Genomic DNA, 57,671 nt, shown 5'->3' on the forward strand with positions numbered 1-57,671 from the left:
GGGTAAGGATACCACCGTATACCACAACACACACCACCAAAACGGGTAGGAAAACCCAAATTCAAAGGCAATTTCATATGCTTGGGAAAACGGCACCCAAGGGTGTCTGATCCCCTGGCATAACGGTTTGAACCTGTTGATTTCAGAGCAATGCGCGATGGGTGGCGCAGCGATAGAATCTGGTGGCCAGCAGGTAACGGTCAGCGTGGTTTCAAGCGGATGCGCCCAGAACTCATCCGCCAAACGAAATGCTCATACCCCTTGTCGAGTTCGCCATCCAACCAGGCTAAAACACGCAAACAAGATTGCGGCGACGCAAACAATCGAGGGACCCGCGGGCGTGTCAAAAACATATGCCCCTCGCAACCCGGCGACGGCCGATACGGTTCCGATCGCCGCGGCGATCAATGCCATCGATTCCGGTGACCGGGCCAGACTTCGCGCGGCGGCTGCCGGAATGATCAACATGGCGGCGATCAACAGAACGCCGACGACCTTGATCGCAACTGCGACAGTGACAGCGAGGGACAGGGTCAGGATCAACTGTTCCCTCTTGGGATCAAAACCGCTGGCATAGGCCAGCTCTTCATTGAGTGTTGCGGTCAGAAGCTGGGACCAGCGCCAGGCGATCAATGCAACGACCAGCGCTGCGCCGCCCCAGATCACAGCCAGATCAGTACGCGACACGGCCAGAATATCACCAAAAAGATAGGCCATCAGGTCGATACGTACGCCGGACAGGAACGAAACCGCAACCAGACCGAACGCAAGGGCAGAATGCGCCAAAACCCCCAACAGCGTATCCATCGCGTAACCGCGACCCGCCAGAAATGTCACCGTCAGCGCCATCAAAAGCGCAACCGCCAGCGCACCCGGGAAAACCGACATCTGAAACGTGAGTGACAGTGCAACACCCAGGATCGCGGCATGTGCTGTTGCGTCTCCGAAATAGGCCATGCGACGCCAGACGACAAAACACCCCAGCGGCGCCGCTGCAAAGGCCACGCCAACACCTGCGAGTGTTGCTCGCGTCATAAAATCATCCAGCATTATTCCGCGGCTTCCTGAATGTTATCATTGTGGTCATGATGGTGATCATGCTCGTGCCGATAAAGGGCAAGCGCACCACCGGTACCTGTTCCAAACAAAGCTCGATATTCCGGGGCCGAGGCCACGACCGCAGGAGAGCCTTCGCAACAGACATGACCGTTTAGGCAAATGACCCGGTCAGAGGCACTCATGACCACATGCAACTCGTGACTGATCATCAGCACGGCACACCCGGTTTCGCGGCGCACCTCCTCGATCTGCTGATAGAATGCTGCAGAACCCCGCTGATCCAGACCTTGCGTCGCTTCATCCAGCAACAGGATGTCCGGCCGATTGATCAGGGCGCGGGCCAGCAGCACACGCTGGAACTGCCCGCCAGAAAGTTGCGACATCTGGGATTTCAACAGATCCGGCACACCGGCCGCTTTGAGCGCGTCCATGCTGCCTTGCCGCGACACACGGGAAGTCAGACGCATGAAACGTTCCACCGTGATCGGCATCGTCGGATCGATATGCAGTTTTTGCGGCACATAGCCGATTTTCAGCCCCGGCTTATGTGTCACCTGTCCTGCCGAAAGCGGGGTCGCGCCAATGATGGCCCGCAACAGACTGGTCTTGCCCGAACCATTAGGCCCGACAATGGTCACGATCTCACCCGGCTCGACCGTCATGTTCACATGGCGCAAAACCGTGTTGGCACCATAGCGCACGCTGAGATCTTCAACAGTAACAAGGGTCATTTCTAGGCCTTTTCGGTGCAGTCCGGGCAGATTCCCTCGGCTTCTACAACCGTTCGCTCAATCTCGAAACCCGCAGCACGCGCAGCGGCGCCGAGCACACTTTTGGCGGGGGCCGTCTGTGCCTCTGCCACCATATCGCATTTCCGGCAAATCATGAAGGCGGGCGAATGCACGGCACCGGGATGGGAACAGGCGACAAAGGCGTTCAACCGCTCGATCTTGTGTACGAATCCATTGTCGACAAGAAAATCAAGCGCGCGATAGGCTACTGGCGGCTGTGATCCGAACCCTTCCTCGCGCAGGCGGTCAAGAATTGCGTAAGCGCCAAGCGCCCGGTGTTCCTGAAGCAGCATCTCAAGCACCTTGCGCCGAACCGGAGTCAGGCGCAGGCCTTCTTCGCTGCATCGTTTCTCGGCATTGGACAGGCCGGATTCGACGCAGTTTTCGTGGTCATGTTTGTGGAACCCAACAAGGCCCGATTCATCTGCGGGAACGGATGGCGTCTCGCTTGTCATGTTATTCCATATCATCTATAGCGCTCGTAACGTTATAAAATCACACAGAGGGTCTGATGTCCAGAAAGCTCCTTCCAGTTTCGATTACAGCTGCGCTAATAGGCAGCACGGCAATTGCCGAGGCCCCGAATGTCGCGGTCGATATTGCGCCAGTACATTCCCTGGTCGCACGAGTGATGGACGGTGTAGGCGAACCAGACTTGATCGTGCCACCGGGTGCATCACCGCATGAATACAATCTACGCCCGTCCGAGGCAGCCGCGCTGCAAGAGGCGAACCTTGTGTTCTGGATGGGCGAGGACCTGACACCCTGGATGGAAGGCGCTGTTGAAACCCTCGCGGACCGCGCAACCGTCGTGAGCTTGCTGGAGGCTGACGGCACCATCCTTCTGGAGTCCCGCGAGAGCGCCTTGTTCGAAGCACATGACCACGGTGATCACGATGACCACGGTGACGACGCGCACGCTGAAGAAGAAGATCATGATGATCACGGTGACGAAGCGCACGCCGAAGACGAAGATCATGATGATCACGCCCATGACGAAGACCACGCGCATGAAGACGAACACGAGGAACATGCCGAAGGTGACGATCACGACCACGAAGAGCATGAAGGCCATGACGACCACGATGATCACGGCCATGGCGCGCATGATCCACATGCATGGCTTTCGCCTGAAAACGCCGGGGTTTGGCTGAATGTGATCGCTGCTCAGCTTTCGTCGATCGATCCGGACAATGCGGGTGCATATTTCGCCAACGCCGCAGCGGCCCGCACCGAGATGGAGGCGCTGTCCGCCGAAGTGGCCGAAATGCTGGAACCCGTTCGCGGTGGCAGCTTTGTCGTGTTTCATGACGCCTATCAGTATTTTGAGGGCGCGTTCGACTTTCCGGCCTCGGGTGCAATTTCCCTGAGCGATGCATCCGACCCGAGCCCGGCCCGCATAGCCAAGATTCAAGATCGCATTCGCAATGAGGGTGTGAATTGTGTCCTCGCTGAACCGCAGTTCAACCCCGGCATCGTCGAAGTTGTACTGGATGGAACGGATGCGAATACCGGTGTGGTCGATCCGCTTGGGGCAGAGTTTGAACCCGGCGCGACCCTGTACCCGCAAGTCATCCGGGCCATAGCCAAAACGCTGGCCGAGTGCCTTTGAACCCTTCCATCAGCCCGGTCGAGCCAAGCGCATAGACCGGGCTGATCCCGCCCGGCTCTACAAATCCGGTGGAACCTGTCGCAGCAGACCCAATTTCCAATGGGCCCGGCATTTTGGACCCCACAACCTGAGCTGGTTCACTTGCCGGGCAACTGAATAAGGCCAGTGTTCACGATTTGCTGCGCGGCTTGCGGCTCGGGTATTCTGACCCACCCATTTTCCCGGCAGCCATTCTGCGGGCGCGGTTCTTTTTGCTGGACGGTTTTCCCACCGGAGGTTTGGGCCCCGGGCGGCGCTTCTGCCCGTCAGACGTTTTCGTTTTTTTGTCACCGGAATGGCGGGGCTTGAGTGATTTGCTGGCACCCCCCTCGCCCGCTCGCGTGCCCTTTGCCTTTGGCTGTTTCGACTGTTTCGGCTTTGCGGGTTTGGGCTTGGCCACCTGCACAACCGGATCATCTTTGCGGTCGATTGAATCTGCCACCTTCGGCTTTTTGCCCTTTGACGGTGCTGGTGCATCATCGGCCACAGATGGGCGCATCTTTTTGGCCGGTTTGCGGGGTGATTTGTCAAATTTTGGTGGCGCCGATAATTGCGTCAACGCTGCACCGCCCTCCAGCGCCATCGACGGTCCGACAGCCGCAAGAAAACGCGCAACCGCAGTTTCGCGCAGTTCAATCAGTGATTCCTCGGGCTGGATGCGAATAGCGCCGATATCGTCGCGGGAAAGGTTCCCCAGCTTGCACAACATCGGCAGCAGGCGCCTTGGTTCCGCACCGGCAGACCGGCCACCCGCCAGTGAGAACCAGACACTCGGACCAAAAGCCTCGCGCGGTTTATGGGCCTCGCTGACATCCGCCAATTCTTCGGGGGCCGAGTGCTTTTCGCGGTATTGCCGAAGATACGCGGCAGCGATCTGATCCGGTGTGAAACCTGCGACCAGCTTGTCCACGAGCGCGCGGTCTGTCTCGGCGACCGGTTCAAGCCAGTCGGGACTGGCCAGCATCCGTTCTTCGTCCTTGGCCGCCACAGCCTCGGCACTTGGGGCGTCGGACCACTCGGCTGTCACCTTTGCCCAGCCCAGCAGACGCTCGGCTTTCTTACGGGTATTGGGCGGCACGATCATGGCGCTGACGCCCTTGCGTCCGGCACGGCCAGTTCGCCCGGACCGGTGCAAAAGCGTTTCCTGATTGGTCGGCAATTCCGCGTGGATCACCAGATCGAGGTTCGGCAGATCGATGCCGCGCGCCGCAACATCCGTTGCTACGCAAATACGGGCGCGCCCGTCCCGCATCGCCTGCAATGCGTGGGTACGCTCACTCTGGGACAGCTCGCCAGACAGCGCCACAACCGACAATCCGCGATTGGATAGCCGGGTCGTCAGGCGGTTCACCATCGCCCGCGTATTACAGAACACGATGGCATTCGGAGCCTCGTAGAAGCGCAGCACATTGATGATGGCGTTTTCGCCATCACGACCTGACACTCGAAGGGCGCGATAGTCGATGTCGGCATGTTGGGTTGTGCCACTGCTTGTGGAGATACGAAGCGCATCCCGCTGATAGCTTTTTGCCATCTTCGCGATTGCAGGCGGCACCGTGGCCGAGAACAACAACGTCTGACGCTGCGCCGGAGCGTTCTCAAGGATGAATTCAAGGTCTTCACGAAAACCCAGATCCAGCATTTCATCCGCTTCGTCCAGCACAACAGCCCTGAGCGCGCTCAGGTTGATGGATTCCCGCATGATATGATCGCGCAGACGTCCGGGCGTGGCGACTACGATATGTGCGCCGCGCGCAAGCGCCCGCCGCTCATCCCGCATGTCCATTCCACCAACGGTCGAGGCGACGATGGCTCCGGCCTGTTCATACAGCCAGGCCAGTTCTCGTTTGACCTGCAAGGCCAGTTCACGCGTCGGGGCAATGATCAAGGCCAACGGCGCCCCGGCCTGTTCAAAGTGATCGCCTTCACCCAGAATACCGGACGCGATTGCCAGTCCAAACCCAATGGTCTTGCCTGAACCGGTTTGGGCTGAAACCAATAGGTCCTTGCCGTCAACATCTGGATCGGTCACGGCCTCCTGCACTGCAGTAAGTGACGTATATCCGCGCAGGTCCAGCGCATCTGCCAGAGTTTTCTTCACGACCATTTCCTATTTAAGCTGGTTATCAAGCGGCCGACGGCGATCATCTTCCAGATCTCGGCCGGCAAGGGGCGGTGTCTAGCCCTTTGCAAAGGGGATGTACAGGTTTCAAACGCGACGCGCGCCAATAAGCCGATACTGACCCGAGCATTCAAAGGAGTTATATCGCAATTTTATTTGCGGGCCGGGTTTTGTGGGGCGGCCCAATGCTTCGGGCCGCTAGTAGACAACTTGCCGGATTAAGCAGTTTCGCCCCATGCCACGCTGCACGACACGACGGAAGGTCGTGATAACATGCGAGTTTTTCCGCTTAAAAGATGCTGTTATCGTGCAACGGCGGTTTGCTTGGGTTCGGGCATCACCCAGCAGTCCTGATCCCGCAGCACCTTTTCCGTATCGCCAGCAGTCTTTTCGGCAAAAGGATGCGCAACGATCCGATCAGCGGGGTTTTCGACCTCATTCGGCAGGCGCTGAACCTGTCGGTGGGGCAGCAATCCAACGCGAATGGGCGTTCCATCCTCTAGAACTCCGCTGCCGAGGATGGATTGATCGTGGCACACGAACGGGGTGTCGTTGAGGTGCAGCTGATAGCCGTCATCAGGTGCATCCCATTCCATACCGATCTCGGTCAGCAATTCGTTGAGCGCCTTTTGGTCATCGAACCTGATTTCCGGATCTTCGGCGGCGGCAACCAGCCGGTCGATCACATTCAGCGTCGCAGGTGTTGCCCGGAAGCCGATAAAACCGAAACACAGCACATGCCCCCATGCCGCCAGCGTGGTGCGTGGCCAGACCGTGCCTTGCGACGCAACGATGTCCGCGTCAATGTCATCCACAATCGAAATCGGGTCCTGCTTCCAGACCGCATCCGCGTCTGAATGGATCACATTGAAGCCCGCCGCCAACAGTTCACGGATCACCCTGAGACGCAGCCGCCAAAGCTCGGACAGGTTGCCAGACCACGGTACGTGACACGTATTGAAACCGGCATCTGCCATATCCGCTGCCAGTTCTTCGTCCAGCGCGCAGATGACCAGTGGCTGATCGCCCGTTCCTTCCGCGTTGCAAAGCCAATTATCCAGTATCGGGCGATAACTGCTGTTGCAGAAGACAAGCACAACATTGCCATTGGCATCCGCCGCGCTCTGCGCTGCGTCCAAAAGAGACTGGCTTTGCCGCCGGAGCGAATTACCGACGCGCACCATGGTTTTCGACTTGTAGTGTTGGGCCAGGTACCATCCGGCAATCCGTTCGCACGCGCCGCCTACAATGTGCCGGTTCTGCTGCAGCCTGGTACGGGCATCGTCGCCGAGACGGGATTCGGAAAACCGGCTGACCGGGCCGCCCCGAACCTCTTTGAGTGCATCCAGCAAAACCGGAAGTTCCCGCTTTAGCCAGCTCTGGTAATCCAGAAAGACATCCTTGTCCAAAACATAGCTGCCCTTAAGCGGAACACGGGCCGTATCAGCAACCGGGTATCTGGCTTTCAGAAACCCGATCACGTCATCCGGGGCTTCCGCTTCTTCAAGGTAATACCAAAGGTGATGACCCGGCGTCGCTTCGATATAGGATAATGTCTGTCCGGAGAACGGATGCTGCAGCAATCCGCGTTGGGGTATCCGGGGAAGAAAAACCCGAACATTGCCGGTGGCCATCGCCCACCGGTATGAAAACTTGTCGAATAGAGAATAGTTGAAAAGGCCGACCTGCCCCGCTGTCGGGACAACCGACATATGCCCGGTATATTCCGAAAGAATTGCGTCCAACTTCGGATAGTCAGATGCAAAGCGATCCAGCGTTTCAGGAAGAGCGCAGTCGTTCAGATCCACCAGGTGGCAACCACGTACGTCGTCCAGCGCCTGTATTGACGAACGGGAAGCGTCGTTGTGGTAAAAGAAAAACAGTTCAAGGTTTATCTGCATATCTCTCGGTCCGAAACCCAATCCTTGCCGTAACGGCTGTTGGCATATGATCCGCGGATAACCCGCAGATCACTCTTCCCAGGGCAGTCTGTGTTTGCGAATACCGACCAAAGATTTCAATCGGTTGATCCGGCGATTACGCTTGCGCGCCTTTGGCTCGAGGTAAGATACCTTTTCCCTGAGCTCTTTCACTTCGGCTTCCAACCTGAGCATGTGCTGCTCGCCTTTTTTCCCGGGCTTGTGCTTCTCTAACAGTTCCTTGGCGGTTTCCAGTTCTGATCGCATGGACTGGATGTCGGTGCAGAACGCGGAATAGGCATTCAATTCAGCCGGGCTGGGTTCAGGTTCGCCGTATCCCATCAGTCGCATGGCGGGACCGTTGTACAAATCGAACAGGGCGGCCTCGACATCCGAGAACTCTTTTTGCCAGTTCCCTGTCCGGCCAGCACCGACAAACCCTGACCGCGCGGCAGTCTGGAATTTTTCAATGTCCGGGAAGGGTTCGGTATTTGCCGGCAGACCCATAAGTTCAGAAAGCTGCTGGGCAAATCCGGGAATATCCGCGACGATTTCCTCAAACTTAAAAAGCTTGTATTTTTCCGGGTTCGCCTGTGCCCAACTCAGCGTGTGACGCCCCCAGCTGCCAAAAGCAACACGGCCGGAAACAACATCCGACAGCGTAACATGCGCCCGTTTGGCGACGTTGTGATTATATTTGAGGTAGGACAGCGAGGAATCCCGTCCATCGCGCACGATGTGGACATAGGTATCTTCTGCCTGCGTCATCTCGTCAGGGACATTGTGCGTCTTGATGAGATATGGCTTTTCGTCCCTGCGCAACGCCTCAAGGTCGATCGAATTCGCGTCGCCGTCGATATGTCCAACCAGTTTTCCAAGCTCGGGATTCGAGGCGATGTCGGCCCTGTCACCATGGATCGACAGACTGCCGAGGTTGAAATAGTGATTGAACACCGATCTAGTGAGTGTATTGCCGCTACGTGGGTAGGAAACCAGCCAGATAATCATGTTTGGAAGTATCTCTGTTCGTTCGTAAACGCCTTCACAGGCTTGTCATTTGACCGGGCTCTTACAGTAGCCCACTGCGGCGGGCAACACCAGATATCACATTGATCGGTGCCATTTGTGACAGTTCGGCGACAATCCGCACCGAATCACGGGATACAACAATGACGAATACTCGCTGTTCAGAGCACAACCATTGCAGAACTGCACGACGGAACGGCCCGTTCGCAATATTGGCTGCAAGACCGGGTGCCCCCTTCCCCTCGGTCTGACGGCTGGCTAAGAAGTGCTTCCAACCAATCCAGGAGGCCCCTTTGGACCGTATCGCCCGCACCATCGCCACGGAAATCAGCGCCCGCCCGGAACAGGTCGGCGCTGCGGTCAGATTGTTGGACGAAGGGGCGACCGTGCCATTTGTCGCCCGCTATCGCAAAGAGGTGACGGGCGGGCTGGATGACAGTCAGTTGCGGACCCTGGCCGAGCGGCTGTCCTATCTGCGCGAACTAGAGGCGCGGCGCGAGACGATCCTGAATTCGATCCGGGATCAGGGCAAGCTGACCGACGATCTGACCACGTCCATCGCAAAGGCCGAAACCAAGGCGCAGCTTGAAGATATCTATCTGCCTTACAAGCCCAAGCGCCGCACAAAGGCAATGATCGCGCGGGAAAACGGGCTGGAGCCGCTGGCCGATGCGATACTTGCCGACCGCAATGCCGATCCCGAAGCGTTGGCCGGCGCCTATGTCACCGAGGCGGTGGCCACCACAAAGGATGCGCTGAACGGTGCGCGTGACATCATAACCGAACGGCTATGCGAAAACGCGGCCCTGCTGGGCGAATTGCGCAGCTTTATGCAGCGCGAGGCGGTGCTGACATCGAAAGTTGTCGAGGGCAAGGAACAGGAAGGCGCCAAGTTCAGCGACTATTTCGATCATTCTGAGCTTTGGGCCAAGGCCCCGTCGCACCGGGCGCTGGCGATGCTGCGCGCTTCGAAAGAGGGTGTGGTGACATTGGATATCGCACCAGAGCCGGAAACAGGTGCCGCTCGGGCCGAGGCGATGGTCGCTTCGCACCTGCAGACGCGGGGCGATGGTCCGGGTGACAAATGGCTGCGCAAGGTGGCGGGATGGACCTGGCGGGTCAAGCTGTCGCTGTCGATGATGGTGGAACTGATGGCCGATCTGCGCACCTGCGCGCAGGAAGAGGCGATTCAGGTCTTTGCCCGCAACCTCAAAGACCTGCTGTTTGCCGCCCCTGCAGGGGCCCACGCGACACTGGGTCTGGACCCGGGCATTCGGACCGGCGTGAAAGCGGCCGTCGTGGACGCAACCGGCAAACTGGTTGCCACCGAAACGCTGTATCCTTTCCAACCCAAGAACGATCTGCGCGGCGCGCAGGCGACGATCCTGAAGCTGATCGCCGAGCACAAGATCGAATTGATCGCCATCGGCAACGGCACCGCCAGCCGCGAGACCGAGAGGCTGGTGGCGGATACGCTGAAACTGTTGCCCGGATCAATGAAAGCCCCAACCAAGGTTGTAGTGTCCGAGGCAGGTGCCTCGGTCTATTCCGCATCCGAACTGGCGGCGCGTGAATTTCCCGATCTGGACGTGTCGCTGCGCGGCGCGGTGTCGATTGCCCGCCGCCTGCAGGACCCGCTGGCGGAACTGGTCAAGATCGAACCCAAAAGCATCGGCGTCGGCCAGTATCAGCATGACGTGGACCAGCACCGCCTGTCCCAGTCTCTGGAAGCAGTCATCGAAGACGTGGTGAATGCCGTAGGCGTCGATCTGAACATGGCGTCGGCACCTCTGTTGTCCCATGTCTCGGGGCTTGGGCCCGGCTTGGCCGAGGCGATCGTCATGCACCGCGATCTGAACGGCGCTTTCCGGTCCCGTAAGGAACTGTTGAAGGTTGCCAGACTTGGGCCACGCGCCTTTGAGCAATGCGCGGGTTTCCTGCGCATCCGCGACGGGGCGGAACCGCTGGATGCATCCTCGGTCCACCCCGAGGCCTATGATGTTGCCCGCCGCATCGTAAAGGCCTGCGGACGCGATATCAGGCAGATCATGGGGCATGATGGCGCGCTGAAAGGACTGCGGGCCGAGCAGTTCGTGGACGACACGTTCGGCCTGCCCACCGTGAGGGACATCCTGTCCGAGCTGGAAAAGCCGGGCCGCGACCCCCGCCCGAGCTTTGTCACCGCATCCTTCACGGATGGGGTGGAAGAGATCACCGACCTGAAACCCGGAATGTTGCTGGAAGGCACGGTGACCAACGTGGCCGCCTTTGGCGCGTTTGTGGATATTGGCGTGCATCAGGACGGTCTGGTCCATGTCAGCCAGTTGGCCGACCGGTTCGTCAAGGACCCGCACGAGGTGGTCAAAACCGGTCAGGTGGTCAAGGTGCGCGTGGTCGAGGTGGACGTGCCCCGCAAACGGATCGGGCTGACCATGCGCAAAGATGGAGCCACGCAAAAGCGCGAGGATCGCGGTCCCCGAAGCGCGCCGAAAAGCAGGGGACCTGCCAAGGCGAAAAACCAGGGCAATTCCGGACAGCCCAAGACAAACGATACCGGCGCGCTGGGGGCGGCGCTGATGGATGCGTTCAAAAAGCGGTAACCTTTCGCTTTTCTGTTACCGAAAATTCCGAACTTCCGGCATTCCCATTGGCGGGAATGCCGGGACCGGGTACTTGAATTGCCTGTATTTTAAGCATTTCCGGATCAAATTGAGACAGAAATATATTATATCCAATATTGTTTTTGATTGATGCGCCGGACGGTGTAGGTTCAACCCGAACACACTCACAACATGTCCGAACGATGCCAAAACTCCAGACCGTCGACATAGGCAAGATCGAATCCGCTGCCACCATCATCTTCAACGCCATCCGCAAGGCGATCATCGAAGGCGAGCTGAGCGATGGCGATCCGCTGCGTCAGGATGAAATTGCCCGTATGTTCAACACCAGCCGCATCCCCGTGCGCGAGGCCATCACCATGCTGGAACAGCAGGGATTGGTGAAAACCGAACGCTATCGCGGCGCAATCGTGGCCGGGTTGTCACTGGATGAAGCCAGCGAGATTTTCGATTTCCGGGCGCTGGTCGAGGCGCAGGTGATCCGCAAGGCGGTTCCGAACATGACCAAAGCCGTTCTGGAGGAAGCGCGCGAATATCTGGTTCAATTCAGTGCGGCCGAGGATCCCATGGAGTACGGCGACCTGAACCGGAAGTTTCACGAGACCCTCTATGGCGCCAGCAACCTGAACTATCATCTGAGCGTGATCGACAATTCGATGGACCGGATCGATCGCTATCTGCGTGCGCAACTTATCCTGAGCGACGGGATGGAACGGGCGAACCGCGAACATCTGGGCATTCTCGAGGCCTGCGAACGCGGAGACGCCGAAGCCGCCGCCGATCTGACGGCGGCCCATATCACCGGTGCCAAGACATCGCTGGCCGTTCACATCAAGAAACAGTCAGCCGACTAGACGCTGTCTGCTACAGTGGGTGAAAACACGCCGCCTGGTGCGTCTCGCCCTCCATCTGCGGCGCTTGCTTCCGGCATTCCTCGGTCGCCTTCCAGCAGCGCGGCGCAAATGCACAACCGGGGGGAACGTTCATCGGGGATGGCAGTTCACCTTCCAGCTTGATGCGGTCCTTTTTCGCCTCGGGGTCCGCCCGCGGCGTCGTGGACAGCAGCGCCTTGGAATAGGGATGTTTGGGCGCGGCAAACAGTTCATCCTTGCTGGCCTTTTCGACGGCGCGACCCAGATACATGACGATCACGTCATCGGCAAAGTGTTTCACCACCGACAGGTCATGAGAGATGAACAGATAGGCAAGGTTCAGCCTGTCCTGCAGTTCGACCAGCAAGTTCAAAATCTGACTTTGGATCGAAACGTCCAGTGCCGAGACGGGCTCGTCCAGAACCAGAATACGCGGGTCCAGCATCAAGGCGCGGGCAATTGCAATCCGCTGCCGCTGACCGCCTGAGAACATGTGGGGGAAGCGGTCGAAATGTTCCGGGCGCAAACCCACCAGCGTCATCATCTCGCGCGCCTTTGCCTCGCGGTCTTCGGCAGAGATATCGGGGCGGTTGATGACCAGCGGCTCCATCAGGATGGTGCCGATCTTCTGGCGCGGGTTGAGTGAGCCATAGGGGTTCTGAAACACGATCTGCACGGCCTCGCGCAGGCTGGACCATGCGGCGGGGGTCACTTCCTTGCCGTCGATGGTCAGGCGACCGGCGGTGGGCTCCTCGATCATGGTGACAAGGCGGGCCAGCGTGGACTTGCCGCAACCGGATTCGCCCACGATGGCAAGTGTCTTGCCCGCTTCGAGTTCGAAATCCACCCCGGCAAGCGCCCGGACGGTCTTGGCCTTGGACAGGAACCCTTCCTTGACCTCATAAAACCGGGCAAGCCCTTCGGCTTTGACAATTGGCGCGGTCATCAGGCGGTCTCCTTCTGGCCGGTCAGGGCATAGTGGCACAGGGCGCGGCCAAGTTCCGGCCCATTGGGCACGGGTGGCGTGGTGTTGCATTTCTCGTCGGCATACTGACAGCGCGGTGCGAACAGGCACCCCGCCGGACGGTCGAACTGACCCGGAACAACGCCCGGAATCGACGGCAGGAATTTTGAGGTTGCCCGTTCCGGCAGCGCTGCCAGCAGGGCGGCGGTGTAAGGGTGATGCGGGTGGTTGAACAGATCGCGGACTGGCTGTTCCTCGACCTTCTGGCCCGCATACTGGACCTGAACGCGCTCGGCGGTTTCGGCCACCACGCCCATATCATGGGTGATCAGAACCAGACCCATGCCGGTTTCATCCCTTAGTGAGACCAGCAGATCGAGGATCTGCGCCTGAATGGTTACGTCCAGCGCCGTCGTCGGTTCATCCGCGATCAGCAGCTTAGGGCGGCAAGCGATAGCCATGGCGATCATCACCCGCTGGTTCATACCGCCGGACATCTGGTGCGGGAACACGTTCAGACGACCCTCGGGCGCGGGGATGCCGACCTGTTCGAACAGCTCGATCGCCCGCTTGTGCCGCGCCTTGCGGTCCAGACCCAGATGGATGCGCAGCGCCTCCTTGATCTGGAACCCGACAGTGAAGCAGGGGTTGAGCGAAGACATCGGCTCCTGAAAGATCATCGCCAGATCCTTGCCGACGATTTTGCGGCGGTCTCGGGCGGACATACCGCGCAGGTCGAGCCCCTCGAACGTCATCTCGTCGGCGGTGATCGTCGCCGTCCACGGCAGCAGGCCCATCAGCGCCAGCATCGACACGGATTTGCCCGAGCCGCTTTCGCCCACGATGGCCAGGATTTCATGTTTGTCGAGCGTCAGGTCCACACCGTCAACGGCCCGGAACTGGCCCGAAGAGGTGGCGAAATCGACAGAAAGATTGCGGATGCGCAACAGGCTCATGTCATCAGCTCCGCTTGAGTTTCGGGTCGAGCGCGTCACGCAGACCATCGCCCATCAGGTTGATGGCCAGCACGGTCACAAGGATGGCGAGGCCGGGGAAGGTCACCACCCACCACGCGCGCAGGATGAATTCGCGGGCCTCGGCCAGCATCGTGCCCCATTCCGGTGTGGGCGGTTGCGCCCCCATGCCGAGAAAGCCCAGTGCGGCTGCATCGAGGATCGCAGTCGAAAACGACAGCGCCCCCTGCACGATAATCGGTGCAAGGCAATTGGGCAGCACGGTGATGAACATCAGCCGTGGCAGCTTGGCGCCCGCGACCTTGGCCGAGGTCACATAGTCCTTTTGCCGCTCGGCCAGCACCTGAGCACGGGTTAGGCGCACATAGTGGGGCTGGAACACGATGGCGATGGCGATCATCGCATTGGTCAGCGAGGGGCCAAGAATGGCCACCAGCACCAGTGCCAGCAGCAGCGACGGGAAGGCCAGAATAATGTCCATGATCCGCATGATCAGGGTATCGACGGATTTCGGCGCAAAGCCGGACAGCAGGCCGATGATGATCCCGCCCGAAGCGGCAACGGTCACAACGACGATGCCCACGAAGAACGAGTATCGCGATCCTGCAATCAGCCGCGACAGCATATCCCGGCCCAGCGGGTCAGTCCCCAGCGGGAACTGCCAGCTACCGCCTTCGGCCCATGCCGGGGGTTGCAGGATGTGATCGCGGAATTGCTCGGTCGGATCGTAAGGAGCCAGCCATGGGGCTAGCGCGGCGCACAGAACGAAGGCCGCAAAGAACCACATACCGATCACGGCACCACGGTTTTCGCGGAAGTAATACCAGAACTCGCGCAGCGCACTGGGGCGGGCGGGGGTGGTTGCGGGGGGTTGAATTGCCTGATCCGCCATTACCGTTTCCTGATCTTGGGGTTGATCACGCCATAAAGCACGTCAACGATGAGGTTCACGATCATCACGATGGTGGCAATCAGCAGCAGGCCACCCTGCACCACCGGGTAATCGCGGCGGAAAATGCTGTCGACCATCCACTTGCCGATACCCGGCCAGCTAAAGATCGTCTCGGTCAGAATGGCTCCGGCCAGCAAGGTGCCAACCGACAGGCCGATCACGGTGATCACCGGGATCAGCGCGTTGCGCAACGCATGCAGACCATTGATCCGCGCGGGGCTGAGGCCCTTGGCGCGGGCGGTGCGGATATAGTCCTCGCCCAATACTTCCAGCATGGCCGAACGTGTCTGTCGTGCGATCACCGCCAGGGGGATGGTGCCCAGAACGATGGTCGGCAGGATCAGGTGCCGCACGGCGGATTTGAACGCGCCCGCCTGCCCCGACAACAAACTGTCGATCAGCATGAAGCCGGTGACGTCATCGAACCAATAGATCAGGTCGATCCGCCCTGACACAGGCGTCCAGCCAAGGTTGCCCGAGAAGACGATGATCAGCAGCAGTGCCCACCAGAAGATCGGCATGGAATATCCCACCAGCGCCGAGGACATCAGCAGTCTGTCAAAGAACTTGCCCCGGTTCACCGCAGCGATCACGCCTGCAGGAAGGCCCAGCATCACCGCAAAGATCATCGCGCAGAGAGATAGTTCCAACGTCGCCGGGAACAGAGAGAAGAACTCGTCCCACACCGGTTTCTTGGTGACAAAACTCTCGCCCAGATCGCCATGCATGACGCCCCAGAGGTAGTCGGTGTATTGCTGCCAGACGGGTTTGTCGAAGCCCAGCTTCTCGACCATCTCCTGATAACGTTCCTCGGTCATGCCGCGTTCACCGGCCATGACAATGATGGGATCGCCCGGCAGAACCCGGATGAACATGAAGGATATGAACGTCACCCCGATGAATGTCGGCAGGAACGTTCCCAGTCTTGATAACAAGTAGCGTAGCATCAGCGACCCACGACCATGAGGTCTTTTGGAAAGGTTGTCAGGCTGCGATAGCCATCTTCGGTGATCAGCACGTCATCTTCGATCCTGACACCAAATTTGCCCACCGCATAGAGGCCGGGCTCATTAGTATAGACCGTGCCCGCTGGCAACACGGCGTGATTGCCGCGCATGATATAGGGCGCTTCGTGCACGTCCCGGCCCAGCCCGTGGCCGGTTTTGGTACGGATGCGGTCGGCATAGGGCGACGCCTCAAGCACGCCGGTCACCGCATCGTCGATCTGATGCGCGGTGACGCCCGCGCGGGTGACATCCATCCCTTTCAGGTTGGCGGCAAGGACGGTGTCATACACCGCGCGCCCTTCATCCGATACCTCGCCGACAAAAACGGTTCGGGTGATATCGGCGGCAAATCCGTGTTTACGTGCGCCAAAATCGAAAAGCAGCGCATCACCTGCCTGAATTTTGTAACCGTCGCGCGCATGGGCATGCGGTAGGGCCGAATTTTCACCAGCTGCAACGATGGGCGAAAAGGCCATGCCATCCGCGCCTTCGGCGAAAAGCGCATGGATCAGCGCGGCTTCGATCTGTTTTTCGGTCTGACCGATCCGGACATTATCCAGAACCTGATGCAGGGCGCGCTCGGAAATGGTGATTGCGGCCTCAAGCGCGGCCACATCCTCGGCCGTCTTGATCATGCGTAGGCCCGATATTTCACGTTCGGCATCAATGATCTGCACGTCGCCATAGGCCTGCACCAGCGCGTGGTGGACAAAGACGCGCATGACCTGCCCCTCGACGGCCAGCCGTTTTAACGGCAGATGCGCGGCCAGCGCGGCAAAAGCGTCGGCATACCCTGTCTGATCGCGCCAATCGAATACGGCGCCGTTAAACCCAACAAGGGCCCAACTGTCCAGTTCCAGGTTGGGAACGATGGCTGCCGGGGCACCTTCGGCGGGAATCACCACCAGAAAAGGACGCTCATGGCTCATGAAACTCTGGCCGAGGGCGCGGGTAAAGTTCGGCCCGGGCACCAGCGCCACGGCATCAACCGACAGATCACGGGCGGCCTGGCGGTATTCGGCTAGGCGGTCAGTCATTTATTCGTGTCTCCGCAGACAAAAAGAACCGGGGCTGCAAAAGCAGCCCCGGCCCGGGTTCAAGTGATTATTCGACGCTTACGCCATAGAAGATGTGACCGCCCAGCGGGTGGACCTTGTAGCCCTTCACATTTTCCAGCATCGGCATGAAGACAACCGAGTGCGCGATGGTGGCCCAGGGCGCCTGATCCTTGAAGATGGTCTGCGCCTCTTCGTAGAGCTTGGTGCGCTCGGCAACATCGGTCGACTGCTTGGCCTTGTTCACCACGTCGTCGAACGGCTGGTGACACCACTGTGCACGGTTCGAAGCTTCGACACCGTCGCAACCCAGCAGAACAGCAAGGAAGTTGTCCGGATCACCATTGTCACCGGTCCAGCCCAGCAGAACGGCACCGTCACGGTTCAGTTCTTTCGAGCGCGACAGGTACTCGCCCCATTCGTAGGACACGATCTCGACATCGACACCTACCTTGGCAAAGTCCGCCTGGATCAGTTCAGCCATGCGACGCGCATTCGGGTTATACGGACGCTGCACCGGCATCGCCCAGATCTTCATGCTCAGATCGGTAACACCTTCGGCTTCCAGAGCGGCCTTGGCTGCTTCGGGATCATAGGCATCGTCCACGATGGCTTCGTTATAGCTCCACATTGTGGGCGGGATCGGGTTCTTGGCGACCTGACCCGAACCCTGGAACACCACGTCGATGATGGCATTCTTGTCGATGGCCATGTTCAGCGCCTTGCGGACCTTCGGATTGTCGAAGGGTTCCATGGTGGTGTTGTAGGCCAGATAACCGACGTTCAGACCTTCTTGTTCCATCATGTTGATGGCCGGATCGTCCTTCATCGCCTGAATGTCAGCCGGGTTCGGATACGGCATGATGTGGCATTCGCCCGCCTTCAGCTTCTGATAACGCACAGATGCGTCAGGGGTGATCGCAAAGATCAGCTGGTCGATATCCGCCTTGCCGTTCCAGTAATCGGCGTTGGCCTGATAACGGATCACGGCGTCCTTCTGATACGCAACCATTTCGAACGGGCCGGTGCCGATCGGAGCGGTGTTGAGCTTTTCAGGCGTACCTGCGTCCATCATCGCCTGCGCGTATTCCGCCGACAGGATCGAGGCAAAGTCCATTGCCATGTTGGCAACAAACGGTGCTTCGGGCGTGGCCAGGGTGAACTTGACGGTGTGATCGTCGATCTTTTCAACCGACTTCACCAGATCCGGCATGCCCATGCCGTTGAAGTATTCCCATGTGCCGCCGTTGACCTTGTTGAACGGGTGGTCCTCAAGGCGCTGACGCTCAAAGGTAAAGATCACGTCGTCGGCGTTGAAATCACGGGTCGGTGTGAATTCGTCGTTCGAATGGAACTTGACGCCTTTGCGCAGGGTAAAAGTGTATTCCAGACCGTCATCGCTGGCTTCGACACTTTCAGCAAGGCCGGGGATCACGTTGGTTGTGCCGGTCTCGAACTCCATCAGTCGGTTGTAGATGGGGTGCGACGAGGCGTCGAAGGTGGTGCCGGCGGTAAACAGCGCCGGGTCGAACCCTTCGGGTGAACCTTCGGAACAGTAGACGAGCGTGCCTGCCGCCATAGCGGGTGCAGTCATCAGACCAAGGGCGGCGGTTGCCGCCAGGATTCTGGATTTCATTCTCTCCTCCTCAGTTGGAAAAGTTGGATCGCTTGAGCGATTCCGGTTGAGACACCCCCCGGTTCGTTTGTGTTGACCGGGAAACTTCATCTGGTTTTCATTATATTGCATCCAATATCAACCGCTTTCGGCCAAGATTTCCGGATTTCAGGAAAGATTTTTGTCGCTTTTCGCGATAAAGTGCCGTTTTTGACCGATTTCCTCAGGCGCCTACAAAACCGGCGACCTCGCGCCGAACAAAAGTCAGCCTCATTCGCTGGCCGGAACCGGGTGCACCGCTGATCTGCCCGTTCGCTTTAGTGAACCGGCGCGCCCTGCGCCGCTCCGGCCTTGGGCGGGCGGCAGAGCAAAAGCAGAGGCAGCGTCGCCAAGGCCACCAGACCCAGGTTGTTGAACACCGTGAGATAGGACAAAAGCTCGGCCTGGCTTGAGACCTCCTGCGCCAGAATCGCCGCGCCTTCGGCGCTGTCAGGCGTCAGCCCGAGTGGCGCCAGATAGGCCTGTGCCGCCGGGTTGTAGGGGGTCACAAACTGCGTCAGCTGCGCGGTATTGGTCTGCAGCCCACGTACTACCCACGTGCCAACGATGGATATACCAATCGAAGACCCCAGCTGACGCGTCACACTGAACAGGCCGGATGCCTCGTCCTGACGTGCCTGGCTGATGTTTTCGAATGCCAGAATCGAAAGCGGTACAAACACCAGCCCCATCCCCGCGCCACTGACCACACCGGGCCATGCCAGTTCCCAGAAACCGGCATTCATGTTCAGCGCGCCAAGCATGAAATTACCCGCGGCAATCAGGCTCATCCCGATACCGGCCAGCACACGTGGGTCAAATCGCCCGACAAGAACGGCGCCGGTGATGACCATCGAGGCCCCGGCCGCGATACCGCGCGGAATGAACAAGTGCCCGGATTCGATCACCGGATAATCCAGAAGGGTTTGCACAAACGTTGGCAGGATCGCGATGCTTCCGAACAGCGAAACCGCAAAACCTGCGATGATCAGGTTGCACATGGCAAAGTTGCGATCCGCGAACAGGCGCAAGTCTACGATTGGTTTGTCCTGTGTCAGCGCATGATAAAGCAGCCCGAGCGCACCCAGAATCGAGGCGATAACCGCAACCTGAATGACCCGCGACGACAGCCAGTCCTTTGTTTCGCCCTGATCCAGAACAAATTGCAGGCATCCGATGGCAAGCGCGATCAGCGCAAGACCGGTCCAATCGATCCGGATGTCCTGAGTTTCATCCTTTGGCAGTTCGCCTGACAACAGCAGCAAGGCCAGTGCCGCCACCGGCATGTTGACGAAAAACACCATCCGCCACGAGAAATACTCGGTCAGCCAAGCCCCGATCGTCGGCCCGAGGATCGGGGCGACCACCACACCCAATCCGAAAATCGCCATGGCCTGACCGCGTTTTTCGCGGGGAAAGGCATCAAACAGGATGGATTGGGACAGCGGGATCAGAAAGGCTCCGAACATGCCCTGCGCCAGCCGGAAGACAACGATCGTCTCAAGGCTCCAAGACAGGCCGCACAGGATGGACATCGCCGCAAATCCGGTCACGGCGGTCAGGATCAACCGCTTGCGTCCGATGCGGCGGGCGGCAAACCCGGTCAGCGGCATCACCACCACCGCCGAGACAATGTAACTGGTCAGAATCCACGTGGCCTGATCGGTGGTGGCGCCGAATGCGGCCTGAATATGCGGCAGCGCGACGTTGACGATGGTGCTGTCCAGCACCTCAAGCATGGCGCTGAGCACCACGGCAACGACAATGACGGCGTTAACGCCGCTTCGCGTAACCGTGGCATCGCTCATTTCGCGGCTTTCGTGGTGTCGACGGTCACATTCGTGCTGCCACCCACGCGCAGGGGCGCATCGGTCGGGTCAAGAAAGATGCGCACCGGAAAGCGGCGCGTAACCTTGACCCAGTTGCCGCTGGCATTCTCTGGCGGCAGCAGCGAAAACGTGTCCCCCGACCCGCGCCCGATCGAACCGACGGTTCCGGTCAGTTTCGTGCCCGGCAACATGTCGACCGAGATCGAGACGGGCTGACCCGGGCGCACGCGCGGCAGGTCGGTTTCCTTGAAATTCGCATCCACCCACCATTCCGAGGACTCTACAATCGCAAATTGCGGGGCATTTGCGGATACGGACGACCCCACCCGCAAGGTCAGGTTGGCGATCCATCCATCTGCAGGCGCGATGATCTTGGTCCAGGCCAGGTTCGTCTCGGCGATCTGAAGCTGGGCCCGCGAGGACAGGACCGCATCCTGTTTGGCCGCAAGCCCGCTTTGCAGCGACAGCAGGCGCGATTGCGCACCCGTCAGCTGTGCCGAGGCCTGCGCGAAATTCGATGTGTTCTGATCCAGACTGGCCTGTGCAAGGTCACCGGATGAAAACAGCGCCTTTGCCCGTTCCAGATTTTTCTGCGCCGTGTCAAAAGCGGATTGTGTACTGTCCACTGTGGCCTGGGCCGCCGCGATCTGAGTGGCATAGGCTTCGGCATCCTTGATCGCGGAATCCAGATCGGCACGGGCCTGATCGACCGTCGCGCTGAATTGTGTGTCGTCGATTGCAAACAGCAGGTCCCCTGCGCTGACCTTCTGGTTTTCGATCACGGCCATTTCCGAGACCTGCCCCGTCACCTGCGGAGCGATGTTGATTATATTGGCGCCGACATAGGCGTCCTGCGTCGATGGATAGCGCTTTTCGTGCTGCCAATAGAAGAAAAGACCGACCGCGATGCCTGCAACCAGACCTGCCGCCACTAGAAGTTTGAGTGATTTCATTCCTGCCAACCTTTGTTTGTTAGCCCGATCCCCATCGTTTTGGCGAGGTCACCCCATATGCATCCGCATCGCCAGATTGCCCAATATCCACACCGTCCCGAGGATGATGATCAACAGTACAAGCGTCGAGAACAGCACCAGATCCAGATCCTCGCGGCTGCTTCGGCGGCGATCGATGTGCAGGAAATAGATCAGCTGAACCACAAGCTGCGCCAATCCAAGCAGGCCAATGCTCAGGTAAACGCCGACGGTTTTGATGCCGTACCGGTATGCGATGGCAAACACGGCGAGGGTCAGAGCCAGCGACAGACCGTATCCGATCACATATCTGCGCCGCTCGCGCTTGTGCATCTCGCTCCTTCTATCCATAGGTCAGCCCCCCGAAATAGACGATGGTGATGATGCCGATCCAGATCAGGTCGAGGAAATGCCAGAACAGCGCCAGCCGCATCACGCGGGATTTCATCAGGTCGGTCATTCCCATGACCCGCAGCTGAATCCCCAGTACGATCAGCCACAAACACCCCACCGCAACATGCAGCCCGTGCAGCGGAACCAGACCATAGAATGCTGACAGGAAGCCGCTGCGCTGTGGCACCCCGCCCTGCTCGGCCATCGACATGAAATCACGGATTTCCAGCACCAGAAAGCTGAGACCCAACAGCAAGGTCAACCCGAACCAGAACACGATCCTGACACGCGGCAGGTTGTATTTCAGCGCCAGCGAGGCCAGCCCCACCGTCAAACTGCTGGTCAACAGGATCAGGGTCTGGGCGAAGATGCTGTAGAGGTCGAACAGTTCATGCGGCCCCGGCCCGCCCGCCTGCGCATCGATCATCGTGATGTAGATGGCGAACATCAGGCCGAAATAGACCAGATCACTCATCAGAAAGACCCAAAAGCCGAACTGAACCCGTTCCGTCGCCTTATGGGCGCTGGCGTGGTCCTCGCCCAGATTCAGGCCGGGATAGCTGTGTCTTGGTGCGCGTCTCATGTGGCGGCCTCCAGATCGGGGCCAGCAAGACCGCGGTTTTCCGGAGCGGTTTCGTGATCGCGATCCACCGGAGCGGAACTACGAACCAGATCGAGCCAGGCTTCGTGCTGTTTGCGGACCTCTGCGGCGGGGATGATTTCCTCTGTATCAGTGTTAAAGCTCCAGACGATGACCGACAGGATGATAAGAACCGACACCAACGCAGCCAGCCACCAGATCCACCAGACCAGCGCAAACATCCAGACACCGCTGAGCACGCACAGGATGAAACCGATGGACGTGTTTTTGGGCAAGGCGATATCCTCGTAAGCTTCGGGTGACGGATAGGCCTCACCCCGCTCCTTGGCGGCGGCAAAGTCATCGCGTTCGGTCACTTTCGGAATGATCGCGAAATTATAGGGCGGCGGCGGCGCCGGGATTGACCATTCCAGCGTGCGCCCGTCCCACGGGTCGCCAACCGGTACGCGGGCTTTGTCACGGTCGCGGATGCTGACCCACAACTGGATCAGGATCGAAAACAGCGCGCAAGTTATGATGAGAGCCCCAAGGATCGCAACGATCATGTAGGGGTGAAACGACGGGTCACTGTAACTGAACGACCGGCGTGGCATTCCCATCAGACCGACGAAATACAAAGGCATGAAGGTCAGCAGGAAACCGACGGTCCACAAGATCGCCGACATCCGGCCCCAGAATTCATTCAGACGGAACCCGAAGGCCTTAGGGAACCAATAGTTGTAGCCGGCCAGCATCCCGAACAGCACACCCGGCAGCAGCGCGTTATGGAAATGCGCCACAAGGAACAGGGTGTTGTGGACCTGATAATCGACGGTTGGATTGGCCAGAACCACGCCACTCAGCCCACCGATGACAAAGAGGATCAGGAAGGATAGGCCATAAAGCATGGGGACCGACAGGCGAATGCGCCCACGATACAGCGTGGCCATCCAGTCATATACCTTTACGCCCGTGGGGATGGCGATCAGCATGGTGGCAATACCAAAGACTGCGTTGATCAGCGCGCTTTGCCCCATGGTGAAGAAATGATGCAGCCAGACGGTAAAGGACAGCACCGCAATCGACATTGTAGCGATGACCAGTGACGGATACCCATAGAGCCGCTTGGCCGAGAAGGTGGCGAAGGTCTCGGAATAGATGCCATAGGCGGGCAGCACGAGCAGATAGACCTCGGGGTGGCCGAACAACCAGAACAGGTTGGCATAGTTCATCATGTTGCCGCCGAGATCATTGGTGAAGAAATGGAAATCCAGATAGCGGTCGGCAGCCAGCAGCAGGGCGGCAACCCCCAGCGGCGGCATGGCAAAGATTATAAGGATCGAACTGCAGATGATGGTCCAGCAGAACATCGGCATCCGCATGAACTTCATCCCCGGCGCGCGCATCTTGTAGATGGTGACGGCAAAGTTGATCCCGCTGAGTGTGGTCCCGACGCCCGACACGACTATGGCCCAGATCCAGTAATCCGGCCCTACCCCGGGATTGAAGGCCGCACCGGTATAAGGAGGATAGGCCGTCCAGCCGCCGGTCGAGAATTCGCCCACTACCAGCGACACCATCAGCATCATGCCTGCGGAAACGGTCAGACCAAGGCCGATCTGGTTCATGACGGGAAAGGCCACATCCCGCGCCCCGATCTGCAGCGGCATGATGAAGTTGATGACGCCGACCACAAAGGGCACGGCGACAAAAAACACCATGATCGTGCCATGCGTGCTGAACAGTTCGGCAAAATGGTCGGGCTCCAGAAACCCGTTATCCGGCCCCATCGCCTGCTGCGCACGCATGACGACGCCTTCCAGCACGCCGCGCGCCAGCATGACAATTGCCAGCACGATATACATGATGCCGATTTTCTTGTGATCGACACTGGTCAGCCAGTCGCGCCAAAGAACGCCCCACAACCGAAAGTATGTCAGCAGACCCAAAACCGCGATGACGCCGACAATGACAACGGCTGCCGCAGCGTTGGCGACGATCTCATTCACACCGGGATTCTGGATTAGTGCCGTGATCGGCAGCGCGTCCCAATTCAGGCGGCCAATGAAACTGTTCTCGACCGATGTCATTGATCTGCCTCCTGCGCAGCAGTGTCTGCCTTGAACTCTGTGGTGCCGGGCTGATCCGCGCGCGGCAGCGGCTTGCCGCTGTGGTACCGGGCGATGATCGACCGGAACAGATCATCCTGAACAGTGAAATACAGTGCCGCGTCGGGCATATCAGGTGTTCCCAAAGCCGCCTGAACCTCGTCCCGGTCCGAACGCATGGCAAGCGTGCCATACGTCACCTCATCCAATGGGATACCTACAGATTTCACCTGATCGACCCAGGCTTCAAAGCCGCCATCCTCCATCGCGAGGGTCGCGAATTTCTGCTTGGTGAACCCGCGACCATTATACTGGGTGTTTTCCCCCTGCATCCGGCCCGGCACATCCGCTGACAGATGCAGCTGTGTGGTCATTCCGGGCATTGCATAAATCTGGCCGGCCAGCGCGGGGATCATGAAGGATTGCATGACGGTATCGGTGGTCAGGGTTATGGCCACCTGACGTTTTACGGGAATGCCCAGCTCGCCCACCGTAGCGATGCCGAGATCGGGATAAATAAACAGCCATTTCCAATCGAGACCGACCACCTGAACGCGCAGGGCCGGATCGTCACCGAACGGAGCGGAATACGGATCAAGCCGGTGCGTGGCTTTCCATAAATAATAGGACAATAGCGCCACAATGGCGATCGGAACGCCCCACATCAGCAACTCCAGTCCGACGGAGAAATCCCAGTTCGGCCGATACGCGGCGTTCCCGCCCTTGCGGCGGCGGTATCGCAGAACGATCAGCGGCACCAGAACCAGAACCGGGATGACCGCAATCATGATCAGCGCGGTCGCGCGGATCAGATGGACTTTTTGCACCGACGCAATCGGTCCTTGCGGGTCCATGAACGTATTGCTGTCGCACAAGGCCGGACCGGCCATTGTTATCAGAGCGGCCGCGGCAAGTGCCGACAGGACCGCAGGTTTCTGTGCCGTTCGTGTCACGCCTGCCTTACCTGTATATGTCTCTGATCCCGTTCGATTATTAGGAGAAAACCAAAATTTCTCAAGGGTTTTGAAACCCCGGCCAGTTTGCAAACAATGTTCAATGCAGGGTCAGTTGCAGCGAATTCCGAGCTTTAGATGACAAATGACCGGTCAAATTTGCCCTGCCGGTTCCTGCCCTTCGGATAGCCAGTTCATAACAGTTCTTACCCGTTTGGTGGATCGCGCCTCGGGCACTTCTACGAAATAGCCATGGCTGGGCGGGATATTCTCATCGAAGATTCTGACAATCCGCTTCTCGCTGATGTCCTGAGCGATCAGCGGCAGCCAGCCCAGAATGACCCCCTGCCCATCCGCCGCGCCCCTTAGCAGAACATTGGCGTCCTCAAACACAGGGCCGCGCAGATGGTCGGGCGTGTCCACGCCCAGGGCGCGGAACCAGTCAAGCCATCCCCAATGGTCGCGCTGATGCAGGATCGGCACATCCAGCAGGTCCGACGGTTGCCGGAACGGGCCGTGACGTCGGATGAAATCAGGGCTGGCAACGGCGACCGGTCGCAGCTCCAGCAGCTTCACCGTCCTGGCCGATACATTCTGAACCCGTTCCCAGCGAATGATGATATCGGCCCCCTGCCCGCCGACCGACATGGGCCGATACGACGGGACAACCTCCAGTTCGATACCCGGATGACGATCCCAGAAATCACTGATCCGGGGCATCAGCCAACGGGCGGTGAAAATGGGACCGGCGGCAATCCTGACGACGTTGCGGGATCGACCCTGCAGGGTATCGACGGTTTCTTCGAGAACGGTAAAGGCCTGTTCAGTGGCTTCTGCCAGCCGCTTTCCATCTTCGGTCAATGCAATCCTGCGCCCGGACCTGTCGAACAGGCGAATGCCCAGTTGTTCCTCAAGACCGCGCACGTGATGGCTGATTGCTGTGGGGCTGACCGATAGCCGAGAGGCCGCCTCTCTGAAGCTGCCAAGCCGAGCCGCCGCATCAAACGCGCGCAATGAGGGCAAAGACGGGAGCATGGCAAACCTAGCAGATGAGTCAAACTCATCTAATGTTGAGAAACCTGTCTTTGTAAACAGTGATTTTCCGGTGTGTTTTGATTTCACCAACAAAGCAGGCTCATGAGCGAATGGCACCTCAATCGCGGCGGCGAGGTCGAAAAGACCGCATAGCCCGTGCTCAGCTACCGGACGAACACCCAGCCGTCTGGCCGGGTGTCGAAGGCGGTCGGTTCAAACCGCTTGCGCCGCATGAGGTCGAGCTGGTCGAGGAAAGCGTTCTTTCACTGCTGGAAACACTGGGGCTGAGTCAGGCGACCCCGTCGATGATCCGCCGTGTCACCGACGCCGGGGGCAGCCTGACCGGGGATGGCCGCCTGTTGTTTCCGCGCGCTCTGGTCAATGCGGCGATAAAGGACGCGCGCCGTGGATTTTCCTTGTGTGGCCAGGACATCCAGCACGATCTGCGCATCAAGGACGCGCGCGTCCACATGTCTACCGGGGGCGCGGCGCCGGGTGTGTTTGACATCGACACCGGGGCCTATCGCGACTCGACCCTGAAAGACCTGTATGATGCCGCGCGCATCTCTGACCGGATGGAGAACATTCATCATTTCAGCCGCTCGGTCGTGGCACGCGATATCGCAGACAATGCGGTGATGGATCTGAACACGGCCTATGCCTGCCTGATGGGCACGTCCAAACATGTCTCTATTTCCATCAGCGAACCGGAAAACGTGTCCGCCATTGCCGAATTGTGTTATCGGGTCGCCGGTAGCGAACAGGCATTTCGCGACCGACCGTTTCTGACGGTGATGGTCTGTCATGTGGTGCCGCCGATGCGATTTGCCGAAGACGCCTGCGAGGTTCTGGAGCGTGCCATTCTGGCGGGTTTCCCCGTGCAACTGATCAGCGCCGGTCAAGCCGGTGCAACCAGCCCGGCGACGATAGCGGGGTCTTTGGTTCAGGCGGTTGCGGAAACGCTGGCGGGGCTGGTGTTTGCACGTCTGGTCGACGCGCCGGTCCGCGCGATATTTGCACCAAAACCACTTGTGGCCGATTTGCGCACCGGGTCCATGTCCGGCGGCGGCGGCGAACAGGCCATACTGATGGCGGCGGCGGCACAGATGGGGCGGCATTTCGACCTGCCGACCAGCTCCATCGCGGGCATCACCGATGCCAAGACGCTGGATGCGCAATATGGCGCAGAAAAGTCGCTGGCCGTGGCCATGGCAGCGCATGCCGGATCGAACATCGTGACACAGGCCGCAGGAATGCAGGCCAGCCTGCTGGGCGTATCGCTTGAGGCTTATGTCAGCGACAATGACCTGCTGGGCAACATCCTGCGTACCATTCGCGGGGTTGAGGCAACGCCGGATAACATCGCCGCCGATGTGATTGCCAACGTGTGCCGGGGCGAAGGTCACTATCTGGGTGAGACCCACACCTTCGGTCGTATGAAATCGGATTACTTCTATCCTCATCTCGGCGACCGCCGTACCCCGCGCGAATGGCAGGAGGACGGGGCCAAACCGGTCGGAGAGGCCGCGAAGACTGCGGCGCGCGAAATTATGGCCTCACATTACCCGTCCCACATCGACGATGCGATAGACAGGGCTCTGCGCGACGCCTTTGACATCCGACTAAGCCGCGCTGACATAGGGAGGCCGGAATGAAATCCGAAACCCTTGCGGAACGGGCCCGCAAGAACTTACCCGGTGGGGTCAGTCACGAATTGCGATACCGGGAACCATATCCCATCTGTTTCGACCGGGCCGAAGGCGCCGAAAAATGGGATGCCGACGGTCGGCGCTATGTGGATTTCAAGATGGGTTCGGCCAGTCAGATGCTGGGCCATTGCCATCCCGCGATTGTGCAGGCGGTGCAGGAGCAGGCCGCGCGATCCCTGTTTTCCGCCGACTGCCATGAAGCGGAGGTCGAATGGGCCGAATGGGTGAACCGGCTGTTTCCGTCGGCCGACAGAACCCGCTTTACCGCGTCAGGGACCGAGTCGACGATGCTGGCCCTCAGGCTGGCGCGCGCATGGTCGGGAAAGGACAGAGTGCTGCGCATCGACGGCCATTTCCACGGTTGGCACGATTACGCGATGAAAGGGGCCAAGGCGGGTAGCGATGCTCCAACGACGCTGGGCGTTCCAGACGCGGTGAACGACCTGATCGAGGTGTGCGCCGCCGATCCGCAGGCTGCGGAAAGCGCATTGCAGGACGACCGCATCGGTACTGTCATTGTCGAGGTTTCGGGGGCGAATTACGGCAGCATTCCGATGTCCACGGACACGCTGAAGGGCATTCACGATGTGGCGCGCGCGGCGGGCACGGTTCTGATCTTTGACGAGATCATCACCGGGTTCCGTTGGTCGCCGGGCGGACGTCAGGCGCGCGACGGGATTACGCCGGACCTGACGACGCTGGCCAAGATCGTAACCGGCGGCCTGCCGGGTGGCGCAGTTTGTGGACGGGCAGAAATCATGGAGCTTATGAACAACGCAGCCGTCCGCGATGGTCTGTCCCCTCCGGTCAGTCACAAGGGTACCTTCAACGCCTCGCCCCTGATTGCGGCCGGGGCTTGTGCGGCGATGCCGCTGCTGGCCTCGGGACAGGCGCAGGCGCGAGCAGACGCCATGGCGCAACGCTTGCGCGACGGCATGAATGCGATCATGTCCGAGCTTGGCGTGAGTGGGTTTGCCTATGGCGAAAGCTCAGCCTTCCATCTGCATTTCGGACACCGTGATCTGAGTGGTCTGACCCCTGCCCAGATACGCGGCCTGCCGGGGGGCATTGTTCGCGCCTATCGGAATGGGCTGTTGGAGCGCGGTGTCGACATGATGTCGTACACATCGGGCGTAACCTCGGGCGCGCATGAGGTCAGTCATATCGACGAGGCGCTTGACGCCTTTCGCGACACGCTGACGGAAATGATCCGGGACGGGGTGCTGCAATGAGCCTGCCCAAACACGCGCGAACGGTCATCATCGGTGGCGGGGTCATTGGCTGTTCGGTTGCCTATCACCTTGCCCGCGAGGGGCGAAAGGACATCGTGGTTCTGGAGCGATCCAAGCTGACATCCGGCACCACCTGGCACGCCGCCGGATTGGTTCGGCGGTTGCGCCCTTCGGCGACGCTGACCAGACTGATCAACTACTCAATCGACCTTTATGGCGAGTTGGAGAGAGAGACCGGTCAGGCCACAGGCTGGACCCAAACCGGATCACTGACGCTGGCAACCAATCAGGACCGGCTGACCAACATCAAGCGTCAGGTCTCACTCGGTCGGGCCTTCGGGCTTGAGGCGCATGTGGTCGATGCAGCGCGCGCCAAGGAATTGTGGCCGCTGATCGAGGTGGACGATGTGATAGGGGCCGTGTGGTCACCGGCTGACGGGCGGGTCAACCCGTCGGATGTGGCACTGGCCCTGTCCAAAGGCGCGCGCGCACGCGGTGTGCGGTTTTTCGAAGACACGGCTGTCACGGGGTTGCAGAAGAAAGGCGGGCGCATTTCCGGCGTTGAGGTTGGAGATCACCTCATCACCGCTGATGAGGTGGTGATCGCTTGCGGTCTGTGGTCCCGCGAGGTCGCCGCTATGGCCGGGGCAAACATGCCGCTTTACGCCTGCGAACATTTCTACATCCTGACGAAACCCCTGCCCGAGGTTCAGACGCTTGGACCCGGCACGCACCTGCCGACGCTGAACGATCAGGACGCGTTTCTTTATGCCCGCGACGACGTCGAGGGGTTGCTGGTCGGATCGTTCGAACCACATGCGAAGGGCCTGCCGCTGGATCGTCTGCCCGCCGATTTCTCTTTCGATCTGCTGGATGAAGACTGGGATCACTTCATGCCGATGATGGAAAACGCCCTGCGCCGTATTCCGGCGCTGGAGCAGGCTGAGGTGCGGATGCTGCTGAACGGGCCGGAGAGCTTTACCCTCGACAGCCAGTTCATGATTGGGGAAAGCCCGGACGTGCCGGGACTGTTCCTGCTGGGCGGGATGAATTCGACGGGTATCGCTCTGGCTGGCGGGGCAGGCAAGGCAATGGCGGACTGGATCATCGCAGGTGAGCCGACGGTGGACCTGAACGAGGCCGACATTCGCCGCTTTGGCCCCGAGATGAACGTTCTGGGCGCGCTTGAGGAACGGATACCCGAAGTTCTGGGCCGTCACTATGACAACCCCTATCCGGGTCGTGCCATGACCACGGCACGCGGTCAGCGACGCTCGCCCATCCACGCAGGGCTTGTGCAGGCAGGCGCGCAGTTCGAAAGCCGCGGCGGCTGGGAACGCGCGGTGCATTTCGGTGGCGAGGCGGCACATCTGCCGCTGACGTTCGGTATTCCGAAATGGCGCGAGCAGGTAGGACATGAAGTTGCCGCCTGTCGGACGAGCGCTGCCATTCTGGATCAAAGTGCCTTTGGCAAGATCATGGTACAGGGACCGGATGCCTGCGCTTTCCTCAATCGGCTATGTGCGGCGGAAATGGACATTGCGACCGGCCGCATCGCCTATAGCCAGATCCTGAACCGCCGGGGAGGCATCGAATCCGATGTGACGGTACAGCGGCACGGGCCGGACATGTATCTGATGATCACAGGGGCCGGAGAGGTTGTCCGCGATTTGCAGCGGATGCGGGACCTCAGGCCGGGTTTTCGCGTCGAAATCACGGATGTCACCAGCGGTTACGCAATCATCGGGCTTGCGGGCGCCCGCGCACGCGAGGTTTTGCAGGCGACAACCAACACCCCGGTTCCCGATCTGAAACGATTTCAATTTGCCCCGGTCGAGGTTGGTCTGGCGCGGGGCTGGGCCGGGCGGCTGAGCTTTACTGGCGAGGACGGGTACGAGTTGTATCTACCTTCGGATATGGCGATGAGCGCCCATGAGGCTTTGGTGGCTGCAGGCGCGACGCATGCTGGTCTGTACGCCTCGGGCACCTTGCGGATCGAAAGCGGGTATCGGGCGTTCGGGCATGAACTGACGCCGGGCGTAACGCCGGTGGAGGCCGGATTGCAGCAGTTCTGCGCCATGGGCAGCGGCTTTGTCGGGGAAGAGGCGATAAGGCAAGCGGGTACACCCGAACGCATGATCGTCTCGATACTGTTTGACGATCCAAACGCCATCCCGATCCATGACGAACCGATCTATTACGAGGATAATGTGGTTGGTCAGATCACCGCGGCGGCATGGAGTGACCGGTTGGGGTGCACGGTTGCTCTGGCGATGTTGACCGGCGCGCTGGACCGTATTCGGTCCGAGCCCGTCATAGACGGGTTCGAGGTGGAAATCGCCTGTACCCGTTTCACCGCCCGCGCCACGGCCAAACCGATCAAAGAGGTATATTCATGAGCGATACGCTGCGCACCACGCAGGTCGCCATCATCGGTGGCGGGATCATGGGTGTCGCCACCCAGTTCCAACTGGCCGAAAACGGCTGGACAGATACAATCCTGTTCGAAAAGTCCGAGCTGACCTCGGGCTCGACATGGCATGCGGCGGGGCAGATCGCCCATGCGGTTGGCAGCCGGGTGATGGGTTGGATCAACAAAACCTCGATCGAGACCTACAAGCGGGTCGAGCGGGAGACCGGGCAGTCGATCGGCTGGCACGAGGTTGGCGGGTTCCGCATCGCCACAACGGATGACGAGGTGGACTGGATGAAGTCCATCATGGGGGTCGGCAAACTGCTGGATCTGCCCATGGAACTGGTTGGGCCGGATGAGGTCGCCCAAGACAATCCGTTCTACCGCGTGGATGACGTGAAGGCCGCCGTTCGAACCTTTGAGGATGGCCATATCGACCCTTCTGGCGTCACGATGGCACTTGCCGCTGCCTCTCGCGCACGGGGCGCGGTGATCGAACGCCGCAACCGGGTGACCGGGGCCAGCCGAAAAGGGGATATGTGGCTGCTGCGGACCGAAGCCGGAGATGTACTGGCTGAACATGTGGTGATTGCTGCCGGATCTTATTCCAATCAGGTCGGAGAATGGTTCGGTCTGACGATCCCGTCGGTTTCCTGCCTGCACCACTATCTGGTGACCGACGCCGTTCCTGAATTCGAGGGCCGCGCAGAACTGCCGGTCATGCGCGACAACGCCTTTGGTGGCTATATTCGTCAGGAGCAAAAATCGGGGCTGATCGGCATCTACGAAGGTCACGTGTGCCCAACGGTTTGGGAAATGCCCGATGGCGCGCCCTGGGCGGCTGAAAATGAGCTGTTTCAGGCGGATTACGACAGTATCGGTGATTTTCTGATGGTGGCTTTCGGTAAGATGCCGATTTTAGCCGATCTGGGGATCAAACGCGTGGTGCGCGGTGCCATCACCCATACGCCGGATGGGGGCATGCTGGTCGGACCGTCAGGCGCGCCGAATGTCTGGCTTTCCTGCGGTTCGTCCATCGGGCTGGCCTGGGGTGGCGGGGCTGGCAAGGTGCTGGCCGACTGGATGGTGCATGGTGAAACACAGATCAACACGCGCGGGCTCGACCCGCGCCGTTATGGAAATTTCGCATCCGGCCAATTCATCGTCGAGCGCACGAAAGATGAGTTCATGCGGCGCCACGACACCCCCTGCCCCGGCAAACAATTCCATTCGCTTCGGCCCGTGAAGCGCCATCCACTCTATGACCGACTGGCCGCCAAAGGCGCGGTTTTCGGGGAAGTCGCGGGCTGGGAACGACCGAGGTATTTCGGTGAGGTTGGCGAACAAGAACAGATCGGCTGGAGTCGGCAGGCATGGCATGAGAACGCAAAGCGCGAAGCTGTGGCCACGCGGGACGCTGCTGGTGTCATCGATCTGTGCGCCTTTGCCCAGTTCGAGATTATCGGCAAGGACGCGGGCAACCTGCTGGATCGCCTGTCCGCCAATGGCATACCGGCCCGTGACGGAAGGATGAATCTGAGCCATCTGCTGACACCCAAAGGCCGGTTCGAATCCGAAATCACGATCTGGCGCATTGCCGGAGACAGGTTTTTCACCGGATCACCGATTGCACGCGCAAAGCCCGATCTGGAGTGGATCAGAGGTCATATCCACAAAGGTGAAGACGTTCGGATCATCGACAGAACGGCAGATTGGGGGATGCTGGCGCTGTCGGGACCCGCGTCGCGCAACATCCTGTCGGATCTCACCCGTACCGACCTGTCGAACGCAGCCTTTCCGTGGCTGTCCGGTCAGGAGATCGAGATCGCCGGGATCGCCTGCTACACATTGCGCGTCTCGTTTGTTGGTGAACTGGGATGGGAACTGCACTGCCCGCTGTCGCAAATCGGTGATCTCTACGACGCCCTTTTCAAGGTGGGAGAGGCGCATGGGCTGATCGATCTGGGGTCTTATGCCTTCAACGGGATGCGAATGGAAAAAGCCTATCGCGCGAGCGCCGAACTGACCACCGATGTCGGCCCCTTCGATGTCGGGCTGGAGCGGTTCGTCAAAAGTGACGGGCGGGATTTTGTCGGACGCGCAGCCCTGTTGGATCGCAAGCCTGAGTGGGAGTTGCTTTTTGCCGAAATTCATAGTGGCGGTGTGGATGTGTCGGGAGGTGAACCGGTTCTGTCTGATGGCACGGTCATCGGCCTGACCACATCCGGCGGCTATGGGTACACCGTGGACAAAAGCCTTGGCTGGTTGTTCGTCCGCAGGGGCACACCACGAGTAAATCTGACGGTTCAGCTATTGAACGAAACATATGGCGTGACCGTGCATGAAAAGGCTGTATTCGATCCTGAAAACCGACGACCGGGTACGGATGGATAATCATGACAGGGATCACGGATCTTAGCGCCACGGAACTTGCAAAGCGTTTGCGTAATCTGGACCTCTCCGCAAGCGAGGTTCTTGTCGCGTGCCGCGCGCAGATCGAAAAGCATCAACCTGCGATCAAAGCCTTTGTCACCCTCGATTGGCAAACCGCAGAGTCTCGGGCAGCCGAACTGGACCAGATGGCTGCGCGCGGGGAATTTGCCGGGCCACTTCATGGAGTGCCCGTGGGGATCAAGGATGTGTTCGAAACTGCTGGTCTGCGCACCACTTGGGGGTCGAAGAGTTTCGCGAACCATGTGCCGAAACGGGACGCGATACACGTAGGCCGTTTGCGACAAGCCGGGGCGGTCATCGTCGGCAAGACCAACACGCCCGAGTTTGCCTTTTCCGGGCAAACCGCGAACCTTGTTGTCGGAACAACCCGCAACCCGCTGAACCCGGCGAAGACCGTCGCGGGCAGTTCGGGCGGTGCAGCCGCCGCACTTGCCGTGCGTATGGTGGCGCTGGCGGATGGCTCGGATCTGGGCGGCAGCACGCGCACACCTGCGGCTTGGTGCGGAGTGGTGGGGTATCGGCCCAGTACGGGGCTGGTGCCGATGTCGCCAAACCCGACCCCGTTCGACGGCTTGCATGTTCCCGGGCCAATGGCGCGAACCGTCACGGACCTGACGCTCATGCTGGAGGTCATGCAGGGTCGCACGCCATCGCAGCCGTTGATGTTTGACGGCGTCCTTCCCGGCTTGGGCATATTGGAACAGTCCGACCCGCCGGGACGACTGGCCCTGTCGCTTGCCCCGTTCGGGGCACGCGTCGATCCTTCGGTGCAAGCTGCCATTGCGCCGGTTGAAAGCTTGTGTCGCGAGTTGGGGTGGCAGGTCGAACAGGGTGAACCGGATCTTTCGCCCCTTCTGGAACATGGCGATTTGATCCGCGGGCAATCGGCCCTTTCGGTGCGCGCCATGCTGAACCCGGACATGGCGCTGGCGGGTGAAAGCTTTCGTACCGCCTGCGCGCAGGCAGAGGCGCTGAGCCTGATGGACGTGATTGCCTATCAGCACACCCGTGCACAGGTTTGGGAACATGTCGTCGACTTTTTTAAACGCTACGATTTTGCCCTGTGGCCAACCGCCACCGGCCTGCCCTTTGATGCAGATCTAAGAGATGGCGAGATCACCGAAGACTGGCGGACCGTTACCCTGACGCCGGTGATGGAACTGCCCTCGATTTCCCTGCCGTTCGGTACGTCCTCGGACGGAATGCCGGTTGGCCTTCATATCACCGGGCCGAAAGGCTCGGACGCTAAACTTCTGCGCTTTGCCCGAAGCATCGAGCGCGCATTGACCGGAGAAAGTTCATGACACTCATAAACGGCGGAGAAGCGGTTTACCGCGTCTTGAAAGCCAACGGCATCGATACGGTATTCGGCCTGTTGGGCGGCTCGATGCTGGAGCTTTACGACGCGATGTATAATGGCGGCGAGATTGCCTATGTCGGCGCGCGCGACGAACGGGCGGCGGGCCACATGGCCGATGCCTGGGCGCGCATGACCGGCAAACCCGGCGTCGTGCTGGGTGCGCAGGCCGGGCCCGGTGTCGTGAACATCGTAACCGCCGTGGCCGAGGCGTATCTGGCCTATTCGCCTTTGGTGGTCATCGCCGGTGCCATCTCGCGCGCGGATCAGGCCAAGGACACGTTTCAGGAGGTCGATCAGGTCGCCCTGTTTGCCCCGATCAGCAAACGGTCGGTCATGGTGACCGACCCGTCGCGGCTGGTTCCGATGCTGGAGGACGCAATTCGGCTGGCCAATACCGGACGTCGCGGACCGGTCGTGCTGCACGTGCCGCGCGACCTGTTTGCGGCAGAAGTTCCCGCGATTGATCCCGCGGCCATCAAAGTGGCGCAATCGGGCCCGGCGGCGCCTACGGATATTTCGGCCATTGCCGCAATGCTGTCTGCCGCGCAGCGGCCCGTCATTTTTGCCGGGGGTGGCTTCAAATGGGGTCAGGGACGAGACGCGCTGACGAAACTTGCAGAGACGTTGGAAGTTCCGGTCGTGGCCTCGACCGGTCATGCAGACGTGATGCGCCACGGGCATCCATGGTTTGCCGGTCAGGCGGGGCCGCGCGGCAACCGGGTGGCCTCGCGCCTGACCAAGGAGGCGGACGTAATGGTCGTGCTGGGTGCGCGGCTGGGTTTCAATTCGACCTTTCACTCCCACGACTATGTCGGGCCTAACACGCGCATTGCACATGTGGATATCGACGGCTCTGCAACCGGACGGTACTTTCCTGCCGAGATTGCCGCACAGGGGGATGCCCGCCTGACAGCCGAGGCCCTGACCCACGCCGCAAACCGTCCGGACGCTGATACGTGGCGAGCGGCGTTCCGAAAGGACATGGAAGATTTGGCGGCGGAACGTCAGACTGAGGCAGAGATTTCCACCCTGCCCTTGCACCCTCGGCGCGCTCTGGCAGAAATACGCGCTGTCCTTCCGGAAAATGCGGTCGTTACGCTTGATACAGGCAACACATGCCTGCAGGCCGCAGATCGGCTGGCGCATTACGAGCCCCTGTCGCTGATTACACCGCTGGATTTCGGGCTGGTCGGTTTTGGATTGGCCGCAGCCGTCGGAGCCAAGGCAGCTACACCGGAACGGCCTGTGGTGGCGATCATGGGTGACGGGGCTGTTGGCTATACGATGATCGAAATCCAGACGGCCATTCAACACGGATTGCCGATAGTGATCGTCGTCCTCGACAATCAGGCCTGGGGGGCAGAAAAGGCTTATCAACAGGAATTCTATGGTGGGCGCCTGCTGGGCGCGGAAATCCAGTCCCCGAGGTACGACAAATTCGCCGAGCTTTGCGGCGGCAAGGGGATTTGGGTTGAAGGACCGGGGGAGCTTGGATCTGCGTTGCAGGCCGCAATAGCCAGCAATGAAACAACGGTTGTCCAGGCCCGCATCGACCCCGGCGCGCTGATGACGCTACGCAAGGATCTGTTCAAGGCCCCGGATCAGGGCGGTAAGCAAAACTGACATTGAACGGTTCCGGTACAGGGCCGGTTCACAACAGGGCCGCATCCCGGCTGGTGCCAGAGCGTATCATGGGGTTAGAGTATCGGTACAAGCAGTTCAATCCGGAGCCCCATATCCATGCGTGCCGTGCTAATTGTCCTTTGCCTGATCCTCTGGTCGGGATCAGCGTCAGCACAGAACCGCGCCGCGGTTGAAAGGCAGTTTCAGTTGTGGCTGGATCAGACGGTCTGGCCGCAGGCCCGTGCCGCCGGTGTGTCGCGAAAAACCATGAAGCAGGCTTTTACAGGGGTGACGCTGAACTGGGATTTGCCGGATCTGGTCCCGCCGGGGACAAAGGCCAGAACGCCCAAGAAGCAGCGTCAGGCCGAATTCGGATCACCGGGAAAGTACTTTAACAAAGGCTCGGTCGGCGGGGCGACATCCGTTGGGAAGCAGATGGCGCAGCGGCACGCCAAAACCCTTGCCCGGGTTGAAAAGTCCACGGGCGTGCCATCTCAGGTCATTCTTGCCATCTGGGGCCGCGAAAGCGGTTATGGCCGGGTCGCCATTCGCCATGACGCGTTCCAGGTTCTAGGGACGAAGGCGTTCATGAGTACCCGATCCGATTACTTCTTTGAGGAACTGATTGCCGCCCTGAAAATTGCCGAAACAGGTAATATCTCTGGCCGCGCCATGAAAAGCAGCTGGGCGGGCGCGTTGGGTCAGCCACAATTCATGCCAACGAACTACCTGCAATATGCAGTGGATGGCGATGGCGATGGCCGCAGTGACATCTGGAATTCCGAGGCCGACACGATTGCGTCGATTGGCAACTATCTGGCCCGCCATGGCTGGGTTTCGGGTCGGGACTGGGGATTCGAAGTGTCCGTTCCGGAGTCGGTGTCCTGCGCGTTGGAAGGGCCGGATCAGGGCAGACCCGTTGCCGAATGGGCCGGGATGGGCGTCACCCGTGTATCCGGCAAACCCTTTCCCGCGCACGAACTTGCAGGCGAAGGATATCTGATGATGCCTGCGGGCCGAAATGGACCTGCCTTTATCGTCACACCGAACTTCTATGTTCTGAAGGATTATAACATGAGTGATCTTTATGCCCTGTTCGTCGGTCATGTCGGGGACCGCATCGAATACGGCATGGGCGATTTCACGGCATCCTGGGGAAAGGTCGGCGGTCTTTATCGTTCGGACATCGCAGCGATGCAGCGGGCGCTGGAAAAACAGGGGCACGATGTGGGTGGCGCTGACGGCCTGCCCGGTTTCAGGACACGGCGATCCATTGGCCGCTGGCAGCAGGCCAACGGGCACCCACCGACCTGTTTCCCGCAAGCCAGCATGAAATCGGAACTCAGAGGATGACGCCGAGGGCACACAGCTTTGGTTTGCCACACCTTGACCGGGACGCCGGTTTCCTAGACACCCAAAAGAATTTGCGATACCGGAGCGCGCAGGCAAATTAGTATTGTGACAAAACTTCGATATTCCAATGATCGAAATTAAAGAAACTCTGGTTGTATCACTCGCCGCTGACGAAAGGCGGCGCGCGCATATTCAAAAACATCTGACCGAGTTCGGGTTGGGCAAGTTTTTGATCATCGACGCAACTCCGGCGGACTCTGACGCAGTCAGGGATACGTATATGAGCGGGAAAGTTGCCAATTTTCCGATCTGCTTCAGGTGCAACAGGTCCATTGAACTCGGCTTTTTCATTGATCTGCTGCCTCGCTTCATCCGGAAAAAGTACAAATGCAAATGCGAAAACAACATCATCATTCCCCAACAGGTCGCCAATTGGCTGTCCTTTATTGAGGTCTGGAAGTACTGCGCCCAATCTCCCAACGACTACTTCATGATCTGCGAAGACGACGTGGCCTTTCATCATAACGCGCGCCAAATTCTCGATCGTTTTACCAAGGACTTTTCACCCACTCGGCAGAACGTTCTGATAAGAATGTGCTCTTCCGGCGAACGGCCCTTTCAGCATCTGCCCGAAACCTATGAACTCAGCGATCGCCCGGTAATGAGCAATGCGGCACACATCCTGAACGGCCATATGGCCGCCCTGCTATTGCAGCAGTTCAAACGGATCGAGACAACGTCGGACGTCTGGGTTCACGAGGTAATGGCTGCACGAGAGGATGTTCGGGCCGTAACAATCGAGCCGCTTCTTGCGACGGACCTGTCATTCAACAAGGACTTCGCGCAGTTTGCGTCCCGCATTCACCCAAAAGGCATCGATGCTGAGGATGCGGACAAACTCCGCACGCATGTCAGGCGTGTGGAAAACCGCCGTGAATACGAAAAACTGTTCCAGAAGTGGACGCAACGCCCCAGTTGATTTTCCTGCCCCGATCACGTCGGTTCTTAATCCACAAGGAGGTTTGGAATTGGCGGATCAGTTGCGGCGAAACACCAGTACCTGACCGTCACCCAGTGTCCCGGCGAATTCGCGGACGAATTCCAACTGCTCATCCGCGTCACGCGCCAGTTCCGGGATGGCCCGAAACATTCGGGACGGAAACAAGACCACCAACATCACTGGGCCCGGTTTCGCCATTTCTTTGATATAGGCGTCGGAACTTCCGATGGTTGGCCAGTCTGCATCGAAGTGACTTTCAAACACCGGACCGCCGGGGTTGATGGCCAGAACACGCTCTGACGGACCACGCAAACTTGTCACCAGCGCATAAGCCCCGGCCAGATTCTGCTTTGGGGCGACGTAGTTTCGCGGAACAAGAAGAACCGACAAACCGATCATCACGGCAACGCCCGTTGTGAACAGAAGACGTCCAAGACCGGGTCGGTTGAACAGGTCGGCCATCAGGTTTGAGCCGTACCAGCAACCAATCACGGCGAGCACAATGAAAAACCCGATATCGGCAAAGAAAAATCTTGGCCAGATCCGCATGTTGAACGCCAAAAGGACAACAAGCGTTACGATGATGTGCGCTGCGACAGACGCAAAAAACAGCGGCTGCGTCCCATGCGCACCCAAAGCCCCAAACGCAATGACCACCAACCCGCAGACCGCGACGACAAGTGTCAGGGGGCCGGTGTTCCCGATTGCAGTTCGCAACCCTTCCACTACGGTCCAAAGCGGGTTTTGGTATTCCTGCATCGGATCAACCGCCGAAGTTTCCGAAACCCCACCGACGGTTTCCACAATGCTAGGAAAAATCGGCAGGTACGCCAACAGGATCAGGGCCGAGGCAACCATTACACCCAGCAGCGCGTTCAGAACCCATTCGCGGGTCAGTGCGCCTCGTCCAAATCCGGTCACCAGCGAAATCAACCAAACTAGCCCAAGCGCGACAAAGAAAAATGCGCCGGTCAGATGAGTAAAGACTGCGGCAGCGGCCGTCAGCCCGAAGGCGATCCAGACACCTACGGAAGGACGGTTCATTCCACGCATAAAGAAAATAAGGCCAAGCGTGCTCCAGAAAGCGAGCTCGGTGTATCCGCGCGCGTTCTGGGAAAACCAGACCTGATGATAGGACAGCGCCACCAGCAGACCCGAAATATGAGCGATTTTGGTACTCGCGACATCCCTGGCCAGCCACCAGATTGCCCCGACTGTGCCAACACCGAACAACATAGCAGGCAGGCGATAGGCCCAGGATTCATGCCCAAAGATCTGGGACGCCAGCTTTGCCTTCATGCTGAAAAAGTAGTGATGGTTCATCGAGTAATCGCGCATCATTTCGCCCCAAGGCAGGCGAACATGCGTGTCGACCGTCCAGATCTCGTCATACCACAAAGGAGCATTCAGCCCGGCGGTTCTGAGTACCGCTGCAAGAAGCAGAATGAACAAAAGTAGCGCCAGATCATTGCGGCCAAGCGACCGGACGTTTTGGTTCATGCGGTTTCTCCGGACATCCACAGTCAAATTCAATGCGCCAGTATTTCCTGCTTTCTGGTCCCCGCCGGGACCGGCCCTTGCAGAAAGCAATCACAGTGAAACGTCTTAAATCCGCCCAACAAGGCTTGTTCGATCATCCCCAATCCACGGTCACGAGTCGATATGGAACTGAATATGCGGGTGTCGTCGATGGCCCTCTGTTGCCCATAGGTTAACTTTTCTCGCTCACGGCATCATTTGTTGACAAAATCACGACACAAGCCTCTGATAAACATACCCGCTGTTGAATTGAGCTTTCGGTCCCGGATCTTGAAGGTGAAAATCGGATTTGCGAACGTATTTATCGTTACTTGGCAACCCTGAAGAAGACTGAAGAGAAGCCGCAGAATAAACAGATCTAAGATATAGTATTTTAGTATTCACACCCTCGATGTCCCAATCTGTCCTATTGTCCGGGATGAACCGTTTTTTGAGTTTTGGAGTGCGATTGATGAGATCGAAAGAAACCATCAAATGACCGGGAAGGGTAAATCCAGCGCAACAAAGAAGTACCTGTTGCGCGTCGCCGGGTCGGCGCTGATCCTGACCGCTCTGTTCTGGGTCATTCCGATTGATGCGCTGTCCGAAGCCTTCAGTCGTCTGACCGTCGGGGACTTTCTGCTGGTTCTGGCCGCATTTCTCGCTTTGCATTTGGCCGCAGCACTCAAGTGGTGGTTCATCCTCGATTTCAAGGTTTCGCCGCTTACGGCGATCCGATCTCATTATTCCGGGCTGGCGGCAGGGCTTTGCCTGCCCGGCGCCATCGGCGGCGACGCGGTCAGGGGCGGTATCGTCTATGCGGCCACCGGCAACGGCCCCCATGTTGTTGCAGCAGGTGCAACCGACAGGTTCATAGATTTTGCGGCTTTGATTATCCTGTCCGTCATTGGTTTGTCCTGGGCGCTGACCAGCGGCGGAAGTGTCAGCCTCACCATAGAAACCGTGCTGGTCTTTCTGGGTTTCACGGCACTGGCAGTTGTTGGTTTCCGGCTGCTTCCGCTTATCTGGACCGTTGCACCATCCCTGCCCGGCCGGAACTTCGTTCACTCTTTGGGTGACGAGTTTGCAACCTTATCGAAACGGCGCTTGCATCTTTGCCTGGCGCTGTGCCTGTCCGCCGCAATCCAGTTCGGGCTTGTCTATATTTCCTTCCGACTGGCCCAGGCTGCCGGAGCAGGGATCGAACCGGGCCACTGGCTGTTCGCCTGGCCCATCGCCAAACTAGTCGCGGTGCTGCCCGTGTCGCTGAACGGGCTGGGCTTGCGTGAAGGGACCCTGGCCAGCATTCTGGCCCCTCTCTACGGAGATGCCGCTGTTATTCTGGCCGCAGGTCTGGTCTGGCAGGGGGTCATGTTTGCGGCCGGCGGCCTTGGGGCGCTTACATTCCTGCTTACGGAAAAGGCCAAAACCGGGCGATCCATACCCACCGAATAGGTGTCATCAGCTCAAACGGGAATCCTGATCCATTAAGACTCCGGCGCACATTCAGGCGCCGGTAATTGGTTTCCGGTTGGCTTGCGCCGATCAAAGCTTGTCCAGAGATTCCTGAAGTTTCTCCAGTTCACCGGCCCGCATCGAGATCGCCTGTGCCGGATAGGGGAACGCCTTGGCGCGCACTTCCGACTGAAACTCTTGCAGCGCCTCGACGCGCTCCTGATACATCTGCTTGTGCAGGCGGCCCAGATCGCGGAACGCATGGGCGTGGCGCGGCGGGTTCTCGGCCTCGCCGCAGATATCGGCCATGAACAGGAAGATCACATCGCCCGCATTGCCCGATCCCAGCGAGATGGTAACGATCGAGGTGCGATCATTCAGAAGGCGCAGGGTGTCTTCGGCCACACACTCGATCTCGCATGCGAATGCTCCGGCGTTTTCATAGCGCTTGAACGTGTCGTGAATCTGAATCGCTTCATCGGCGGTACGGCCAAAGGCACGCAGACCACCCGCCCAGTGGCTGAGTGACGGCACCAGCCCCATGTGCACCTGAACCGGAATGCCTTCTTTGGCCAGCATTTCGACCACTTCGTAGGATCGGTTGGTGAAATACATGTCCGCGCCCTTTTCCATGCAATCGATGGCGTGGCGCATGATTTCGTCCTTGGTGGCGAACTGACCCCAGTTCATGGCAGTGCCCGCAAAATGCGTCGGCGCAATTTCGCGCGCCATGTCCAGATGCACGTCCCACAGCGTCAGAAGGTCGATCCCCGCATCGACGCAGGCCTGCATTTCGGCCTCGTTGGCGGGGTTGCACATCGTCAGGCGTTGGCCGGTCTTTTTCAGGTCCAGCAGGTCCTTGACGGTATAGTTGCGCTGCGCCGGTCGGCGGCCAAAAGTATAGATGTTTTTCATCGCGTTCCCTGTCTTTCAAACGTGAATTGCCGGACCTCGAAAGGCCCGGCTTCTGAGGTTTCCTTGCTTGCCTGTGTTATTCGGCGGCCCAGATTTTGCGGCGGCGTTCCTTCACCATTTCGTTTCCGTCGTCCGAACCATCATGGAAGGTATTGAACCACTCATCCCACGGAGTTTCCCATGTGCCGTAGTTGCAGTCGAAAAACTTGTGGTGCAGCTGGTGGAAAAAGTCACCCACCTGGAATTTGGCATTCTTGCCGAGCTTCAGATGTTCGAACCCTGCATGCGAGGTTGGCGCGCCAATTCCGTGGTGGAACAGCAGGAAGATCGCATGGATCGGGTGCGACGGCACAAGGAAGAAGATCATCGTGTCGAACATCAGGAAAAAGCTTTCCACCGGGTGCATCGCCAGACCCGACCACGGTCCGGTGTTGATGTTGCGGTGATGCCAAGCGTGAACCTTGGTGTACAGCGGACCGACATGGAGCAGCCGGTGCAGCCAATAAAAGTGGAAGCCCGCCCAGACAGGGATCAGGATCGTCACGACCGAGAACCAGACAGGGTTGCTGTCAAAAGTGATCATCGTGATCCAGCCATTGGCATAGGCATACAGGATGAAGCATTCCCAGAAGGTCCAGAAGGTCAGCGCCGGGCCAAGCGTCCAGAACATGTTGTCCCAGACCTGATTCTTGAAGGTGAACACCTTGGCGCCCTTCATCATCGGGCGCATGTCATAGCGGTATTCATCCTGTTGCGTGCGGACCTTCCAAAGCGCCAGATGAAGGCCACCGGCAACAACCATCAGGATGCAGAAATTGCGGAACCAGATTTCCGCTACCCAGTCCCAGCTAAACGTTTCGATCCGGGACAGCGACGGCGTCAGGTAATTCCATGTGATGATAGCAAAAATCAGCATCAGCGTCCGCAGCGCCAGCGGGTTCCAGCTTTGCAGCAGGTATTTCAGCGATGCCAGCGGCTTCATCGGCCAGTCCCAATAGGGCGAGGTTTGAATCGGCAGTTGGGGTGTGTAATTCCAGATTTTCCGCTTGGGGCGCGGAGCATTGGCGGGACTTGTCATGTCTCGACTCTCATGGCTTGGGCAAGGCTGCAAAGCAGCGGATTTCAGTTCGCTGGCGAAGACACTATGACCGCCCGCCAGATTCTCAGCACATATTGTCTTGCCGGTTAGGATAAGTTTTGCTTAGCCTGCGGGCATGAGCACCCGCATCCCCTCTCTCAACTGGCTACGCGTGTTCGAAGCTGCAGCTCGCACCGAAAGTTTCGCACGCGCGGCGGCGCAGCTGAACATGTCGCCCGCTGCCGTCAGTCAGCAGGTCAAAGCGCTGGAAACCCGGCTGGGTACACCCCTGTTCCAGCGTCACGCGCACGCGGTGACGCTGACCGAGGCCGGGCGGGCCTATCTGCCATCGGTCCAGCAATCGTTGCTGATGCTGGAAACCGCAACGACCGGACTGTTTGGCGAAAGCCGCGAACAGCGGCTTTTCGTTCAATCCGTTCTGCTGTTCGCGCATGGTGTTCTGGCCCGTGGCGTGCCCGAGTTTCAGGCCGCCCATCCGCGGGTCAGTCTGGCCCTGAGCACCGGTAACATGATCGCGGATTTTGCAAATCAATTCACTGACTTGCAAATCGTGTTCGGCAATCCATCACTGTTTGGCACAGACGGGGACGAGTTGATGCGCGAGGTTCTGTATCCGGTCGCGAAACCGGATATTGCGGCCAGTATCCACTCTGCTCAGGACCTGTTCAACCATACCCTGATCGAGGTCTCCACCCATCGTGCCAGCTGGCCCGGTGTGTTTGAGGAACTGCGGCTGTCTCATGGATTGGCAAGGTATTTCTTTGCAGACAATTCGCTGATGGCGACCGAGCTGGCGGTAAATGGCGTCGGCATTGCGCTGGCACGCGCACCCGCTTCGGATTCAGCCATTCGAGCGGCCGGACTTGTCCCCTGCCTGCCCGGCATCCAGGTGCCGGGGCAAGAGGCGTATCACCTGATTTACCCCGACCGCGCAGCGCTTCGCCCGCCTGCGCGGCAGTTCAGAACATGGCTTCTGGATTACACATCCGAACTGCGGGCGCGCACAGGTTAGACACGAAATTTAGACTGGTGGACGCGTCGCCGTACCGCCGATGAAGAACTTTGTCGGACTGTTAGCGGCACAACACTATGGCCAATGGGGCAAGAAACAACTATTCCACGTCTGGATACTAACAGGCAGAGAATACAAACCCGTGTTCGACCTACCCACGCTGCGCGCAAACCTTTCCGAAAAATACGACCTTTCCCCCTCGCCCGAACTGGCGGCGGAGATGAGCGATGTCTACGACCGTATGAACCGCGTCGTGTCGCCTGCGGACTGGGCGATCTATGCGCCCTATGTCAAGGCGATCAATCAGCTTAAAAAGGAACGTAACGCCGTGATTTTGGGTCACAATTACATGACCCCCGAAATCTATCACGGTATCTCAGACTTTGTCGGCGACAGCCTGCAGCTCGCCATCAAGGCCACCGAGGTCGAGGCGGACGTCATCGTTCAGTGCGGCGTGCACTTCATGGCCGAAACCTCCAAGATTCTCAGCCCGGACAAGACTGTGCTGATGCCGGATATGGAGGCCGGATGTTCGCTGGCCGAATCGATAACGGCTGACGGGATTGCCGAAATGCGCCGCCGCTATCCCGGCGCGCCGGTGGTGACCTATGTCAACACCACGGCCGAAGTTAAGGCCGCATCCGATATCTGCTGCACCTCGTCCAATGCCGCGCAAATCGTTGCCGCGCAGGAAAGCCACACGGTGATCATGACGCCGGATCAGTATCTGGCGCAAAACGTGGCCAAGGATGTTCCGCAAAAGAACGTCGTCTGGTGGGAGGGGTCGTGCATCGTGCACGAGCAATACTCGCCTCAGGACCTGCGCGATTTCCGCGAGTGGAACCCCGGCACCCGGCTGATCGCACATCCCGAATGCCCACCCGATGTGGTGGCCGAGGCGGATTATTCCGGCTCGACCAGCGGTATCATCAACTATGTGACGAAGGAAAAGCCGGAAAAGGCGCTGCTGATCACCGAATGTTCGATGGCGTCGAATATTGCGGATGAACTGCCCGAGGTCGAATTCGTCGGACCCTGCAACATGTGCCCCTACATGAAAAAGATCACGCTGGAGAAGGTGCTGTATGCGCTGGATACCATGACCGGTCAGGTCGAGGTTGACGCGACCGTCGCCGACAAGGCGCGACTTTCTGTTGAGCGCATGATCGACCTTTCGCGCAAGCTGGGCATCTGAGTTAGGCCATGCAAGAGATCACCACCAATCGGGTGGTCATAGTCGGCGCCGGCCTTGCCGCCGTCTATGCAGCGCTGAAACTGGCGCCCCGCCCGGTTGTGATGATCTCGCCCGATCCATTGGGAACAGGGGCAAGTTCGGCATGGGCTCAGGGCGGTGTCGCCGCGGCGATGAACCCCGCCGACAGCCCTGAGGCACACGCAGCAGACACGGAAAAGGCCGGGGCCGGCGTTGTTCTGCAGGATGTGGCCGAATATGTGACCCGCGCGGCGCGCGATCATATTCTGGACCTGACCGATCTTGGCACGGGTTTTGATCGCACCGCAGACGGTGGCTATGTCCTGTCGCATGAAGCAGCCCACAGCATAGCGCGTGTCGTTCGCGTCAAAGGGGATCAGGCCGGGGCCGAGATCATGCGCGCGCTGATCGCCGAGCTGCGGAAGACCCCTTCGGTACAGGTTATCGAAGGCGCTCAGGCCGTCAGGCTTGAAACGCAGGGCCAATGCGTCACGGGTGTCGTTCTGACCTCTTCCTCGGATGGCGGATCGCAACCGGTCGTATTGCGAGGGTCCGCCTGTCTGCTGGCGGGCGGTGGTTCCGGCGGGCTTTTTGCCCTGACAACCAATCCCCCGCGCATACGCGGTCAGGTGATCGGGATGGCCGCGCGTGCAGGTGCGGAAATCGCGGATGCGGAATTCGTTCAATTCCACCCCACGGCCATTGATGTCGGTGAGGACCCTGCCCCGCTTGCAACCGAAGCGCTGCGAGGGGAAGGTGCAGTACTGGTCAACCGCGATGGTCACCGGTTCATGGCCAACATCCATCCCGATGCAGAACTGGCACCCCGGGACATCGTGGCCAGGGCGATTTTTGCCGAAACTCAGGCCGGCAACCGCCCGGTTTTGGACACGCGACAGGCCATCGGTGATCGGATCGGCGTTGAATTCCCGGCTGTGGCCGACGCCTGCCGTCGCAATGGCGTGGACCCTTCCCTATCCCCGATTCCCGTGGCAGCTGCCGCCCACTACCATATGGGGGGCATCGCCACCGGCCTTGACGGGCGCACGTCGCTGAGCGGTCTTTGGGCATGTGGCGAGGCAGCATCCACAGGTTTGCACGGTGCCAATCGTTTGGCGTCGAACGGTTTGCTCGAAGCTTTGGTTTTTGCGCGCGCTTGCGCACTGGACATCTTGGACAGCATTGAGATGACCGGTGACGTGCCCGAGGTTGTGCTGGCCTTTCACGATGGCGGCTCAAAGACCGATATGCATGCGGTTATGGAACTTCGGCAGACAATGACCAGAAATGTCGGTGTCGTGCGAGACGAAACAGGGCTGAAGGCTGCGCTGACCGAAATCGCGCGGCTGGAGGCTGATGGCCGATCCGACGACGGGTTTCTCAACATGACCGCAACCGCCACCCTGATTGCTGCCGCAGCACTGTTGCGCAAGGAAAGCCGTGGCGCGCATTTCCGGTCCGATTTTCCGAGCCCCCTGCCCGATCCCGGCCAGCGGTCGCGTCTGACACTTGATCGCGCGGTTGCGCTGCGGAGCACCATTGCAAAGGAAGCAGTATGAACACCGCAACCCTGCCCGACCTTATTCTTGAGCCTCTGGTACGCAACGCGCTGATGGAGGATCTGGGCAGCTATGGCGACATCACCACGCGAACGGTGATTCCTTCGGGCACCACTTATACTGCGAGGCTGAACGCGCGCGAGGACGCCGTGGTATCCGGGATGCAGGTCGCGGCACTGGCCTTTCGGCTGGTCGATCCGACGCTGGAGGTCACAACTTTGGTCTCTGACGGCATCACCTGCGCAAAGGGCGACACGCTTATGGAAATCCGGGGCAGCGCAGCCTCGATCCTAAGCGGTGAGCGCGTTGCGTTGAATTTCGCAGGAAGGCTGAGCGGGATTGCAACCCAAACCGCCGCGCTGGTTGCCGAAACCACGGGTACAAAAGCGCGCATCACCTGCACCCGCAAGACTACGCCGGGTCTGCGTATTGTCGAGAAACAGGCCGTTCTGCACGGTGGCGGGTTCAATCACCGCTATTCTCTGTCAGATGCGATCCTGATCAAGGACAATCACATCGCCGCCGCCGGTGGCATCCGCAAGGTGCTCGAGGCAACCAAGGCGACCGCCTCGCACATGATGAAAGTCGAAATCGAAGTCGACACTTTGGACCAGCTTTCAGAGGTTCTGGAAACCGGCGGTGCGGATGTGGTTCTGCTGGACAACATGTCGCCGGATACGCTGCACAAGGCGGTCGCAATGATCGAAGGTCGCCTGGTAAGCGAGGCATCCGGCAACGTCACCCGTGACACCGTGGCCGCAATCGCTGCAACCGGGGTCGACTACATTTCTTCAGGCGCGCTGACACATTCCTACAGAACCGTCGATCTGGGACTGGATTTCTGACCGGCAACGACCCAGAGCAACCCTTCACCCGAGGCTTGCGGACTGACTGAGGTGGTCTAGGATCACCTTATAGTTCAATTCATGTCGGGTCCGTCGTGTCAGATTCTTTATTCCTCCGCATTGTGCGGGAACCATTTGTTCATTTCCTGCTCATGGGCGCCGGTATTTTTGCACTGTACAGCTTTGCCGATACCCCCCAGACGCAACCTGAAGCCTTGGAGATTAAAATTACCCAAGCCGACATAACGGCCTTGGAGAAACAATTTGAAGCAACCTGGCGACGCAAACCCGGTCCGGATGAGCTGAAAGCGCTGATCGACAATCAGGTATTCGAGGAAATCCTTGTTCGCGAAGCGCGCGCCTTGCGGATGGACGAAGGGGATGCCGTGATCCGAAACCGGTTGCGACAAAAGATGGAGTTCATTGCAACTTCGGCGGCAAGTGCTGAAACCCCGGATGACGAAGAACTGATGGATCTGTTTCTGAGTGAAAGGGCGGAGTTTGAAATTCCCGGATCAGTTGCCTTTGATCAGGTGTTGTTGGACGAGGACTTTGCAGGTTCTGCGGACGCGATTCTGAAAGAGCTGAACGCAGGGCACATTCCGGACGGGATCGGAGCGCTGAGCCTTTTGCCTGCTCAGGTCCCGCCGATGAACGCCCCCCGGATCGACGGTATTTTCGGCGTCGGTTTTGCGGCTTCGCTGGATGATTTGAAACCGGGGGAATGGGATGGCCCAATTCGGTCTGGTTATGGCCTGCATCTGGTACGCATTCTGGAAAAGGCCGAGGCAACCTTGCCAGAGTTCGAAACCGCCCGCGCTGCGGTTCTGTTAAAATGGCGGGAGGGTCGACAGGCAAATGCGCGGGATAGCCTGAATGAAGCGCTTTTGAGCAAGTATCAGGTCAAAATAGACGAAGAATGATGTGTAAGTACTTGTTTTTAAAAGCTTTCTTAACCGCGTGCATTGCGATCGGCATAAATTTCGTTACTCCTGCCGACCTCCGAGCGCACGCGTTGGATCCGGGGTATCTGGAAATAACCGAACTTTCACCGGATACCTACCGCGTTTTCTGGCGAAAGCCTGACGTTCAGCAAAAGCCGATGGCAATCGAAGCCAGACTGCCGGAGATTTGCGAAGTCTCTGCCCCCCCTGCCCCGCGATTTGACGGTGCTGCGTGGATCTCAGAGTGGACGACCCGGTGCCCCAGCGGCCTTGCGGGTATGACGATTGAAGTTCCAGGACTTGAGGACACCCGAACCGATGTCTTGCTGCGCGTAGACTTGCTGGACAGCCCGGCATCAACCACACGGCTTGTTCCTGAACAGATCACTTTCGTAGTCCCTGGAGACACAACTCGCCTGTCCGTCTTGCGCACCTATATCACCCTGGGTGTCGAACATATTCTGGAGGGGTTTGACCATCTGTTATTCGTCTTTGCCCTGCTCTTTCTGATCCGCGACTTCTGGCGGCTGCTGGGGGCGATTACCGCATTCACTGCGGCCCACAGCATTACGCTTGCACTTGCCTCTCTTGGCCTGATCCATGTGCCCGCGCCTCCGGTCGAGGCATTCATTGCCTTGTCGATAGTCTTTCTTGCCGTCGAAATAGCCAAAAGGACCGACGACGCGCCTCGCTTATCCGAACGGGCGCCCTGGGTTGTCTCATTCTCGTTCGGGCTTTTGCACGGGCTTGGATTTGCTGGTGCGCTGAGCGATATCGGATTGCCTGAAGGGGATATTTTTGTCGCCTTGCTGGGATTCAATCTGGGTGTGGAGATCGGTCAAATTCTGTTTGTAGCGGCCGTACTGATCATTGGTTGGACGCTCAAATTTTTTGTCCCGGTCGGGAAATCCAACCTGCAGGTGATGAATACAACAGTCAGCTACTTTGTTGGGGCTGTCTCCGCCTACTGGCTGGTTGAACGTGTCGTTGGGTTTTGGGCATAATCCGATAGTTGGCTGGCAGTGCGCCAGCCGGTTGCAAATGGCCCACGGTCTAGTCAAAGGCGTCCGGTTCAAGTTCCTCCCAAAATGCAAAAATCGCTTTGGCGTTCAGACCTGACCGCCAGCCATGAGCTCGGAAGTGTTCGCGGTCCAGTTCGTCGTTCAGACCAGACATGAACAGACGCTTATCTGCATCCCTTTGTGTTGGGTTTCGCCGCGAAACCAGCTCTTCCACGATGGAGAGCTTTCTTGATCGATCGGCCCGTTCCGCTGCGCGCATTTCATAGGCCTGATCCTCTTGAGCTTTCTCTACCTGCCGCTTTCTGGCGGCTTCCAACGCTTCCGGGCTGGGTTCTTCCGGTTGCGAAGGCGTATCTTGCGCCTGATAGTCATCGCGCAACGCAGCCGACAAATAGCCCACGGTCGACTTGATACCCCCCTGCCCGACAACAAAGTTCAGCTTTTCCTGCACGTATTCTTCGCCGTGTTCCGCAATCCATTGACGCGCCAGCCGATCCGAGACCCCTTGCTTGCGCAGCGTCTTGTAGACACCCAGATTGCGCACGCCATCACTGTCGTCGATTTCGAACATCGCTTTTTGCGGATTGCTGCGGATCAAAAAACGAATATCGGTTACTGTCCGTCCCTTTTTTTGAAACTGAGGCTCAATCACGATGTCAGAGCTTTTGTTCACCTCTGCCACGGCGGTTTTGATGATTTTGGCGTTCAGGTGCTTGAAGCTGGCATAATAATCGCTGCCATCGACACCCATCAGTTTGCGAAACACGTCGAGCGTCCACCATCCAGTGGAACCTGTCCGGACAAAGCGATAGCAGTTTTCATACAAGGCCAGCCCGTGACCCGAATTGAAGTTTCGCTGAATATGCACATTGATTAGCGCATAGATCTTAGGATCATAGAGCTTTTGCGCCAAGGCCGGAGAATATGCATACTCGCACACTCCGTTCTTGAGTTTGGCGAAACTCAGCAGGGAAGAAACGCCCCACTCTTGTCGGCCCTGTTCATCTAACATGTCCCATTCGGCTACAGTCTCGGCTAACGCACGCAAACTTGCGCGCAGAGTATCGAAGTCGTTGGAATTGTAGCCAACCATCATTGCCAGCGTTCGCGCGTCAATTGTGTGCGTCGCGGCCGAAGTCAGCGCGTCATACGCATTGAGCAATAGGACGTTTGAAAGCTTGCGCTGCAATAGCGTCAGCTTGCCGCTGATGTGAATCGCGGCGACGTTCTTCTTGACCGTTTCCCGGCGAAGGGCGCCCGCGAGGTGGTCCATGTCCAATTGTGTATCCGGCATGATTCTGCCTGGCTGCTCGTTTTGCTATTTGTGACATGAAAGGTACCTTCCAATCAAATGGATTTGGGTACCCATATACGGGAGAACCGAAATCCCGCAGACAGGTACCTTTAATCAGGGCCACCGGAGTTATCCACAGAAAATGGTCTTTCCTGGACTCAACACTGGTAATATCGCCGCTGGCTGACAGGCAACTGTGTCAATGTTAGACCCTAAAGCCCCAATAAATTCAGCCTCCTGCGAATCGGGCCTCTTGTTCCCGCTAATTGGTCCGATTTGTCCCGGAATCAGCCACCTATTATCCTGCAAGCGGGTACCTTACATCCTGAATGCAGGTACCCAATGTGAGTTTTACTATTGAAAATAAACAATTTTTACTTGTCAAAGAGTCTAAAGATCTTAAAAAACTAAAACCTTTGTTGGTGTGTGTTTTGTCATTTTCTTTTGGTTTCGTGGCGAAACCCCACTGACAAACCCCTTTCTGTGGAAAACACGGCAAAGAAAGATAGCGCTGCGCATAAATGTTCGCTAGATTGTCGAATATACGCCGGTAAGGCGAACATATTCAGAGGCATCGACAGTGAACAAACCTACACAACCTCCCCTGCCCCCCTATCTGAATCTGGATCCTAAGGCGGCAGCTGAAAAGTTACCTGATCCTATTGGGACTTCGCGATTCGCAAAAGCGGCTGCTTTCTGCGGCAAGGGTCGTGAAGACCTTGCGCGGCGTGGTTACGCACCCGACGGAGAAAAACGCCTTCGCAAATTTTCGACTTGGGAAATTACCAAGTACTTGCTTCCGGTTGCTCCGGCTCACCTGCGCCGGGTACTCAAAGCCAATCCCGAGCTTCCCCAGGGAGAAGGTGAAGGCGGATCCAAGTGGTTCTCTCTCGAAGAAGTTCTGATTTTGCGGCAGCACTTTGCAGCCGAAGGCGTCAGCACCAAAGAATACCAGCCCTATCGCCCTGAGGGGCAGCCTGCAAAGGTTGCAGCGGTAGCTAACTTCAAGGGGGGTGTTGGCAAAACCTCCACCGCTGCTCATCTGGCGATGTCAGCGGCTCTGGATGGGTACAAGGTTCTTGTAATTGACTTGGATAGCCAGGGATCGATGACATCAATTCTGGGCGGTAAAGTTGCCGATGAATGGCAAACCGTCTTTCCGCTGATCGCCAAGGACTATGCGCGTGCAGTGCAGGAAGAAAACCGGGTGCGTACAGCGGCCGGACAGCCGGAAATCCCACTGGATGAAACCCTGCAGGAAGCACTGACCACTCAACCCCGTGATGTCATCCAGAAGACGCATTGGCCCAATATCGATCTGATTGGCGCTCAGTTGAACCTCTACTGGGCCGAATTCCAGATACCTGTTTGGCGCATGGGATTGCGCAGCTGGCCGTTATGGGATGGTCTGACCAATTTCCTGCAGGACGAGGGCATTCTGAACGACTACGATGTCGTATTCCTCGATACGCCTCCTGCTCTTGGGTACCTTACGATCAATGCGCTGGCAGCAGCGGATATCCTGCTTGTGCCGCTTGGGGCATCGTTTCTGGAGTTCGATTCGACGGGCAGGTTCTTTGACATGCTCTATACGACTTTCGCCAGTATCGAGGATGGCGAAAATGCAGCACAGCGAGCGGCGGGTTTACCTGAACTTAAATTCGAATGGGATGTAGTGCGTGCCATCATCACGCGGTTTGACGCAAGCCAGCAAACCGATATGGCAAACGTCATTCAGGCTTACTTCGGGGATTTCATGAACGCATATCGGCAGGACTATACGGCGCTGGTCGGGCAGGCCGGTGAGCAGGTCAATGGCATCTACGAAGCCGACTATCGTGATTTCAACCGAGACACCTACGTGCGCGGACGGGAGGCGTTCGACCGGACATATGCCGAATTCAAGGAACTGCTGATCGGCTGCTGGTGGCGCGATGCACAGATGGAGGAGCAGGCAAATGGCTAAACGTAGACGACTTATCGCCCCGGACGCGACCGAACTGGAAGAGCTGGAGGCGGGTTTCGCCGCGAAACCGTCTGTTGGCCCGTTCGAAACCAAATCTGCCGCTCCGCCGATTGCACAGGTTGCGGGTGAGACTGCGGCGCTGAACGGAATGGCGGCCGTTACCGACCGTGTCGCGCTGGCCAAGGACCAGGGGGATGCTGCACGCTGGCGCGAGGCACAGGATGCCGGGTTGGTTGCTGAAACAGTGGCGCTGGACCAGATTGATGCGGATTTCATTCGTCGCGACCGAATGGTCGATGATGAAGAAGCAATGGCTGAGTTGTTGGAATCGCTACGTGTTCATGGTTTGCGCACGCCGATCGAAGTCACCATAACGCCAGAGGGATATGGCCTGATCTCAGGTTACCGAAGGTTGGACGCGTTCAAACGGTTAGCTGAAACGGATGAAAGATTCCGGGAGATTCCGGCTTTTGTTCGTGAAGCCGGGGCAGGGCAGGGCGCCTATGTCTCGATGGTCGAAGAGAATGAGCTGCGATCCGACCTCAGCCCGTATGAGAGAGGCCGCATTGCAGTACTGGCGGCAGGGCAGGGGGTATTCCCATCGATCGAGGCGGCCGTAGATGTGCTGTTTGCCGCGGCATCCAAGGCTAAACGGTCCAAGGTGCGCAGTTTTGCCGTTGTGCATGAGGCGCTGGGGGATCTTCTACAGCACCCGGTAGCCCTGTCTGAAAAGGCCGGGTTGCGATTGGCGGCTGCGCTGCGGGAAGGTGCCCAGCCTCAATTGCGAGAGGCGTTGGCCAGGGCTGGCGTTCAGGACGCAAAGGCGGAATGGGCGCTTTTGGACAATCTGTTGACGCAGACATCTGTACCCCGAAAACAAAGTTCAAGAGGAGGGCGGCCGCAGCAAATCGAACGCATCGCACGCCGTGCCCTGCCTGGCGGTGGTGGCATCAGCGCCGAGGTTGGGCCCGATGAACTCCGTATCCGGATCGACGGCAGGGCGTTCGACCGCGAAGCAGCCGAGGATTTCCTCAAGCAGCTTTCGAATGCATTGACCTAGTTTCGCGGTGAACCTCGGACCAGGGTCAATAGGGGCGCCATTCGGACTGGGATTGGCGCCCTTTTCCCTTCCCGTAAACGGGTACTTAATGTGTATGCAGACAGTTTCCGTCTCATTATCTCGGCAAGAAAGCTGTCGGATTCTTTTGGTTGTTTACATCTCTGTTTTGCTTCTGGGTCTGTGTAGTCACACGACACGAAGGGAGGTCCTTGGTGGCCGGGATTTCCCAGCTCGGGCTCTGCCAACAGGAGGACCGAAGTTCTCGAGGACCTCGGTCCGTTCCGAATAAATTTTGATGATCTGAGAGAGCTTGTCTGGACTAAAGCGCTGGCTACAGATGCGACTTACTTTGATAAGGGACCGAAACTGCGATCCGCTGGGAATACCCAAACCCCGAACAAACACAGCGGCCATTTCGGATCTTTCTGGTGGACATCGTTCGGTATCAATCCGGTGAAATCGGGCAGAAAATCCATCGGGAAAAACTCTCTGGGACAACGGAGAAGGGGCTTATTGGCCATGCTTCATGGGGCATATTTCCGGTCAGATCAATCATAAGTGATAAGCGATACTTATCAGTCATAATAGCAAAGTCAGAAGGTGACTCATGTAATGTGCAAAATAGGTCAATTGTGATCGTAATGCAGGTAGGTGGTTGCGATAAAACTCACAAACACTTTTCAAAACTGGCTGTTGACGTGTTCCAGAGCCACCTTCAATTGCAGAACAAACTCACTTACCAACGCGGATGGAGGACGATGTGCAGGTTGCATTATTGAGACGTTTAAAACGACATGCGGATGAAACGCCCGAAAGACGATAGGTCTCGGCTCGGGTTGCATATTGACGTATCCAGCTGCGGTAATCGGATCGCAGATACAGTAGCAAAGCCCTTTTTCCACCAGAGTTAACGCTGGGTGAAAAGTCCTGAGTTCGAACCGTTGTTCGAAACTGGCTTTTTGGCTGGCGAATGCCCTTTGGGTCGCAATCAGGTTTGGGTGACCCTCCTGCAACCCGGCCATCGGACGACCCGACAGGTGATGCGCCTGGACTGTATCAAGTTCAGCCAGTGGATCACCTGCAGGGATCGCACATACGCACTTCATGTCAAAGTCGACTGTATCAATTGCTGCAGTGGATTTTGGAGTTTCACCCAATCCAATGTCGTATTGCTGAGAGGCAACCCATTCCTCGATCACCGGGGATGCGCGCATCATCAACGAAGCTTTTACATCTGGTTTGTCCAACAGAAACTCCCCCAGAAGCTGCGGCATCAAAAGGCTGGAAGCGGCCGGCATACAGGCAATATTCAGGCGCCCTTTTGTCAGCGCCCCAATCTCGCGCATCGTCCGGGTTGAAAGCGACAAGCGATCCAGGATCGCCTCAGCTTCGGTGAGGAAATATTGCGCCTCGGGAGTAGGGGCCATTTTCCCGCGCTGTCGGCGGAACAGAGCAATATCCAACTCGGCCTCGAGATTTGCGATCAGCGCGCTCACAGCGGGTTGAGTCCGTCCGAGGATTCGGGCGGCGCCAGATACCGATCCTGTCCGCATAACCTCTCGAAAGGCTTGCAATTGGCGAAAGCTGAGATTCATGCGCCTTTGTTAATCCTCATCTTTTTCCCGCTCCATAAACAAACTTTATTCAACAATCAATTTAATCGTTTTGACTTGATATGCTCAGCTCGTGATCTTCCCGCCACGAATACACCGCATGCATTCGCGATGACGGAGGGGGAAATGACACGCTTTGCTAGCGTCTTGCTGACAGTCCTGATCTGCCTGGTTGCTCTTGGGCAATTTGTGCAGGTGATCACACGCTATGTGCTGGAAATCCCTGTTATGGGATTGGAAGAAAGCCTGCTCTATCCCACGCTGTGGTTGTACATGCTGGGGGCGGTCAACGCGTCGCGTGAAAACACGCATATTCGCGCCAATGTGCTTGAAATTTTTCTGTCCACCGAACGCCAGCATCAGGTTCTGGCAGTCATAGGTGAGGTCATCAGCCTTATCGTAGGTATCTGGCTGACCACATGGGCCTGGGATTTCACCAAGTACTCAGTGCGGGTCTGGCGCGAGAGCCCGACCCT

General features: G+C 58.4%; 46 protein-coding genes and 1 pseudogene (1 of these 47 running past the window's edge). 22 read left to right on the plus strand and 25 right to left on the minus strand.

Translation table 11 applies throughout. The annotated features are described in order from the left end of the window. The 4 genes from ACR0NA_RS16010 to ACR0NA_RS16025 all read right to left on the minus strand — a co-directional run. A partial coding sequence (locus ACR0NA_RS16010) for a hypothetical protein (RefSeq protein WP_480730549.1) occupies positions 1–243 on the minus strand: 243 nt, incomplete at its 3' end. A gap of 9 nt (positions 244–252) precedes the next feature. Next, positions 253–1,050, minus strand: a complete 798-nt coding sequence (locus tag ACR0NA_RS16015; protein ID WP_480730551.1) for a metal ABC transporter permease — start codon at positions 1,048–1,050, stop codon at positions 253–255. Further along, positions 1,050–1,790: a metal ABC transporter ATP-binding protein gene (locus tag ACR0NA_RS16020; protein ID WP_480730553.1), complete on the minus strand. Its 741-nt coding sequence runs from the start codon at positions 1,788–1,790 to the stop codon at positions 1,050–1,052. The genes ACR0NA_RS16015 and ACR0NA_RS16020 overlap by 1 nt, the downstream gene beginning before the upstream one ends. 2 nt (positions 1,791–1,792) lie before the next feature. After that, a complete protein-coding gene (locus tag ACR0NA_RS16025) occupies positions 1,793–2,305 on the minus strand; it encodes a transcriptional repressor (RefSeq protein WP_480452246.1) in 513 nt (170 codons plus the stop codon). Between the two features lie 56 nt (positions 2,306–2,361). On the opposite strand from ACR0NA_RS16025, the gene ACR0NA_RS16030 reads away from it, so the two are divergent. Beyond that, positions 2,362–3,462, plus strand: coding sequence for a zinc ABC transporter substrate-binding protein (locus ACR0NA_RS16030; protein WP_480730556.1), 1,101 nt, complete (start codon positions 2,362–2,364; stop codon positions 3,460–3,462). Between the two features lie 169 nt (positions 3,463–3,631). Here the strand turns inward: ACR0NA_RS16030 and ACR0NA_RS16035 are convergent, their stop codons facing one another. The 3 genes from ACR0NA_RS16035 to ACR0NA_RS16045 form a co-directional block, all read right to left on the minus strand. Beyond that, entirely contained in the window at positions 3,632–5,602 is a 1,971-nt protein-coding gene (locus tag ACR0NA_RS16035; protein WP_480730558.1) for a DEAD/DEAH box helicase, read from the minus strand. Between the two features lie 323 nt (positions 5,603–5,925). Continuing rightward, on the minus strand, positions 5,926–7,524 hold the full coding sequence (locus ACR0NA_RS16040) for a putative nucleotide-diphospho-sugar transferase (RefSeq protein WP_480730560.1): 1,599 nt from the start codon (positions 7,522–7,524) through the stop codon (positions 5,926–5,928). 69 nt (positions 7,525–7,593) lie between these two features. Then, entirely contained in the window at positions 7,594–8,550 is a 957-nt protein-coding gene (locus ACR0NA_RS16045; RefSeq protein WP_170656379.1) for a sulfotransferase domain-containing protein, read from the minus strand. Between the two features lie 311 nt (positions 8,551–8,861). Here ACR0NA_RS16045 and ACR0NA_RS16050 point away from each other — a divergent pair, with 311 nt between their 5' ends. Further along, positions 8,862–11,168 carry a Tex family protein gene (locus ACR0NA_RS16050; RefSeq protein WP_480730564.1) on the plus strand — a complete coding sequence of 769 codons (2,307 nt, stop codon included), beginning with the start codon at positions 8,862–8,864 and terminating at the stop codon, positions 11,166–11,168. 203 nt (positions 11,169–11,371) lie between these two features. Beyond that, entirely contained in the window at positions 11,372–12,043 is a 672-nt protein-coding gene (locus tag ACR0NA_RS16055) for a GntR family transcriptional regulator (protein WP_170656383.1), read from the plus strand. 10 nt (positions 12,044–12,053) lie between these two features. Here ACR0NA_RS16055 and ACR0NA_RS16060 read toward each other — a convergent pair whose 3' ends face one another. The 13 genes from ACR0NA_RS16060 to ACR0NA_RS16120 form a co-directional block, all read right to left on the minus strand. Continuing rightward, positions 12,054–13,007, minus strand: a complete 954-nt coding sequence (locus ACR0NA_RS16060) for an ABC transporter ATP-binding protein (protein WP_480730566.1) — start codon at positions 13,005–13,007, stop codon at positions 12,054–12,056. Continuing rightward, positions 13,007–13,981, minus strand: coding sequence for an ABC transporter ATP-binding protein (locus tag ACR0NA_RS16065; RefSeq protein ID WP_480730568.1), 975 nt, complete (start codon positions 13,979–13,981; stop codon positions 13,007–13,009). The genes ACR0NA_RS16060 and ACR0NA_RS16065 overlap by 1 nt, the downstream gene beginning before the upstream one ends. Positions 13,982–13,985: 4 nt before the next feature. After that, a complete protein-coding gene (locus tag ACR0NA_RS16070; protein WP_170656389.1) occupies positions 13,986–14,891 on the minus strand; it encodes an ABC transporter permease subunit in 906 nt (301 codons plus the stop codon). Beyond that, positions 14,891–15,898: an ABC transporter permease subunit gene (locus tag ACR0NA_RS16075; protein ID WP_170656391.1), complete on the minus strand. Its 1,008-nt coding sequence runs from the start codon at positions 15,896–15,898 to the stop codon at positions 14,891–14,893. The genes ACR0NA_RS16070 and ACR0NA_RS16075 overlap by 1 nt, the downstream gene beginning before the upstream one ends. Further along, positions 15,898–16,995, minus strand: a complete 1,098-nt coding sequence (locus ACR0NA_RS16080; protein ID WP_480730570.1) for a M24 family metallopeptidase — start codon at positions 16,993–16,995, stop codon at positions 15,898–15,900. The genes ACR0NA_RS16075 and ACR0NA_RS16080 overlap by 1 nt, the downstream gene beginning before the upstream one ends. Before the next feature lie 67 nt (positions 16,996–17,062). Then, a complete protein-coding gene (locus ACR0NA_RS16085) occupies positions 17,063–18,649 on the minus strand; it encodes an ABC transporter substrate-binding protein (RefSeq protein ID WP_170656395.1) in 1,587 nt (528 codons plus the stop codon). Between the two features lie 296 nt (positions 18,650–18,945). Then, positions 18,946–20,475, minus strand: coding sequence for a DHA2 family efflux MFS transporter permease subunit (locus tag ACR0NA_RS16090; RefSeq protein WP_480730573.1), 1,530 nt, complete (start codon positions 20,473–20,475; stop codon positions 18,946–18,948). Next, positions 20,472–21,449, minus strand: a complete 978-nt coding sequence (locus ACR0NA_RS16095) for an HlyD family secretion protein (RefSeq protein ID WP_480730575.1) — start codon at positions 21,447–21,449, stop codon at positions 20,472–20,474. Before ACR0NA_RS16095 ends, ACR0NA_RS16090 begins: the two co-directional genes overlap by 4 nt. Positions 21,450–21,497: 48 nt before the next feature. Beyond that, complete coding sequence (locus ACR0NA_RS16100; protein WP_480730577.1) at positions 21,498–21,818, minus strand: cytochrome o ubiquinol oxidase subunit IV; 321 nt, start codon at positions 21,816–21,818, stop codon at positions 21,498–21,500. Continuing rightward, positions 21,811–22,443 (minus strand): cytochrome c oxidase subunit 3, encoded by a 633-nt coding sequence (locus tag ACR0NA_RS16105; RefSeq protein ID WP_480730578.1) that lies wholly within the window; start codon positions 22,441–22,443, stop codon positions 21,811–21,813. The genes ACR0NA_RS16100 and ACR0NA_RS16105 overlap by 8 nt, the downstream gene beginning before the upstream one ends. Then, the gene (locus ACR0NA_RS16110; RefSeq protein WP_480730581.1) at positions 22,440–24,530 is read right to left on the minus strand and encodes a cbb3-type cytochrome c oxidase subunit I; all 2,091 of its coding nucleotides are present in this window, start codon (positions 24,528–24,530) and stop codon (positions 22,440–22,442) included. Before ACR0NA_RS16110 ends, ACR0NA_RS16105 begins: the two co-directional genes overlap by 4 nt. Then, complete coding sequence (locus tag ACR0NA_RS16115) at positions 24,527–25,501, minus strand: cytochrome ubiquinol oxidase subunit II (protein ID WP_480730583.1); 975 nt, start codon at positions 25,499–25,501, stop codon at positions 24,527–24,529. The genes ACR0NA_RS16110 and ACR0NA_RS16115 overlap by 4 nt, the downstream gene beginning before the upstream one ends. Positions 25,502–25,654: 153 nt before the next feature. Continuing rightward, positions 25,655–26,536 (minus strand): LysR substrate-binding domain-containing protein, encoded by an 882-nt coding sequence (locus tag ACR0NA_RS16120; protein ID WP_480730586.1) that lies wholly within the window; start codon positions 26,534–26,536, stop codon positions 25,655–25,657. A gap of 110 nt (positions 26,537–26,646) precedes the next feature. Between ACR0NA_RS16120 and ACR0NA_RS16125 the strand changes: the two genes are divergently transcribed. The 9 genes and pseudogenes from ACR0NA_RS16125 (at position 26,647) to ACR0NA_RS16165 (ending at position 39,659) form a co-directional block, all read left to right on the plus strand. Further along, the gene (locus ACR0NA_RS16125; RefSeq protein WP_480730588.1) at positions 26,647–28,191 is read left to right on the plus strand and encodes a trimethylamine methyltransferase family protein; all 1,545 of its coding nucleotides are present in this window, start codon (positions 26,647–26,649) and stop codon (positions 28,189–28,191) included. Next, positions 28,188–29,477, plus strand: a complete 1,290-nt coding sequence (locus ACR0NA_RS16130; protein ID WP_480730590.1) for an aspartate aminotransferase family protein — start codon at positions 28,188–28,190, stop codon at positions 29,475–29,477. Before ACR0NA_RS16125 ends, ACR0NA_RS16130 begins: the two co-directional genes overlap by 4 nt. Beyond that, the gene (locus ACR0NA_RS16135; protein ID WP_480730592.1) at positions 29,474–31,876 is read left to right on the plus strand and encodes a GcvT family protein; all 2,403 of its coding nucleotides are present in this window, start codon (positions 29,474–29,476) and stop codon (positions 31,874–31,876) included. The genes ACR0NA_RS16130 and ACR0NA_RS16135 overlap by 4 nt, the downstream gene beginning before the upstream one ends. Then, the gene (locus tag ACR0NA_RS16140) at positions 31,873–34,284 is read left to right on the plus strand and encodes an FAD-dependent oxidoreductase (RefSeq protein WP_480730594.1); all 2,412 of its coding nucleotides are present in this window, start codon (positions 31,873–31,875) and stop codon (positions 34,282–34,284) included. The genes ACR0NA_RS16135 and ACR0NA_RS16140 overlap by 4 nt, the downstream gene beginning before the upstream one ends. Before the next feature lie 2 nt (positions 34,285–34,286). After that, the gene (locus ACR0NA_RS16145; RefSeq protein ID WP_480730596.1) at positions 34,287–35,648 is read left to right on the plus strand and encodes an amidase; all 1,362 of its coding nucleotides are present in this window, start codon (positions 34,287–34,289) and stop codon (positions 35,646–35,648) included. After that, a complete protein-coding gene (locus ACR0NA_RS16150; RefSeq protein ID WP_480730598.1) occupies positions 35,645–37,327 on the plus strand; it encodes a thiamine pyrophosphate-binding protein in 1,683 nt (560 codons plus the stop codon). Before ACR0NA_RS16145 ends, ACR0NA_RS16150 begins: the two co-directional genes overlap by 4 nt. Positions 37,328–37,444: 117 nt before the next feature. Next, on the plus strand, positions 37,445–38,680 hold the full coding sequence (locus ACR0NA_RS16155; RefSeq protein ID WP_480730600.1) for a lytic murein transglycosylase: 1,236 nt from the start codon (positions 37,445–37,447) through the stop codon (positions 38,678–38,680). A gap of 127 nt (positions 38,681–38,807) precedes the next feature. Further along, a pseudogene (locus ACR0NA_RS16160) lies at positions 38,808–39,209 on the plus strand (glycosyltransferase family 25 protein); the annotation flags it as partial. A gap of 132 nt (positions 39,210–39,341) precedes the next feature. Then, the gene (locus ACR0NA_RS16165; protein ID WP_480730887.1) at positions 39,342–39,659 is read left to right on the plus strand and encodes a hypothetical protein; all 318 of its coding nucleotides are present in this window, start codon (positions 39,342–39,344) and stop codon (positions 39,657–39,659) included. A gap of 57 nt (positions 39,660–39,716) precedes the next feature. Here ACR0NA_RS16165 and ACR0NA_RS16170 read toward each other — a convergent pair whose 3' ends face one another. Continuing rightward, on the minus strand, positions 39,717–41,180 hold the full coding sequence (locus ACR0NA_RS16170; protein ID WP_480730602.1) for a glycosyltransferase family 39 protein: 1,464 nt from the start codon (positions 41,178–41,180) through the stop codon (positions 39,717–39,719). 513 nt (positions 41,181–41,693) lie between these two features. On the opposite strand from ACR0NA_RS16170, the gene ACR0NA_RS16175 reads away from it, so the two are divergent. Further along, positions 41,694–42,653 (plus strand): lysylphosphatidylglycerol synthase transmembrane domain-containing protein, encoded by a 960-nt coding sequence (locus ACR0NA_RS16175; protein WP_480730604.1) that lies wholly within the window; start codon positions 41,694–41,696, stop codon positions 42,651–42,653. A gap of 90 nt (positions 42,654–42,743) precedes the next feature. Here ACR0NA_RS16175 and ACR0NA_RS16180 read toward each other — a convergent pair whose 3' ends face one another. Then, positions 42,744–43,568, minus strand: coding sequence for a 3-methyl-2-oxobutanoate hydroxymethyltransferase (locus tag ACR0NA_RS16180; protein WP_480730606.1), 825 nt, complete (start codon positions 43,566–43,568; stop codon positions 42,744–42,746). A 76-nt stretch (positions 43,569–43,644) separates the two neighbouring features. After that, positions 43,645–44,646, minus strand: coding sequence for a sterol desaturase family protein (locus tag ACR0NA_RS16185; protein WP_480730608.1), 1,002 nt, complete (start codon positions 44,644–44,646; stop codon positions 43,645–43,647). Between the two features lie 136 nt (positions 44,647–44,782). On the opposite strand from ACR0NA_RS16185, the gene ACR0NA_RS16190 reads away from it, so the two are divergent. The 6 genes from ACR0NA_RS16190 to ACR0NA_RS16215 all read left to right on the plus strand — a co-directional run bounded on the left by ACR0NA_RS16190 (position 44,783) and on the right by ACR0NA_RS16215 (position 51,244). Continuing rightward, positions 44,783–45,679, plus strand: a complete 897-nt coding sequence (locus ACR0NA_RS16190) for a LysR family transcriptional regulator (RefSeq protein WP_480730609.1) — start codon at positions 44,783–44,785, stop codon at positions 45,677–45,679. Positions 45,680–45,821: 142 nt separating this feature from the next. Beyond that, entirely contained in the window at positions 45,822–46,874 is a 1,053-nt protein-coding gene (gene nadA, locus ACR0NA_RS16195; protein ID WP_480730611.1) for a quinolinate synthase NadA, read from the plus strand. An 8-nt stretch (positions 46,875–46,882) separates the two neighbouring features. After that, the gene (locus ACR0NA_RS16200) at positions 46,883–48,451 is read left to right on the plus strand and encodes an L-aspartate oxidase (protein ID WP_480730613.1); all 1,569 of its coding nucleotides are present in this window, start codon (positions 46,883–46,885) and stop codon (positions 48,449–48,451) included. After that, positions 48,448–49,296, plus strand: coding sequence for a carboxylating nicotinate-nucleotide diphosphorylase (nadC, locus tag ACR0NA_RS16205; RefSeq protein WP_480730615.1), 849 nt, complete (start codon positions 48,448–48,450; stop codon positions 49,294–49,296). Before ACR0NA_RS16200 ends, nadC begins: the two co-directional genes overlap by 4 nt. 122 nt (positions 49,297–49,418) lie before the next feature. Then, the gene (locus tag ACR0NA_RS16210) at positions 49,419–50,219 is read left to right on the plus strand and encodes a peptidyl-prolyl cis-trans isomerase (protein ID WP_480730617.1); all 801 of its coding nucleotides are present in this window, start codon (positions 49,419–49,421) and stop codon (positions 50,217–50,219) included. Positions 50,220–50,518: 299 nt separating this feature from the next. Next, positions 50,519–51,244: a HupE/UreJ family protein gene (locus tag ACR0NA_RS16215; protein WP_480730619.1), complete on the plus strand. Its 726-nt coding sequence runs from the start codon at positions 50,519–50,521 to the stop codon at positions 51,242–51,244. 49 nt (positions 51,245–51,293) lie between these two features. On the opposite strand, the gene ACR0NA_RS16220 is transcribed toward ACR0NA_RS16215, so the two are convergent. Next, the gene (locus tag ACR0NA_RS16220; protein WP_480730621.1) at positions 51,294–52,556 is read right to left on the minus strand and encodes a replication initiation protein; all 1,263 of its coding nucleotides are present in this window, start codon (positions 52,554–52,556) and stop codon (positions 51,294–51,296) included. 580 nt (positions 52,557–53,136) lie between these two features. Here ACR0NA_RS16220 and ACR0NA_RS16225 point away from each other — a divergent pair. After that, the gene (locus tag ACR0NA_RS16225; protein ID WP_480730623.1) at positions 53,137–54,522 is read left to right on the plus strand and encodes an AAA family ATPase; all 1,386 of its coding nucleotides are present in this window, start codon (positions 53,137–53,139) and stop codon (positions 54,520–54,522) included. Beyond that, positions 54,515–55,582, plus strand: a complete 1,068-nt coding sequence (locus tag ACR0NA_RS16230) for a ParB/RepB/Spo0J family partition protein (protein ID WP_480730625.1) — start codon at positions 54,515–54,517, stop codon at positions 55,580–55,582. The genes ACR0NA_RS16225 and ACR0NA_RS16230 overlap by 8 nt, the downstream gene beginning before the upstream one ends. A 680-nt stretch (positions 55,583–56,262) precedes the next feature. On the opposite strand, the gene ACR0NA_RS16235 is transcribed toward ACR0NA_RS16230, so the two are convergent. Further along, positions 56,263–57,177, minus strand: a complete 915-nt coding sequence (locus tag ACR0NA_RS16235) for a LysR substrate-binding domain-containing protein (protein WP_480730627.1) — start codon at positions 57,175–57,177, stop codon at positions 56,263–56,265. A 144-nt stretch (positions 57,178–57,321) separates the two neighbouring features. On the opposite strand from ACR0NA_RS16235, the gene ACR0NA_RS16240 reads away from it, so the two are divergent. Beyond that, positions 57,322–57,671, plus strand: the 5' portion of a protein-coding gene (locus ACR0NA_RS16240; protein ID WP_480730629.1) for a TRAP transporter small permease. The gene runs 145 nt beyond the window's last position; 350 of the gene's 495 nt are visible here — the first part of the coding sequence; it begins with the start codon at positions 57,322–57,324; its stop codon lies beyond the right edge, outside the window.

This window comes from Ruegeria sp. C11, from assembly GCF_056537725.1.

Excerpts from the sequence above, each read along its gene's own strand:
- ACR0NA_RS16125 (WP_480730588.1), top strand. The coding sequence starts at position 26,647 with ATGGCACCTCAATCGCGGCGGCGAGGTCGAAAAGACCGCATAGCCCGT.
- ACR0NA_RS16230 (WP_480730625.1), top strand. The coding sequence starts at position 54,515 with ATGGCTAAACGTAGACGACTTATCGCCCCGGACGCGACCGAACTGGAA.
- ACR0NA_RS16095 (WP_480730575.1), bottom strand. The coding sequence starts at position 21,449 with ATGAAATCACTCAAACTTCTAGTGGCGGCAGGTCTGGTTGCAGGCATC.
- ACR0NA_RS16170 (WP_480730602.1), bottom strand. The coding sequence starts at position 41,180 with ATGAACCAAAACGTCCGGTCGCTTGGCCGCAATGATCTGGCGCTACTT.
- ACR0NA_RS16020 (WP_480730553.1), bottom strand. The coding sequence starts at position 1,790 with ATGACCCTTGTTACTGTTGAAGATCTCAGCGTGCGCTATGGTGCCAAC.
- ACR0NA_RS16025 (WP_480452246.1), bottom strand. The coding sequence starts at position 2,305 with ATGACAAGCGAGACGCCATCCGTTCCCGCAGATGAATCGGGCCTTGTT.
- ACR0NA_RS16045 (WP_170656379.1), bottom strand. The coding sequence starts at position 8,550 with ATGATTATCTGGCTGGTTTCCTACCCACGTAGCGGCAATACACTCACT.
- ACR0NA_RS16085 (WP_170656395.1), bottom strand. The coding sequence starts at position 18,649 with ATGAAATCCAGAATCCTGGCGGCAACCGCCGCCCTTGGTCTGATGACT.
- ACR0NA_RS16090 (WP_480730573.1), bottom strand. The coding sequence starts at position 20,475 with ATGAGCGATGCCACGGTTACGCGAAGCGGCGTTAACGCCGTCATTGTC.
- ACR0NA_RS16040 (WP_480730560.1), bottom strand. The coding sequence starts at position 7,524 with ATGCAGATAAACCTTGAACTGTTTTTCTTTTACCACAACGACGCTTCC.
- ACR0NA_RS16080 (WP_480730570.1), bottom strand. The coding sequence starts at position 16,995 with ATGACTGACCGCCTAGCCGAATACCGCCAGGCCGCCCGTGATCTGTCG.
- ACR0NA_RS16180 (WP_480730606.1), bottom strand. The coding sequence starts at position 43,568 with ATGAAAAACATCTATACTTTTGGCCGCCGACCGGCGCAGCGCAACTAT.
- ACR0NA_RS16030 (WP_480730556.1), top strand. The coding sequence starts at position 2,362 with ATGTCCAGAAAGCTCCTTCCAGTTTCGATTACAGCTGCGCTAATAGGC.
- ACR0NA_RS16130 (WP_480730590.1), top strand. The coding sequence starts at position 28,188 with ATGAAATCCGAAACCCTTGCGGAACGGGCCCGCAAGAACTTACCCGGT.
- ACR0NA_RS16110 (WP_480730581.1), bottom strand. The coding sequence starts at position 24,530 with ATGACATCGGTCGAGAACAGTTTCATTGGCCGCCTGAATTGGGACGCG.
- ACR0NA_RS16065 (WP_480730568.1), bottom strand. The coding sequence starts at position 13,981 with ATGAGCCTGTTGCGCATCCGCAATCTTTCTGTCGATTTCGCCACCTCT.
- ACR0NA_RS16165 (WP_480730887.1), top strand. The coding sequence starts at position 39,342 with ATGAGCAATGCGGCACACATCCTGAACGGCCATATGGCCGCCCTGCTA.
- ACR0NA_RS16185 (WP_480730608.1), bottom strand. The coding sequence starts at position 44,646 with ATGACAAGTCCCGCCAATGCTCCGCGCCCCAAGCGGAAAATCTGGAAT.
- ACR0NA_RS16120 (WP_480730586.1), bottom strand. The coding sequence starts at position 26,536 with ATGCTCCCGTCTTTGCCCTCATTGCGCGCGTTTGATGCGGCGGCTCGG.
- nadC (WP_480730615.1), top strand. The coding sequence starts at position 48,448 with ATGAACACCGCAACCCTGCCCGACCTTATTCTTGAGCCTCTGGTACGC.
- ACR0NA_RS16015 (WP_480730551.1), bottom strand. The coding sequence starts at position 1,050 with ATGCTGGATGATTTTATGACGCGAGCAACACTCGCAGGTGTTGGCGTG.
- ACR0NA_RS16060 (WP_480730566.1), bottom strand. The coding sequence starts at position 13,007 with ATGACCGCGCCAATTGTCAAAGCCGAAGGGCTTGCCCGGTTTTATGAG.
- ACR0NA_RS16105 (WP_480730578.1), bottom strand. The coding sequence starts at position 22,443 with ATGAGACGCGCACCAAGACACAGCTATCCCGGCCTGAATCTGGGCGAG.
- ACR0NA_RS16235 (WP_480730627.1), bottom strand. The coding sequence starts at position 57,177 with ATGAATCTCAGCTTTCGCCAATTGCAAGCCTTTCGAGAGGTTATGCGG.
- ACR0NA_RS16100 (WP_480730577.1), bottom strand. The coding sequence starts at position 21,818 with ATGGATAGAAGGAGCGAGATGCACAAGCGCGAGCGGCGCAGATATGTG.
- ACR0NA_RS16140 (WP_480730594.1), top strand. The coding sequence starts at position 31,873 with ATGAGCGATACGCTGCGCACCACGCAGGTCGCCATCATCGGTGGCGGG.
- ACR0NA_RS16135 (WP_480730592.1), top strand. The coding sequence starts at position 29,474 with ATGAGCCTGCCCAAACACGCGCGAACGGTCATCATCGGTGGCGGGGTC.
- ACR0NA_RS16215 (WP_480730619.1), top strand. The coding sequence starts at position 50,519 with ATGACGATTGAAGTTCCAGGACTTGAGGACACCCGAACCGATGTCTTG.
- ACR0NA_RS16155 (WP_480730600.1), top strand. The coding sequence starts at position 37,445 with ATGCGTGCCGTGCTAATTGTCCTTTGCCTGATCCTCTGGTCGGGATCA.
- ACR0NA_RS16075 (WP_170656391.1), bottom strand. The coding sequence starts at position 15,898 with ATGCTACGCTACTTGTTATCAAGACTGGGAACGTTCCTGCCGACATTC.
- ACR0NA_RS16070 (WP_170656389.1), bottom strand. The coding sequence starts at position 14,891 with ATGGCGGATCAGGCAATTCAACCCCCCGCAACCACCCCCGCCCGCCCC.
- ACR0NA_RS16150 (WP_480730598.1), top strand. The coding sequence starts at position 35,645 with ATGACACTCATAAACGGCGGAGAAGCGGTTTACCGCGTCTTGAAAGCC.
- ACR0NA_RS16175 (WP_480730604.1), top strand. The coding sequence starts at position 41,694 with ATGACCGGGAAGGGTAAATCCAGCGCAACAAAGAAGTACCTGTTGCGC.
- ACR0NA_RS16190 (WP_480730609.1), top strand. The coding sequence starts at position 44,783 with ATGAGCACCCGCATCCCCTCTCTCAACTGGCTACGCGTGTTCGAAGCT.
- ACR0NA_RS16200 (WP_480730613.1), top strand. The coding sequence starts at position 46,883 with ATGCAAGAGATCACCACCAATCGGGTGGTCATAGTCGGCGCCGGCCTT.
- ACR0NA_RS16145 (WP_480730596.1), top strand. The coding sequence starts at position 34,287 with ATGACAGGGATCACGGATCTTAGCGCCACGGAACTTGCAAAGCGTTTG.
- ACR0NA_RS16055 (WP_170656383.1), top strand. The coding sequence starts at position 11,372 with ATGCCAAAACTCCAGACCGTCGACATAGGCAAGATCGAATCCGCTGCC.
- ACR0NA_RS16220 (WP_480730621.1), bottom strand. The coding sequence starts at position 52,556 with ATGCCGGATACACAATTGGACATGGACCACCTCGCGGGCGCCCTTCGC.